Annotated in this window: 56 protein-coding genes (2 of these 56 only partly in view); 33 read left to right on the forward strand and 23 right to left on the reverse strand. The window is 62.2% G+C overall.

The genetic code is table 11. The features are described 5' to 3' along the window. From V6617_RS05085 to V6617_RS05120, 8 genes are all read left to right on the forward strand, one after another. Positions 1-902, forward strand: the 3' portion of a protein-coding gene (locus V6617_RS05085; protein ID WP_338609571.1) for an iron ABC transporter permease. The gene continues 121 nt to the left of window position 1, outside the view; 902 of the gene's 1,023 nt are visible here — the last part of the coding sequence; the start codon falls outside the window, past its left edge; it ends in the stop codon at positions 900-902. Beyond that, a complete protein-coding gene (locus V6617_RS05090; protein ID WP_338609573.1) occupies positions 899-1,966 on the forward strand; it encodes an iron ABC transporter permease in 1,068 nt (355 codons plus the stop codon). The genes V6617_RS05085 and V6617_RS05090 overlap by 4 nt, the downstream gene beginning before the upstream one ends. An 8-nt stretch (positions 1,967-1,974) precedes the next feature. Continuing rightward, positions 1,975-2,955 (forward strand): ABC transporter substrate-binding protein, encoded by a 981-nt coding sequence (locus V6617_RS05095; protein WP_338609575.1) that lies wholly within the window; start codon positions 1,975-1,977, stop codon positions 2,953-2,955. A gap of 27 nt (positions 2,956-2,982) precedes the next feature. Beyond that, positions 2,983-4,005, forward strand: a complete 1,023-nt coding sequence (locus V6617_RS05100; protein WP_338609577.1) for an ABC transporter substrate-binding protein — start codon at positions 2,983-2,985, stop codon at positions 4,003-4,005. Between the two features lie 87 nt (positions 4,006-4,092). Then, positions 4,093-4,983 carry an ABC transporter substrate-binding protein gene (locus V6617_RS05105; RefSeq protein WP_338609579.1) on the forward strand — a complete coding sequence of 297 codons (891 nt, stop codon included), beginning with the start codon at positions 4,093-4,095 and terminating at the stop codon, positions 4,981-4,983. Between the two features lie 146 nt (positions 4,984-5,129). Continuing rightward, on the forward strand, positions 5,130-6,059 hold the full coding sequence (locus V6617_RS05110; protein ID WP_338609581.1) for a sucrase ferredoxin: 930 nt from the start codon (positions 5,130-5,132) through the stop codon (positions 6,057-6,059). After that, positions 6,056-7,015, forward strand: a complete 960-nt coding sequence (locus tag V6617_RS05115; protein WP_338609582.1) for an ABC transporter substrate-binding protein — start codon at positions 6,056-6,058, stop codon at positions 7,013-7,015. The genes V6617_RS05110 and V6617_RS05115 overlap by 4 nt, the downstream gene beginning before the upstream one ends. Positions 7,016-7,038: 23 nt before the next feature. Beyond that, positions 7,039-7,998, forward strand: a complete 960-nt coding sequence (locus V6617_RS05120; protein WP_338609583.1) for an ABC transporter substrate-binding protein — start codon at positions 7,039-7,041, stop codon at positions 7,996-7,998. 40 nt (positions 7,999-8,038) lie between these two features. Here V6617_RS05120 and arsH read toward each other — a convergent pair whose 3' ends face one another. From arsH to V6617_RS05185, 13 genes are all read right to left on the reverse strand, one after another. Next, positions 8,039-8,758, reverse strand: a complete 720-nt coding sequence (gene arsH, locus V6617_RS05125; protein ID WP_422394805.1) for an arsenical resistance protein ArsH — start codon at positions 8,756-8,758, stop codon at positions 8,039-8,041. Further along, complete coding sequence (gene arsC / locus V6617_RS05130) at positions 8,751-9,173, reverse strand: arsenate reductase (glutaredoxin) (RefSeq protein ID WP_338609584.1); 423 nt, start codon at positions 9,171-9,173, stop codon at positions 8,751-8,753. Before arsC ends, arsH begins: the two co-directional genes overlap by 8 nt. 1 nt (position 9,174) lies before the next feature. Continuing rightward, a complete protein-coding gene (gene arsB, locus V6617_RS05135) occupies positions 9,175-10,242 on the reverse strand; it encodes an ACR3 family arsenite efflux transporter (RefSeq protein ID WP_338609585.1) in 1,068 nt (355 codons plus the stop codon). A gap of 5 nt (positions 10,243-10,247) precedes the next feature. Then, complete coding sequence (locus V6617_RS05140) at positions 10,248-10,748, reverse strand: arsenate reductase ArsC (protein WP_338609586.1); 501 nt, start codon at positions 10,746-10,748, stop codon at positions 10,248-10,250. Then, the gene (locus tag V6617_RS05145; protein WP_338609588.1) at positions 10,741-11,100 is read right to left on the reverse strand and encodes a helix-turn-helix transcriptional regulator; all 360 of its coding nucleotides are present in this window, start codon (positions 11,098-11,100) and stop codon (positions 10,741-10,743) included. The genes V6617_RS05140 and V6617_RS05145 overlap by 8 nt, the downstream gene beginning before the upstream one ends. A gap of 69 nt (positions 11,101-11,169) precedes the next feature. Further along, on the reverse strand, positions 11,170-12,543 hold the full coding sequence (gene chrA / locus V6617_RS05150; protein ID WP_338609590.1) for a chromate efflux transporter: 1,374 nt from the start codon (positions 12,541-12,543) through the stop codon (positions 11,170-11,172). 60 nt (positions 12,544-12,603) lie between these two features. Next, complete coding sequence (gene pip / locus V6617_RS05155) at positions 12,604-13,584, reverse strand: prolyl aminopeptidase (protein WP_338609592.1); 981 nt, start codon at positions 13,582-13,584, stop codon at positions 12,604-12,606. Beyond that, positions 13,574-14,788 carry a pyrroloquinoline quinone biosynthesis protein PqqE gene (pqqE, locus tag V6617_RS05160; protein ID WP_338609593.1) on the reverse strand — a complete coding sequence of 405 codons (1,215 nt, stop codon included), beginning with the start codon at positions 14,786-14,788 and terminating at the stop codon, positions 13,574-13,576. Before pqqE ends, pip begins: the two co-directional genes overlap by 11 nt. Then, the gene (pqqD, locus tag V6617_RS05165) at positions 14,785-15,075 is read right to left on the reverse strand and encodes a pyrroloquinoline quinone biosynthesis peptide chaperone PqqD (RefSeq protein ID WP_338610640.1); all 291 of its coding nucleotides are present in this window, start codon (positions 15,073-15,075) and stop codon (positions 14,785-14,787) included. Before pqqD ends, pqqE begins: the two co-directional genes overlap by 4 nt. A gap of 29 nt (positions 15,076-15,104) precedes the next feature. Next, entirely contained in the window at positions 15,105-15,869 is a 765-nt protein-coding gene (pqqC, locus tag V6617_RS05170) for a pyrroloquinoline-quinone synthase PqqC (protein ID WP_338609595.1), read from the reverse strand. Further along, a complete protein-coding gene (gene pqqB / locus V6617_RS05175; protein ID WP_338609596.1) occupies positions 15,866-16,774 on the reverse strand; it encodes a pyrroloquinoline quinone biosynthesis protein PqqB in 909 nt (302 codons plus the stop codon). The genes pqqC and pqqB overlap by 4 nt, the downstream gene beginning before the upstream one ends. Before the next feature lie 28 nt (positions 16,775-16,802). Further along, positions 16,803-16,898, reverse strand: coding sequence for a pyrroloquinoline quinone precursor peptide PqqA (gene pqqA / locus V6617_RS05180; protein WP_338609597.1), 96 nt, complete (start codon positions 16,896-16,898; stop codon positions 16,803-16,805). 88 nt (positions 16,899-16,986) lie between these two features. Then, positions 16,987-17,991 (reverse strand): LysR family transcriptional regulator, encoded by a 1,005-nt coding sequence (locus V6617_RS05185; protein ID WP_338609598.1) that lies wholly within the window; start codon positions 17,989-17,991, stop codon positions 16,987-16,989. A 161-nt stretch (positions 17,992-18,152) separates the two neighbouring features. Here V6617_RS05185 and V6617_RS05190 point away from each other — a divergent pair, with 161 nt between their 5' ends. The 6 genes from V6617_RS05190 (at position 18,153) to V6617_RS05215 (ending at position 23,873) form a co-directional block, all read left to right on the forward strand. Further along, positions 18,153-20,015 carry a feruloyl-CoA synthase gene (locus tag V6617_RS05190; RefSeq protein WP_338609599.1) on the forward strand — a complete coding sequence of 621 codons (1,863 nt, stop codon included), beginning with the start codon at positions 18,153-18,155 and terminating at the stop codon, positions 20,013-20,015. A 3-nt stretch (positions 20,016-20,018) separates the two neighbouring features. Next, positions 20,019-21,260, forward strand: a complete 1,242-nt coding sequence (locus V6617_RS05195) for a thiolase family protein (protein WP_338609600.1) — start codon at positions 20,019-20,021, stop codon at positions 21,258-21,260. Beyond that, on the forward strand, positions 21,260-22,021 hold the full coding sequence (locus V6617_RS05200) for an SDR family NAD(P)-dependent oxidoreductase (RefSeq protein ID WP_338609601.1): 762 nt from the start codon (positions 21,260-21,262) through the stop codon (positions 22,019-22,021). Before V6617_RS05195 ends, V6617_RS05200 begins: the two co-directional genes overlap by 1 nt. Before the next feature lie 9 nt (positions 22,022-22,030). After that, complete coding sequence (locus V6617_RS05205) at positions 22,031-22,447, forward strand: thioesterase family protein (protein ID WP_338609602.1); 417 nt, start codon at positions 22,031-22,033, stop codon at positions 22,445-22,447. 24 nt (positions 22,448-22,471) lie between these two features. Further along, positions 22,472-23,245 (forward strand): crotonase/enoyl-CoA hydratase family protein, encoded by a 774-nt coding sequence (locus tag V6617_RS05210; protein ID WP_338609603.1) that lies wholly within the window; start codon positions 22,472-22,474, stop codon positions 23,243-23,245. A gap of 91 nt (positions 23,246-23,336) precedes the next feature. Next, entirely contained in the window at positions 23,337-23,873 is a 537-nt protein-coding gene (locus V6617_RS05215; RefSeq protein ID WP_338609604.1) for a PadR family transcriptional regulator, read from the forward strand. Positions 23,874-23,904: 31 nt separating this feature from the next. Here V6617_RS05215 and V6617_RS05220 read toward each other — a convergent pair whose 3' ends face one another. The 4 genes from V6617_RS05220 to V6617_RS05235 are packed head-to-tail and all read right to left on the reverse strand — an operon-like array spanning position 23,905 to position 27,900. After that, the gene (locus V6617_RS05220) at positions 23,905-25,050 is read right to left on the reverse strand and encodes a metal ABC transporter permease (RefSeq protein ID WP_338609605.1); all 1,146 of its coding nucleotides are present in this window, start codon (positions 25,048-25,050) and stop codon (positions 23,905-23,907) included. Beyond that, the gene (locus V6617_RS05225; RefSeq protein WP_338609606.1) at positions 25,047-26,168 is read right to left on the reverse strand and encodes a metal ABC transporter permease; all 1,122 of its coding nucleotides are present in this window, start codon (positions 26,166-26,168) and stop codon (positions 25,047-25,049) included. The genes V6617_RS05220 and V6617_RS05225 overlap by 4 nt, the downstream gene beginning before the upstream one ends. A 2-nt stretch (positions 26,169-26,170) precedes the next feature. Then, on the reverse strand, positions 26,171-26,956 hold the full coding sequence (locus V6617_RS05230) for a metal ABC transporter ATP-binding protein (RefSeq protein WP_338609607.1): 786 nt from the start codon (positions 26,954-26,956) through the stop codon (positions 26,171-26,173). Next, on the reverse strand, positions 26,941-27,900 hold the full coding sequence (locus V6617_RS05235; RefSeq protein WP_338609608.1) for a metal ABC transporter solute-binding protein, Zn/Mn family: 960 nt from the start codon (positions 27,898-27,900) through the stop codon (positions 26,941-26,943). The genes V6617_RS05230 and V6617_RS05235 overlap by 16 nt, the downstream gene beginning before the upstream one ends. Positions 27,901-28,212: 312 nt before the next feature. Between V6617_RS05235 and V6617_RS05240 the strand changes: the two genes are divergently transcribed. The 4 genes from V6617_RS05240 to V6617_RS05255 all read left to right on the forward strand — a co-directional run bounded on the left by V6617_RS05240 (position 28,213) and on the right by V6617_RS05255 (position 30,631). Then, positions 28,213-28,800, forward strand: a complete 588-nt coding sequence (locus tag V6617_RS05240; RefSeq protein WP_338609609.1) for a SagB/ThcOx family dehydrogenase — start codon at positions 28,213-28,215, stop codon at positions 28,798-28,800. 142 nt (positions 28,801-28,942) lie between these two features. Further along, the gene (locus V6617_RS05245) at positions 28,943-29,803 is read left to right on the forward strand and encodes an AraC family transcriptional regulator (RefSeq protein ID WP_338609610.1); all 861 of its coding nucleotides are present in this window, start codon (positions 28,943-28,945) and stop codon (positions 29,801-29,803) included. Further along, positions 29,800-30,216: a DUF1801 domain-containing protein gene (locus V6617_RS05250; RefSeq protein ID WP_338609611.1), complete on the forward strand. Its 417-nt coding sequence runs from the start codon at positions 29,800-29,802 to the stop codon at positions 30,214-30,216. The genes V6617_RS05245 and V6617_RS05250 overlap by 4 nt, the downstream gene beginning before the upstream one ends. A gap of 19 nt (positions 30,217-30,235) precedes the next feature. Next, on the forward strand, positions 30,236-30,631 hold the full coding sequence (locus tag V6617_RS05255; RefSeq protein WP_338609612.1) for a (R)-mandelonitrile lyase: 396 nt from the start codon (positions 30,236-30,238) through the stop codon (positions 30,629-30,631). 120 nt (positions 30,632-30,751) lie between these two features. Here V6617_RS05255 and V6617_RS05260 read toward each other — a convergent pair whose 3' ends face one another. The 3 genes from V6617_RS05260 to V6617_RS05270 all read right to left on the reverse strand — a co-directional run bounded on the left by V6617_RS05260 (position 30,752) and on the right by V6617_RS05270 (position 33,258). Beyond that, a complete protein-coding gene (locus V6617_RS05260) occupies positions 30,752-31,723 on the reverse strand; it encodes an alpha/beta hydrolase fold domain-containing protein (protein WP_338609613.1) in 972 nt (323 codons plus the stop codon). Positions 31,724-31,854: 131 nt separating this feature from the next. Further along, positions 31,855-32,514, reverse strand: coding sequence for a GntR family transcriptional regulator (locus V6617_RS05265; protein ID WP_338609614.1), 660 nt, complete (start codon positions 32,512-32,514; stop codon positions 31,855-31,857). 87 nt (positions 32,515-32,601) lie between these two features. After that, positions 32,602-33,258, reverse strand: a complete 657-nt coding sequence (locus V6617_RS05270) for a pyridoxamine 5'-phosphate oxidase family protein (RefSeq protein ID WP_338609615.1) — start codon at positions 33,256-33,258, stop codon at positions 32,602-32,604. Between the two features lie 105 nt (positions 33,259-33,363). On the opposite strand from V6617_RS05270, the gene V6617_RS05275 reads away from it, so the two are divergent. The 4 genes from V6617_RS05275 (at position 33,364) to folD (ending at position 40,510) form a co-directional block, all read left to right on the forward strand. After that, the gene (locus tag V6617_RS05275; RefSeq protein ID WP_338609616.1) at positions 33,364-34,788 is read left to right on the forward strand and encodes a PLP-dependent aminotransferase family protein; all 1,425 of its coding nucleotides are present in this window, start codon (positions 33,364-33,366) and stop codon (positions 34,786-34,788) included. A gap of 65 nt (positions 34,789-34,853) precedes the next feature. Next, positions 34,854-38,690, forward strand: coding sequence for a methionine synthase (gene metH, locus V6617_RS05280; RefSeq protein WP_422394806.1), 3,837 nt, complete (start codon positions 34,854-34,856; stop codon positions 38,688-38,690). 75 nt (positions 38,691-38,765) lie between these two features. Then, entirely contained in the window at positions 38,766-39,614 is an 849-nt protein-coding gene (gene purU / locus V6617_RS05285) for a formyltetrahydrofolate deformylase (RefSeq protein ID WP_338609617.1), read from the forward strand. Positions 39,615-39,625: 11 nt separating this feature from the next. Then, complete coding sequence (folD, locus tag V6617_RS05290; protein WP_338609618.1) at positions 39,626-40,510, forward strand: bifunctional methylenetetrahydrofolate dehydrogenase/methenyltetrahydrofolate cyclohydrolase FolD; 885 nt, start codon at positions 39,626-39,628, stop codon at positions 40,508-40,510. 101 nt (positions 40,511-40,611) lie between these two features. Here folD and V6617_RS05295 read toward each other — a convergent pair whose 3' ends face one another. Both V6617_RS05295 and V6617_RS05300 read right to left on the reverse strand, forming a co-directional pair. Then, positions 40,612-42,519 carry a beta-N-acetylhexosaminidase gene (locus V6617_RS05295; RefSeq protein ID WP_338609619.1) on the reverse strand — a complete coding sequence of 636 codons (1,908 nt, stop codon included), beginning with the start codon at positions 42,517-42,519 and terminating at the stop codon, positions 40,612-40,614. 44 nt (positions 42,520-42,563) lie between these two features. Beyond that, complete coding sequence (locus V6617_RS05300) at positions 42,564-45,998, reverse strand: response regulator (protein WP_338609620.1); 3,435 nt, start codon at positions 45,996-45,998, stop codon at positions 42,564-42,566. 299 nt (positions 45,999-46,297) lie between these two features. On the opposite strand from V6617_RS05300, the gene V6617_RS05305 reads away from it, so the two are divergent. From V6617_RS05305 to V6617_RS05355, 11 genes are all read left to right on the forward strand, one after another. Further along, on the forward strand, positions 46,298-47,971 hold the full coding sequence (locus V6617_RS05305; RefSeq protein WP_338609621.1) for an ABC transporter substrate-binding protein: 1,674 nt from the start codon (positions 46,298-46,300) through the stop codon (positions 47,969-47,971). Positions 47,972-48,041: 70 nt separating this feature from the next. Next, entirely contained in the window at positions 48,042-49,019 is a 978-nt protein-coding gene (locus V6617_RS05310; RefSeq protein WP_338609622.1) for an ABC transporter permease, read from the forward strand. A 4-nt stretch (positions 49,020-49,023) separates the two neighbouring features. After that, positions 49,024-49,941 (forward strand): ABC transporter permease, encoded by a 918-nt coding sequence (locus V6617_RS05315; RefSeq protein WP_338609623.1) that lies wholly within the window; start codon positions 49,024-49,026, stop codon positions 49,939-49,941. Next, positions 49,938-50,735 (forward strand): ABC transporter ATP-binding protein, encoded by a 798-nt coding sequence (locus tag V6617_RS05320; RefSeq protein WP_338609624.1) that lies wholly within the window; start codon positions 49,938-49,940, stop codon positions 50,733-50,735. Before V6617_RS05315 ends, V6617_RS05320 begins: the two co-directional genes overlap by 4 nt. Continuing rightward, positions 50,735-51,679, forward strand: coding sequence for an ABC transporter ATP-binding protein (locus V6617_RS05325; RefSeq protein ID WP_338609625.1), 945 nt, complete (start codon positions 50,735-50,737; stop codon positions 51,677-51,679). The genes V6617_RS05320 and V6617_RS05325 overlap by 1 nt, the downstream gene beginning before the upstream one ends. Continuing rightward, complete coding sequence (locus V6617_RS05330) at positions 51,679-52,140, forward strand: GNAT family N-acetyltransferase (protein WP_338609626.1); 462 nt, start codon at positions 51,679-51,681, stop codon at positions 52,138-52,140. The genes V6617_RS05325 and V6617_RS05330 overlap by 1 nt, the downstream gene beginning before the upstream one ends. Next, positions 52,141-52,623 (forward strand): hypothetical protein, encoded by a 483-nt coding sequence (locus V6617_RS05335; RefSeq protein WP_338609627.1) that lies wholly within the window; start codon positions 52,141-52,143, stop codon positions 52,621-52,623. 287 nt (positions 52,624-52,910) lie between these two features. Further along, the gene (gene osmF / locus V6617_RS05340) at positions 52,911-53,816 is read left to right on the forward strand and encodes a glycine betaine ABC transporter substrate-binding protein OsmF (protein WP_422394807.1); all 906 of its coding nucleotides are present in this window, start codon (positions 52,911-52,913) and stop codon (positions 53,814-53,816) included. 75 nt (positions 53,817-53,891) lie between these two features. Continuing rightward, positions 53,892-55,043 carry an ABC transporter permease gene (locus V6617_RS05345; protein ID WP_338609628.1) on the forward strand — a complete coding sequence of 384 codons (1,152 nt, stop codon included), beginning with the start codon at positions 53,892-53,894 and terminating at the stop codon, positions 55,041-55,043. After that, positions 55,040-55,975: an ABC transporter ATP-binding protein gene (locus V6617_RS05350; RefSeq protein WP_338609629.1), complete on the forward strand. Its 936-nt coding sequence runs from the start codon at positions 55,040-55,042 to the stop codon at positions 55,973-55,975. The genes V6617_RS05345 and V6617_RS05350 overlap by 4 nt, the downstream gene beginning before the upstream one ends. After that, complete coding sequence (locus V6617_RS05355; RefSeq protein ID WP_338609630.1) at positions 55,972-56,709, forward strand: ABC transporter permease; 738 nt, start codon at positions 55,972-55,974, stop codon at positions 56,707-56,709. Before V6617_RS05350 ends, V6617_RS05355 begins: the two co-directional genes overlap by 4 nt. Here the strand turns inward: V6617_RS05355 and V6617_RS05360 are convergent. Further along, positions 56,706-57,175, reverse strand: partial view of a transglutaminase family protein gene (locus tag V6617_RS05360; protein WP_338609631.1) — the 3' portion only. 409 nt of this gene lie beyond the right edge of the window; the window shows 470 of its 879 coding nt (coding positions 410-879); its start codon lies off the right edge, out of view; the stop codon is at positions 56,706-56,708. The genes V6617_RS05355 and V6617_RS05360 overlap by 4 nt on opposite strands.

Consider the following 57,175-nt stretch of genomic DNA (forward strand, 5'->3'; position numbering starts at 1 on the left):
ACCTGCCGCTCGCGACCGTTCTCGAGGCCATCGTCAACCGCGACGCCACGGTTTTCGATCACATGATCATCTGGGATCTACGCCTGCCGCGCGCCTTGATCGCGCTTACGGTGGGGGCCGCGCTGTCGGTTGCCGGGGCGCTCATGCAAGGGGTTACCCGCAATCCTCTGGCCGACCCGGGCCTGCTGGGATTGATGGCCGGCGCGTCGTTTGCCGTGGTCATAGTGTCGTTCTTTTTCGGTCCCGCAGCGCTTTACTGGCTCCCGTGGATTGCAGCGCTCGGCGCGCTGGTCACGGCGCTGGTCGTCTATTTCATCGCCCATTGGGCGCCCGGTGGGCCGACGCCGCTGACACTGACGCTTTCTGGCGCAGCCATTTCCGCTTTTCTGGGCGCCATCATTTCGATCGCTCATCTGCTCAATGAGGATTCGTTCGACAATCTTCGCATCTGGCTTTCGGGCTCGCTGGCCGGCCGCGATATCTCGATGCTCTATGTTACCGGTCCCTGGATCGCCGTGGCGCTGATTGCAGGGCTGGCTCTGGCCCGACAGGTGACCGCATTGGCCATGGGGGACGACGTGGCCAAGGGGCTCGGCGTGCGCACCGGGCCGCTCAAGCTGCAATTGCTCGGGGTCGTCGTGGTTCTTACCGCGTGTTCGGTGACCCTTGCTGGTCCCATGGGCTTTGTCGGTCTGGTCATTCCCCATATCGCGCGCCTGTTCGTGGGATCGGATTATCGCTGGATCGTGCCCTATTCGGCGGTGATCGGGGCGGCCTATCTTCTGGGTGTCGATATCATTGCGCGCGTTGCCATCCCGCCGCGCGAAATCTCGACCGGCATCATCACCGCGATGGTCGGCGCGCCGGTGTTTATCCAACTCGTCCGCATGAGGGCCAAATGAGCGTCGCGGCCTCGGAGCGCCATGTCGTCCTGCGCGCGGCAAATGAGCGTATCGCGCTGCGGCTGCCGGCGCGGGGTCTTGTCGCCGTCGGGGTTTTGGGCGTTTTGCTTGTCGCGATATGGGCAGTCAGCCTGACGCTTGGCAGCTATGACATCGATCTTGAAACGTTGTGGACGACCTTGTCGGGGACGACGGTTTCGGCCGCGATCGACAATGTGGTGTGGCAGTTCAGGATGCCGCGCGCCCTGGTCGCGGCGCTGGCCGGTGCCATGATGGCGCTCTCGGGCGGCGCCATGCAAAATGTCACCCGAAACGGGCTGGCCGACCCCTCGCTCATCGGCATCAGCCAGGGCGCGGCGCTTGCCGTTGTTTCGGCCATCGTGGTGTTCCCGCAACTGGGCTCCGGCTGGCGGCCGTTCATTGCATTTGGCGGTGCTCTCGGTGTTGCAGTCCTTGTGCAGGCGTTGAGCTTTCAAAGGCGCGGCAACAACACCATCCGGTTCATTTTGCTCGGCATCGGGGTTTCGGCATTCATCTCGTCGATCACCTCGGCCATGCTCACCTATGGCGATCTCGATCGTGCCATGTCGGCCCTGTCGTGGCTGGCCGGCTCGGTCAATGCGGCAACCTGGACCGATGTGCATGTTCTCTTTGCCTGGTGCCTTGTGCTCATGCCGCTGATCCTGGCGCTCAGCCGCATCATGTCGGTGCTGCGCATGGGCGAAGATACGGCGATCGGTCTGGGCGCATCGGTCAGATGGGCGCGCTACGGACTGATCTGCGTGGGCGTGGGTTTTGCCGCGGCCGCCACGGCTATCGTGGGGCCGCTGGGCTTTGTTGGGCTCATCGCCCCGCACGCCGCCCGACGCATCGCCCGCAGCGGCATTGGCATTCATACGCTGCTGACCGGTTTGTGCGGCGCGGTTCTGGTCTCGGTTGCAGATCTGATCGGACGCGCGGCCTTTGCCCCCATTCAACTCCCCGCAGGCCTCATAACGTCAATAATCGGCGTGCCCGTTTTCATCTACCTCCTGCAACGGGCCGCCGCCAAATCGCATCTGTGAGACATGACATGAACCGTTTTGCCCTTGGCGTTCTCATGACCGCCGGCATTTTATCATTCCCGACGTCGTCCGCGCTCGCGCAGGAGTTTCCGCTCACCATCGAGCACAAGTTCGGCACGACAATCATTCCTGAAAAGCCGGTCAGGGTTGCCACCATCGATGCATCAGGAGCCGACGATCTGCTTGCCCTGGGCATCCAGCCGGTGGTCATCAAATACTGGTTCGGCGATTATGAGCGCGTCGTCTGGCCATGGGCCGATTCCCTTCTTGAGGAGGTTCCGGATGCCGTGGTTCGCGGAGACCTCGACTTCGAGATGATCCTGGCTGCGGACCCCGATGTGATCCTTGCACTTTGGTCCAATATCACCCCGGAAGACTATGAGAGGCTCAGCCAGATCGCGCCGGTCGTTGCGGTGCCGCCGGGCGTGGGCAATTACGATATGAGTTGGGATGATCGTGCGCTGCGCACCGGGTTGGCCGTCGGCCTCCAGGATGAGGCGCAGGCTCAGGTCGACGCTATCCGCGCCCAGCTTGCCGAGGTGGCTGCCACCCATCCCCAATGGCAGGGGATGACCGCATCGGTGGCCGCCATCCGGCAACAGGGCGATCCTGGTGCTTACACCTCGGGCGATATCCGTGCGCAGCTTCTCGGCGACATGGGTTTTGAGACACCGCAGGAGATCGAGGAGCTTGCGACTGAAGACAGCCCTTATTGGGCGTCGCTGTCGCTTGAAGATCTTTCCCCGCTCGATGGCGATCTGATTGTCTGGGTGTCCTCGGATGGAAATTTCGACAACGTGCTGGCCCTGCCCGACAGGCCCTATCTCGATGTCGTCCAGCGCGGCGGTGAGGTGCTGGCGGGCAAGGAAATGACCGGCGCCTTCTCGCACGCAACGCTTTTGTCTCTGCCCTACGGCATCGAGCGTCTTGTGCCGATGATCGAGGCCGCGCTGGACGGCGATCCGGAAACCAACGCCGACGACCGCTAATGCTTTTTTTTTTGGAGTTATTTACCCATGAGCTTTTCATTTCAATCGGTTGGCCGGCTGACGCGTGTTGCTGCGCTTGTCATGGTTGCGGGTCTGTCCTCTTTTTCAGCTCTGGCTCAGGAAACACGCCTCTTTGTCGACGACATGGGTCATGAGGTCGAAGTCCCGGTCGATCCCCAGCGCATCGTTTCCCTGCGCGGTGAGCAGATCACGTCGCCCCTGCTAGAACTCGGTGCCGCTCTTGTCGGCTCGAGCGGCCGGGTGGACCCGGGCGTCAATAATGGCGATCCCTATGTCCGGGGCGCCTATGACGCGCTCGGCTTCCGCTTTGAAAATTCCGATATCGCCTGGGTCGGCGATCCCAATGAATACGACCTCGAAGCCATCGCCATAGCCGAGCCGGACCTTATCTTGCTCTCGGAAGGCGGAGTGGACAGCTACGAACAGCTTTCGCTGATTGCCCCAGCGGTCGTTATCGCCGGCTGGGAGGAGGACCTTCTGGCCCGCTACCGCAAGATCGCCGACGTGGCAGGCAAGCTCGATGTCTACGAGCAGCTTTTGGCAGATTGGGAGGTACGCTTTGCAGCAGCCCAGGACGTGATCTCGCAAACCATTGGCGATCCAGCAAGTGTATCGGTCGGGGTGATCGAGCCCCGGTCGGGGGCGGTTCGGGGCTTTCGCACCTATGATGCGCTGACCCAGATCATTCACGCGCTGGGGTTTTCCATGCCCGAGACGATCGCCGAGCTTGAAGAGTCGCGCATCGATCTCAGCCCCGAACTGGTCCACCAGTTCGATGCCGATTTCATGATCAGCACCTATTGGCCGGCCACGGGCACAACGGTTCAGGCGATCTACGAGCTTTGGGATGCGGCCGTCCCCAATTGGCGGCAGGAACTGCATGCGGCGCACAACAATCAATATTTCATGGTGCACCGCGAGGAGATGCGGGCCGTCAGCTTTGCCGCGTTGCGCTCCGTCCTCAACATTTTGGTCTCGCAAATCGCTACCCGCGACTTCGTGCCCTTGACCACAGACGAACAGATTTAGCGGAGAGTCATTTTGATGAAACCGATTAAAACCATATTCGCCGTTTTCGCCCTTATGGCCACGCCGGTGCTGGCGGCGGAAACGCGCATGGTCACCGACGATGCCGGGCGTGTCGTCGAGGTGCCCTTAACGGCCGAGCGCGTCATTTCGCAAAATGACAATCGGCTGACCCTGCCGCTGCTTGAACTCGGCGTCCCGCTGGTGGGCAGTTCGGGGCGGGTCGATGCCGAGGGCAAGCCCTATCTGCGGGTGGTGCCGGACTTGCTGGGTATTGATTTCGATACAGCCGATTTTGAGTTTATCGGCACTTACAACGATCTCGATTACGAAACGATCGCGGCGCTTGATCCTGATCTCATCATCACCATGCTTGAAGAACAGGTCGAAAAGCTCTCGGTGATCGCACCAACGCTTGTCATCGACCCTAACCTTTATCCCGTCCGCGACGGTATGAGGGTACTCGCTGAAGCGACTGGTCACTTGGATGCCTATGAGGCCCTGTCAGGAGCGTACAATCGTAAGCTGGAGACGGTCCGGCCATTCTTTGAAGAAGCAGGCGATGTTTCCGTCAGCGTTACGTTTTCTTTTCCCGCAGGGGATTCTGTCTATGTCTATAACGATCTTGGAGCACTCACGGTCGCGCTGGGCGACCTAGGGTTGAACCTGCCCGAGATCGCCGCGGACATGGACGGCCGCTCCATGGCCATCAGCCCGGAGCGCTGGCAGGATATCGATGCGGACTTTGTCATCAATTTTTATGGCACGACTCCGCAGGACGGTCCCGTTCAGGTGCGTGCCGGACTGGACAAGTTCTTGCCGGGCTGGTGCGACTTTTTACATGCCTGCAGGAACGACCAGTACGTGTTCTTCCCATATGCGAGCTTTGGCTATTCCTTCGGCGCCCTGGGGCTGAACCTTGATCTGCTGACGACACATATCGCTGGCCGCGCTTTCACACCCATAGGGCAGGCCCAATAGGGCTGCACACTGGTGCCGGGTCCGCGGGCGCGGATCCGGTGCAAGGCTTTCCAAGGAATTTGAACAATGAACCATCTCGGCCTTTTTGCCGGTGCGATCACAGTTCTGACGCTCCTCACCGCACCTGCGTTTGAAGAGGCGGCCGAATGAGCAAACACCAATTCTGCCGCGATCTTTGTCTTGAGCGCGACGAGCCCTTGCAGGGCACTGGCAATGCGCCGGGGCGGGTGTTGCTGCTCGCCTGGCCGCGCGGCAAATGGCGAACCCCAAGGTGGGAGTCGGCGGACATGAGCGAACTGCTCGCCGCCTCCATTCACAATGCCGCAAAAAGTGGTCTGCACGTCGCGCTCGTCGATCGGGTCGGCGACAGCGAGGCTTTGCCGCGTCTGATGGCACAGCCGGAGGGAGTCTTTGCTGACTTTGAAAGCGAAGCGGCACTGATCGCCGCGATTGACGGCTACGCCGATGGCAAGATGTTTCCCGGCCAAACCGATCCACGCACAACCATTCTTGTCTGCACGGATTCGCGTCGGGATGCCTGCTGCGCGCGGTATGGCTTTTCGACATACAAGGCACTGGTCGCCATTGCCGATCGGAACAAATTCAACATCGTGCAGGCAACCCATCTGGGCGGGTGCCGGTTTGCGGCTTCGCTTGTCGTTATGCCCGATCGGCAGCGTTACGGCCGGATGACCGCCGGGCAGGCGCCGGCCTTTCTCGAGGCGTTGTCGCGCGGTGAAGTCTTTCTTCCCGCCTATAAGGGGCGCACCGACCTGCCCGAGCCCGTTCAGGTGGCCGAGCTGGCGGCGCTCGAATGGGCGGCGGCACACAGTGCCAGCATGCGTCAGGTGCGCGTGCTGCCATTCGAAATGCCAGATGACCCTGTCGAGGGTCACGAACTCACCGTCCGCGCCGCTGTGCGCGATACCGAACTCGATATCCGCCTCAAGGCGCAAACCTACATGGTCCAGGGCAATTGCGGCGTCGTCGCCGACGGCGGCGGCAGCAATGTGCTGCGCTGGCGCCTCGATCACCTCACCACCGTCAAATCCAGATCCCAAGAGAGTTTTTCATGATCAATCGCCTTCTCGCCACCGGCCTTGCCTCCATGCTGGCCATCTCGCCTGTCTTTGCGCAGGATGCCCAAACGCTCACCGACGGCACGGGCACCGATGTCACCGTGCCCGCCGATCCCCAACGGGTCGTGGCGCTGCACGATACCTCGCTGACTGTAGCGCTGCTCGAACTCGGCATTGTTCCGGTCGGCAGTCACGGTCGCACCGCCGAGAATGCCGCCCCCAATATCCGGTCGGGCAAGCTGATCACGGGCTATGATTTCGACAATTCCACCATCGAATTTGTCGGAAACCTGCCCGCCGATGTCGAAGCCATAGCGGCGCTCGAGCCTGACCTGATCCTTACCACCGACTGGCAGACCGCCGATGTCGGCCAGCTTCGCGCCATTGCGCCCACCTATGTCTTTCCCATCTCGACAATGGATGATTTCGACGTTTACCGGACCATTGCCGAAGTGACCGGCACCACCGATGTGCTCGACAAGCTCGAGACCCGCTATCAGGCACAGCTGGACATGATCGCGGGCCTGACCGACCCCGCCGAAACGCAAGTCAGCGTCATTCAGGCCTATGGCGGCGAATTGCAGGTCTGGAATACGTACGGTTCGCTGGGCAAGGTTCTGCGCGATGCCGGCTTTGTCTTCCCCGCAGCCATCGACGCCATCGAGGGCAATGAGCGCCAGATTTTCTCGGGCGAATCCTACCCTGAGTTCGATGCCGATTTCATCTTCGTCACCTACGCGGCAGAACGGGGCGAAAGCCCGGCCCAGGCCCGCGCGGCGCTCGACGAGGTTCTGCCGGGCTGGTGCGAGGTGATGCACGCCTGCCGCAACGGTCAGATTGTCTATATCCCGCGCGAGATCGCCTCGTCGGCGACCTATGATTCCCTCACCGCGCTCACCCAGATTGTCGCGTCCCATGTGGTGGGCCGCGACTACACGCCGCTCGAACAGTAAAATAGAAACCGGGGGATCAAATCATGAGCCTAGTGAGATCAATCATTGCAATTGGCGCGATCGTTTTCGCCGCGCCGGTGCTGGCGCAGGAAACGCGCAGCTTTACCGACGATGCCGGGAGGATAGTGGAGATCCCGGCCGATCCTCAGCGCATCGCGTCGCTGCAGGATCTTTCGATCACCATTCCGCTGATCGAACTCGGTGTCCATCCGGTCGCCAGTCACGGACGGACCACCGAGACGGGCGAGGGGTTCATCCGCTCGTCCAAGGTCTTGACCGGCGTCGATTTCGACAATTCCGACATTGCCTTTGTGGGCAATCTGCCGGTCGACATCGAAGCCGTCGCCGCAACCGAGCCGGACCTGATCATCACGACCCCGTGGCAGACCGCCCCGGTGGAACAGCTCGAAGCCATCGCGCCGACCATCGTGCTCGATGACACGGTGCGCGGCGATTTCGGCATGTATGAAGCGCTGGCCGAAATTACCGGCACGACCGATACGCTGGCCATTCTTGAGGGCCGGTATGACAGCCAGATCGAGCAGATCCGGCGCCTGATCGACACCGGGTCGATCTCGGTCAATGTCATCCAGGGCGTAAATGGGGAAGTTTTGTCCTGGCACACCTATGGCGGTTTGGGGCGCGTGCTGCGCGATGCGGGATTTGCATTTCCCGAGCGTGTCGATGCCATCCCCGAGGGCGAATTCGCGCGCATGAGTGCGGAGGCGTTGCCCGAACTCGATGCCGATTTCCTGTTCGTCACCTACCGCACCGATGCATTGGAAACCCTGGAAGACGCGTTCGGGCATCTTGAACAGGTTCTGCCCAATTTCTGCGATTTCCTGCATGCTTGCCGGGAAAACCAGATGATCGTCATGCCGCGCGAGGAGGCGTCGGCCTCGTCCTATTATGCGCTGGGCGTCATGGCCTATACGGTCATTTCCCATATCAGCGGACGCCGGTTCGAGCCGCTGGCCGAATAGATGATCGGGTCCGCCGGGAAAGCGGCGGACCTTCATGCCCTCAGATCGAGCGCTGATTGACGCGCTCGGCCACCGCCTCAGCGCTTTCGACCCGTTCGGAATAGCGATCCACCAGATAGTCGGCCCGATCGCGCACCAGGAGGGTGAATTTGACCAGTTCCTCCATCACATCGACGATGCGGTTGTAAAACGGCGAGGGGCGCATGCGCCCGGCCTCGTCGAATTCGTTGAAGGCCTTGGGCACCGAGGACTGGTTGGGGATGGTGACCATGCGCATCCAGCGGCCCAGAATGCGCAACTGGTTGACGGCATTGAAGGACTGGCTGCCGCCATTGACCTGCATCACGGCCAGCGTCCGCCCTTGCGTGGGCCGTACACCGCCCATCGAGAGCGGGAGCCAGTCGATCTGGGATTTCATGACGCCCGACATTGCCCCGTGCCGCTCGGGCGAGCACCAGACCATGCCTTCGGACCACAGCGCCAGTTCGCGCAGTTCGACGACCTTGGGATGGTCCTTGGGCGCGCCGTCGGGCAGGGGCAGACCCTCGGGGTTGAAAATGCGCGTCTCGGCCCCGAACCGGCGCAGGATGCGGGCGGCCTCCTCTGTCGCGAAACGCGAATAGGAGCGCTCGCGCAAAGACCCGTAAAGCAGCAGGATTCGCGGAGCGTGCTCCTTGTGTTGCGGAGAGAGCAGCGCCGTTTCGTCGATGGGGTGAAATTGCTCCTCGGCGAGCGCGGGGAAATTATCGATTTCAGACAATGCGCTTTCCGTTTCCGTCGATGACGATCTCTCCGTCTTCCTTGGTGAAGGGCCCGATATCGGGGTTGGGGAGGATATCGAGCACCAGTTCGGAGGGGCGGCATTGGCGCACACCCTTTTCTGTCACAACGAACGGACGATTGATAAGGATCGGGTGGGCCAGCATGGCGTCGATCAATGCTTCGTCGGCGACCGAAGGATCATCGAGACCGAGTTGGGTATAGGGCGCTTCTTTTTTCCGCATGGCCTCGCGGACCGAAAGGCCCGACCGCGTGATGAGATCGACAAGCGTTTCGCGGCTCGGCGGGGTCTTGAGATATTGGATGATCTCCGGCTCTTCGCCCGACTGACGGATCATGGCGAGCGTATTGCGCGAGGTGCCGCAATCGGGGTTGTGGTAGATGGTGATGGCCAATTCAGACCTCCGTAAAGTGATGCCGGGTGCGGTTGGCGAGGGCAACAAGCGAGAGCATGACCGGGACTTCAACCAGCACACCGACCACGGTGGCCAGCGCGGCGCCGGAATTGAGACCGAAGAGCGAAATGGCCACGGCCACCGCCAATTCGAAAAAGTTCGATGTTCCGATCAGGGCGCAGGGCGCGGCGATATTGAAAGGCACCTTCCACTTCCAGGCGGCCCAATAGGTGATGCCGAAAATGCCGTAGGACTGGATGAGAAGGGGTATGGCGATCAAAACGATGACCAGCGGATTGGCAAGGATCGTCTGCCCCTGAAAGCCGAACAACAGGACCACGGTCGCCAAAAGTCCGATAATTGAGGCGGGCTTTATGCGCGCATTAAAGGCGTCGATGCGGCGGGTGTCGGTCGGGTCGCCGCGCAGAAGGATCTGGCGGGTGATGGCGCCGGCGATCAGCGGCAGGATGACGTACAGCCCGACCGAGAGCAGCAAGGTCTCCCACGGCACGGTGATCTCGGTAAGGCCGAGCAGCACCGCGACAATGGGCGCGAAGGCGACCACCATGATGGCGTCGTTCACCGAAACCTGGACGAGGGTGTAGTTGGGATCGCCCTTGGTCAGTTGCGACCAGACGAACACCATGGCGGTGCAGGGGGCGGCGCCCAGAAGGATCAGGCCGGCGATATATTGCTGCGCATCGGCCGGATCGATCAGCGGCGCAAAGATCACATTGAAGAACAGGACCGCGAGCAGGGCCATGGAAAACGGCTTGATGAGCCAATTGACCACGAGGGTCAGCACAAGCCCCTTGGGTTGCCTGCCGACCTGACCGATGGCGGTGAAATCGACGGCGACCATCATGGGATAGACCATGGCCCAGATGAGCACGGCGACGACGAAATTGACCGAGGCATATTCGAGGCCCGCAAGCGCTACAAACAGGCCGGGAATGAGATTGCCGAGCACGATCCCGGCAACGATGCAGGCTGCAACCCAGACCGAGAGCCATTTTTCGAAAAAGCCGATGCCGCCCGCCGGGGCGGGAGCGCTTGTATCCAATGTCATAAGGTTCAGTCCCGCGTTTTGCCGATAGAGTCGAGCTTGGACTTGAGGGCCAGGCGATCAAGACTGGCGATGGGCAGGTTGAGCAGCAAGGAGATGCGGGTGCCCAGATGGCGTGCCGCTTCGGCAAAGGCATAGTGCTTTTCAGCGTCGGTGCCCTCGGCAGCGGCAGGGTCGGCAATCCCCCAATGGGCGGTCATGGGATGACCGGGCCAGACCGGGCAGGGCTCGTTGGCCGCGTCATCGCAGACGGTAAAGATAAAGTCGAATTCGGGTGCACCCGGCTCGGCAAACTCGTCCCAGCTCTTGGAGCGGGCAAATTGGGTATCGATCCCCAAATTATTGAGTAGATCGAGCGTAAAGGGATGGACCTCTCCCTTGGGTTTGCTTCCGGCCGACCAGGCCTTGAACCGGCCCTTTCCGTCACGATTGAGCAGGGCTTCGGCGATGATCGAGCGCGCGGAATTGCCCGTGCACAGGAAAAGGACGGAGTAGGGGGTGTCAGTCACAGCAGGGTTCCGTGGCGGTTTGTTGCAGACAGGAGAGATTGGTGACCAGCGGGGCGCACACTTCGGGACGACCGCCGCAGCAATCTTCGAGCAGGAACGCAACGAGATCGCCGGCGGTCTTGAAATTGGCGCTGTAGCGGATGGTCCTGCCCTCGCGCTCGGAGACGATCAGTCCTGAGCGCGTGAGAGCGGCAAGGTGGCTCGAAATGGTGTTCTGTCGGCCATTGACGGCTTCGGCGATTTCCCCGGCTGGCAAGCCTTCCGGTCCGATTTTCACAAGGCGCCGGAATATGGCCAGACGGGTGGGCTGGGAAAGTGCATCGAAAGCGTCGAGGGCGTGATCTGTATCCATATATCGAGAAATATCGATATATGGATACAGCGTCAAGTGGCGAATTGCGATCCGGGCCAAGCGTATCGGTTAGGCGGTGAGGCCGCCAGCCAAATGAAGTGCAACCCCGGCCGCTGCACAACCGGCCAATACGGTGACCGGCCCCAGTCCGAACCGGAAGATCGCGATCATCGCCGCAAGGACGAGAAGTGCCGAGAACCAGTTGATGGATTCGAGAACGGGTATGTCGAGAGCCAGTCCAAAGCTGGAAAATTCCACAACTTCGGAAAACACGACGTGCAATCCGAACCAGACGGCAAGATTGAGGATCACGCCGACGACGGCTGCGGTGATGGCGCCCAGGGCGGCGGTCAGGACCGTGTTGTCCCGCAGGCGCTCGATGAACGGCGCGCCGAGGAATATCCATAAAAAGCACGGCGCGAACGTAACCCAGGTGGTCAGCAATCCGCCCAACGTTCCCGCCAGCAAAGGCGGCAGCGTTCCGGGTGCACGAAAGGCGCCCATGAAGCCCACGAACTGGGTGACCATGATCAGCGGTCCCGGCGTTGTTTCGGCCATGCCCAGCCCGTCAAGCATTTCGCCCGGCGTCAGCCATCCGAAATTCTGGACGGCCTCCTGGGCGACATAGGCGAGAACCGCATAGGCGCCACCGAAGGTGACGACAGCCATGACACTGAAAAAGCCCGCGATCTGCGAGAACACGTCATCGGGTCCCAAAAGCGCGAAAAGCAATGCGACCGGGATGAGCCAAAGTGAGAGAATGACAAGGGAGATCCGAAGCGCCCATCGCGCGTCGACACGGGTATGTGCTGGAGATTCTTCACCGAGCAGCGTGTCGGCATCGGCGATCTGTTTCGCTCCAACCTTGCCCTGATTGATCCTGGGCTTAAAGGCTGGCACCCCGGCTCGCGCGCCCAAAAACCCGATGATACCCGCTGCCAGAATGATGATGGGAAAGGGAACGGCAAAGCCGAAAATGGCGATAAAAGCCCCGGCTGCTATGGCCAGCATCGCGCCGTTCCTGAGCGCCCGGCCGCCGATGCGGATGACGGCCTGAACGACTATGGCGAGGACCGCAGCCTTCAGCCCGAAAAACAGCCCCTCGACAATCCCGACATTGCCCCAGATGGCATAGATCCAGCTCAGCCCCATGATGGCGACGATGCCCGGTATCACGAACAGCACACCGGCAATGATGCCGCCTGCCGTGCGATGCATCAGCCAGCCGATATAGACAGCGAGCTGCTGGGCCTCAGGCCCCGGCAGCAACATGCAGTAGTTGAGGGCGTGCAGAAATCGCTGCTCGCCGAGCCATTTGTGCTCTTCGACAAGAATGCGATGCATCATGGCGATTTGGCCGGCCGGCCCGCCGAAGCTCAAGAGGCCGATCCGAGCCCATATTCTCGTGGCCTCGGCGAGTGTGGGGTAGGAACGGTTCTGCATGCACGCCCAAAACAGATCAGCTGGTGTCACGCAGTTTAACTACGCATCAATCGGGCCTGTCTATTGCCCGTTGGTGACAGTGGGATGAAGATCGGCAAGGGCTTGGGTTATCGCGGCCTCCACACCCGGCTCACCCTGCCCATGACCCGCCGTGTCGACGATCCGCACATTGGCATCGGGCCACGCCTTGGCCAGGGCAAAAGACGTGGCCGGCGGGCACAAGAGATCATACCGGCTCTGAACAATGCGACCGGGAATGCCGTCCAGTCTTGCAGCGTTGACCAGCAACTGGTCGGGCTCGAGAAAGCAGTCGTTGGAAAAATAGTGCGCTTCCATGAAGGGCGAGGTGGGAAATCGTGCGCCCGGAGCCGGAAGCTTCGACAAATCCAATCGGTCCGCTGGCGGCGCAATCTGGGACAGGATGCGTTCGGCCTGATACCAGGCAAAGGCTGCCGGCCGATGGATTTCGGGGTCGGAATCGAGGATGCGGCGCCAGTAGGCTTCGAGCGGGGCTGCGCGCTCTGACGGTGTCAGCAGGTCCAGGAAATCGGCATGAAGGCGCGGGTAGAAATGCGGCATGGCGGTTGAAAACGCCCAGTCGAGTTCGCGGCGCGTGCCCAAAAAGGTAGCGCGCAGTAAAATGGCCGTAACACGGTCCGGATGGTTTTGCGCATAGGCAATCGCCAGTGTCGCACCCCACGACCCACCGACCACGAGCCAGCGGTCTATTCCCAATGCCATGCGGATCGTTTCGATATCGGCGACCAGCCGGTCGGTGGAATTGGCCGATCGCTGTGCGTGCGGGGTGCTGCGCCCGGCCCCGCGCTGATCGAACAGGACGGCATGATACCGGCCCGGATCGAACAGGCGGCGATGGCTCGGTTGGCAGCCGCTGCCCGGTCCGCCATGCAAAAAGAGCACCGGGACGCCGTCGGGATTGCCCACAGTTTCGACGTAAAGCGTATGCCCTTCGCCGACCGGCAGCATTTGTGTTGTGAGCGGCGTGTGCGGGTCGGCCTTGATCGCCGCCTCATTTTCCATCCACAGGCTCCGCTTCGAGCGTGCCGCCGGCAAAATTGCGGTAGATAAACCGCGTGGCGCCGGTTTCGGCTTCCGTTTCGGCCGTCTTGAAAATCTCGCTGTGGTGCGGAGAAAGGGCACAGGCCGGATCGGTATTCTCTGCCTTGCCGGTCAGCGCGAAGGCCTGGCAGCGGCATCCGCCGAAATCGACTTCCTTGAAGGCGCAACTCTGGCATGGTTCGGGCATCCAGCCGGTGCCGCGATAACGGTTGAAGGCGTCCGAGTTCTGCCAGATCCAGGCGATGGAATGGTTGGATCGCACCGAAAGGAACTCGAGCTCGGTAATCGTTTCGGCAGCATGGCAGGGCAACACCTTGCCTGAGGGCGTGATGTTGAAGAACTGGCGGCCCCATCCGCCCATGCACTTCTTGGGCCGTTCGGCATAATAATCGGGGATCACGAAATCGATGTCGAGAATGCCCTTGAGTCGCTCGCGGGCGTCCTCCACCACCTCGGTGGCGCGATCGATCTGCGCGATGGTGGGCATCAGCGCGGCGCGGTTCTTGAGCGCCCAGCCGTAGTACTGGACGTTGGCAACCTCGATGCGGTCGGCATCCATATCCACCGCCATGGCGATGATATCTTCGAGCTGGTCGAGATTCTGCCGGTGCATGACGGCATTGACGGTCAGCGGCAGATCGAGTTCGCGCGCCCAGCGCGCGACTTCATGCTTTTTGGCGTGGGCATTGCGAAAACCTGCAACCCGGTCGGCCTTGACCGCATCGCTGCCCTGAAAGCTGATCTGGATATGAGACAGGCCCGCATCGGCCAACTCGGCCAGTTTTTCGCGGCCGATGAGCACGGCCGAGGTGATCAGATTGGTATAGAGATCGCGGTCGGTCGCATGCTGGACCAGTTCGACAATGTCCTTGCGGGCCGTCGGTTCGCCGCCGGAAAAATGGACCTGCAGCACGCCGATTTCGGCAAGTTCGTCGAGGACCCGCTTCCACTCCTCGGTGGTCAATTCGTTGCGGGCCCGCTCCATTTCGACCGGATTGGAGCAATAGGGACATTGCAGCGGGCATTTGTGGGTCAACTCGATCAGCACGGCGAGCGGAATGCCGTATTGGGCGGCAATCGGCTGCCCCCTGCCTTCGAGCAGGGCCAATCCGTCATTGGGATCGGTTTCGATCGGGGGATGGTGCCGGTCGAGGGTCGGGCTCATGGTTTTCCTCCTCCATCGATCAGGAACCCGGAATTGGCCAGATCCTGAATCATTTCGATCACGTCGGACGCGATCTGGTCAGCGGGTGCAGCGTATTTTTCCGCCAGCGTGTCGGCCATTTGTGCGATGGTACGCTGGCCATCGCACAAATGCAGGATTTCAACGGCGATATCGTTGGGTGCCAGCACCCGTTCGGGCACCAAAAGCACCCAGCGGTCGCGCGTTTCGTCGTGCCGCAGCTTGACCCCGCGGGCGAGGCGTGGCGCGCTTTGGGGCGTTGCCACCATGCGGCGGCGCGATGCGGGTGCTGCCTGGGTCATGTCGCATCCGGAACGAAAGCGCCGGGCGGGATGTGCCCGCCGACATAGGCGTGATGCAGCGCATCAAGCTGCACCCAGAGCACGTTGGTCTTGAAGATCAGTGCGTTGCACACCAGCCGCCGCTCCTCGGGCGTGCGGGCATGGGTCTTGACGTAGTCGAGCGCGAAATCGGCATCGCGGGTGGCCTGATCGAGCCGGCGCGAGAAATAGGTCATCACATCGGGGGAGATGAAATCGTAGTGCTCGAGCATTCCGGCGATGCGCTCCTGATGCAGATTGGGCGCAAACAGTTCGGTGAGCGAGGAGGCTATGGCTTCGAGCGGGGTGCGGTCGCGCACGAAATGGACGTAGGCCTCAACCGCAAACCGCGTGGCCGGCAGGATACCTTCGGTCGATTCCACGTAATCGGGATCGAGACCCAATCCGGTCGTGAGCTTTAGCCAGCGTTCGATGCCGCCTTCGCTGCCGATGTCGCCGTCATGATCTGATATCCGGTGCCGCCATTCGATGCGGGTGGCCCGGTCGCGGAAACGGGAAATGACCACCGCGTCCTTGAGTGGAATGGTCGACTGGTAGAAATAGCGGTTGAGCGCCCAGGCCTGCACCTGCCCCTTGTTGAGCTTGCCGCCATGCAGCAGGCCGTGAAAGGGGTGCAGGTTGTGATAGCGGGTGGCGCCGATATGGCGAAGCTGGGTTTCGAGCGCCTCGGGGGAATCGAGCTCGAGATCGGGGGCGACCGAAAGCGCGGTTATCTGGTTCATAGTGTAATCTCCGTCCCTTCGGCGGGTATGGACCACCCGGCCGCCTCGAGCGCTTTTCGCTCATCTGACTCCGGACGCAGCGCCGGATTGGAATTGTTTATGTGCAGAAAGAACTTGTTGCCTATCGGTGTAGCGGCCAGGGCCGGGATGACGTCGCTCATCGCAATGTGACCCATGCGCTGGCCGGTCTTTGAACTGAGGCCCTGGGCAATCATCTCGTCGTCGCGCCACAGCGTGCCATCGAAAAACACGGCGTCGGCCCCCTCGATCAGGCCCAACAGCTCATCGGTGATCGCGGCGCAGGCCGCCACAAACACCATGCGCGCGCCACTCGAACGGTCGGTGATGACGAGGCCGAGCGTGTCGCCTTCGGCATTTTCATCATGGCCTTCGAGAAACAGCGCGGTTTTGCCCGGCGCCGCAAAGGCAAAAATCTCCAGCCCCGAGGGCGATCCGTCGGGCAGCGCCGGCACGAAACTTTGGCCGGACGCAATGGGCTGGCGGGTCACGTTTTCGGGCTTGAGCGCATTGAAGATCGAATTGGCCCTGAGGATCGAAAGCACGCGATCATGGGCGTAGAGCGTAAAGGGCGAGCCTTCGCGCAGCGTCAAGAGCCCGGTGATTGCGTCGATTTCGCCATTGGTGAGGATCACGCCCGTTATGGGCGAATGGCGCTTCAGGCCCGGCTTGGGCCACAGCGCAGGAGTATTGGCAATCTGCTGGCGCAAATCGGGCGAGGCGTTGATCAAAAACCAGTGCTCGCCGTCGGAACTGATGGCGATCGAAGCCTGGTTGCCGCCGATATCGAGCGTGCCCGAGCGCGCATCACGGCAGTTGTCGCAGCCGCAATTCCATTGCGGCACGCCGCCGCCTGCCGCGGCACCGAGTATGAGGATTTTAGTCATAGCGGGAAACCGCGGCAGGCAAAATCGACTACTTGCGCTTTGCGCAGGCGTACATGTTGATTTCCATGCTGACAGGAATTTCAGTGAGCTTGGGCTTGTTCCAGGCCATAGTGTTTCTCCTCATTTGAACACGGCATGATTGCCGTATCGTTCATGCTGCGAAGAGAGTGGGCTGCGCGCAATCTATGGAGCCCATAGCCATGCGCCTATGGCTAGAATTGCGCCTGCGGGCCGTTATCGAGGAAGGGCGGAATGGGCGAGATCTGCGGCAGGACGATGGTGTGCGCGGCATCTTTAAGCGTATCGAGGAAGGTTCGATAGGGCTCGATATGCTGATATTGCGTGGGGATAAGCGCCATGATGCGCCGTGTCGCGGCGTTGACGGCATAGAGCCGAATGCCTTTGAGCGTTTCGGCGCCATGCAGCAATGAGAGTGCGGGAACAAGGCACACACCGGCGCCGGCCCTGACCAGTTCGGCCGCCACCTCGAAGCTGCGGCACTGGGCGACGATGGTGTGGCCGGGGAACAACCGCTCATACCAGTTCTGGACACGTTTGGTGTGCTGGGAACCGAACGCGAACTGGATCGACTGGTTGAGAATGGCCAGCTGGTCAGCAGGCAGATCGCGCTCGGGCCGTTCCACCCTGGAGAGATCGAGATGGCCGGGAACGGCAAGCACATGAGAATCGGTGAGCAGGGGGATCTGGGCAAAACCGCCGCCCGAAGCCGACAGTGAATTGTCCGCCAGAAGCCCCACCGCAATGCGGCGATCATAGAGCAATTCGAGAATGTCGGACGGCGCCATGTCCTGGATATCGAAATCGATATCGGGAAAAATCTCCTGCAGCCGCCGCAGCGCGGGCGGCAGGAGAACGCGCAACACCGAGGTGATCCCGGCCAGCCTTATCGTCATGCGGCGCCCGGACGTATATTCCATCAGTCCGTCTTCGAGATCGCGCATGCCGCGCAGGACGTGTTCGGCCTTGGGCAGGAGGTAGTGGCCCGCCTCGGTCAGTTCCATTTCTCCAGGTCGGCGATTGAACAGGCGCGCGCCGACAAGCGTTTCGAGCCGGGAGAGCTGCTGGGACAGGGAGGGCTGGGCAATTCCCAATTGCTTGGCGGCTTCGGTCAGCGTTGTCGCTTGCGCAACGGCGGTGAATATCCTGAGCTGGTGCAGCGATATGTCGGGATGAGGACGGATGGATTGGGTGTTCATGGGTAAACTGTTCAAGGCCCCACATGAAAAATCGGCTTCAGCCGTCCGGTATCAGGGGCAACTCCTCGACCCTCCCATAGCCGCTCGGCCACAATCGCGCAATTGCCGGCTTGACGACGCCTAGTTATGTTTCATAACATAATTCAACTGGGAGGTTGGCTATGTCAGATCTATCGACGCCCATTCGCGAGGTCAGAATGGGCCACATGGCGGCGCATGCCGAGACGGCGTCGGATGGCGTTGTTCATGTGCGTTCAAGCGAGCAATTGGCGGCCTATCCGCGCTCCATCGTCGATGCTATCGCCCAATGGGCGGAGAAAACGCCCGATGCGCTCATGGTCGCGGATCGCAACAGCGAGACCGGCGATTGGCGCAAGCTGACCTATGGACAGGTCGTGGCGGCCATCGCGCCGCTCGGCCAGGCGCTTCTCGATGCCGGGCTGTCGCAGGACCGGCCACTGATCATACTTTCGGGCAATGAAATCGAACACCTGCTGCTCGGGCTGGCGGCGATCTGGGTTGGCATTCCCTACGCGCCGATTTCTCCGGCCTATTCGCTGATCTCCACCGATTTCGGCAAGCTCAAGCATATCGCCGCGCTGCTCACGCCCGGACTTGTCTATGCCTCGGATGGCGAAAAATTCGGACCGGCCATCGATGCGGTGTTTGGCGATGCCGTTCCGCTGGTGGTCAAATCCAACCCGCCATCGGGCCACCCCGCACGCCTGTTCGATGAGCTTGCGGCAACGCCCGTCACCGCAGACGTGGCGCAGGCACACGACGCCATTACGCCCGATACCATCGCCAAGCTGCTCTTTACGTCGGGCTCGACGGGCATGCCCAAGGGCGTGATCACCACCAACCGCATGATGGCCTGCAATCAGGAAATGATCCGCACCGCCCTGGCGTTTCTCAAGGACGAGCCGCCGGTGCTTCTGGACTGGATGCCCTGGAACCACGTCGCGGGCTCGAGCCACAATACCGGCATCGCGTTCTATAATGGCGGCAGCCTCTATATCGACGACGGCCAGCCCACCCCGGCCAAAATCGGCAATACCCTGCGCAACCTCCACGAGGTGCAACCGACCGTTTATCTCACGGTGCCCAAAGGCTACGAGTTTCTGGTCGCAGCGTTCGAGGACGACCATGAGGTTCGGCGCAAATTCTTTTCGCGCATGAAATTGATGCAATATGCCGGCGCCAGCCTGTCCCAGCATGTCTTTGACGGCATGGATCGGGCGGCACGGGCCGAGTTGGGCCAGCGGGTGATGATCATCACCGGCTACGGCTCGACCGAAACCGCGCCCTTTGCCTTCACCACCACCTGGCCGGTGCAGGAGGCGGGGCATATCGGGCTTCCGGCGGCGGGCATGGAAATCAAGCTGGTGCCCAATGGCGACAAGATGGAATTGCGCCTCAAGGGGCCCAATGTCACGCCTGGCTATTGGCGCGACGCTGAAAAGACCCGCGAGGCGTTCGACGAGGACGGATTTTACAAGATCGGCGATGCTGTAAAGCCGGCCGACGAAAACGATATTTCAAAGGGCTTTGTCTTTGACGGTCGCGTCAGCGAGGACTTCAAGCTTTCGACCGGCACCTGGGTCAATTTTGCCAGCGTGCGCAAGGCCGTGATCGGTGCCTGCGCACCCCTGATCCGCGATGTGGTTTTGACCGGCGCCGACCGCAACCATCTGGGCGCGTTGATTTTCCCCGATTTCGAGGCCTGCGCCCGCCATGCCGGTTTGCCGGCAGGAACCGACCCCGCCCAGATTGCACAACACAGCGCCATCAGGGACAAGTTCGCCGTCGAGCTTGCGGCGCTGGCGCGGCGCGCCACGGGCAGTTCCACTCATGTTGCCCGGGCGCATGTGATGGTTGGGCTGCCCGATATCGACAAGGGTGAGGTGACCGACAAGGGCTCGATCAACCAGCGCGCCGTTCTGGCGGCACGCAGGGACCTTGTCGAAGCCCTTTATTGCGAACCGGTGCCCGCGGACGTTCTTGATCTGCCGAGAAAGGGATAATCAATGACCAAGGGATTGCGTCTTACCTTCGAGGATGCCTGGTTGCTTGGGGGCGCGCGCACGCCATTCATCGATTATCGCGGCGCGCTGTCAGAGATTTCGCCCATCGATTTAGGCATCAAGGCCGCCCGCGCGGCGATTGCGAAAACCGGCGTTGATGCTGCCGATATCGAAACCACGATTGCCGGCTCGATGGCCCAGGCCTCGTTCGATGCGTTCATGACGCCGCGTCATATCGGGCTTTACGCCGGCGCGCCGACCGAGGCGCCGGCCCATCTGGTACAACGCATCTGTGGCACCGGGCTCGAAGTGATCGCCCAGGCCGCCGATTCTGTGTCTCTGGGTCGCGTGAGCCTCGCGCTGGCGGCGGGCACGGAATCGATGAGCCGCAATCCCATCGCCGCCTATACGCACCGCAACGGCTTTGCCATGGGCAAGGTCGAGTTCAAGGATTTCCTCTGGGAGGCGCTCTACGATCCCGCCGGGTGCGTCACGATGGGCGACACCGCCGAAAACCTCGCCAAGCAGTATGGTATCGAGCGGGAACGCGTCGACCGCTTCGCCGTCCGCAGTTTCGAGCGGGCCACTGCGGCGCGTGATGGCGGTTTGCTGGCCGAAGAAATCGTGCCCGTCGTCAGCGAGAGCTTCGAAATCGAAGGTATCGACAAACGCTCCATCCGGATGCCGCGTGGTGTCGAGCAGGTCGATACCGACAGCCACATCCGCTCCTCGCCCTATGAGGTTCTTTCCAAACTGCGACCGGCCTTCGGTGGTGTTCAGACCGGCGGCAACTCCTCGGCCATCGTCGATGGCGCCGGGGCCGTGCTCGTTGCGTCGTCGGACTATGCCAAATCCCACGGGCTGACGCCCAAGGCCCGCATCATTGCCTCTGCTGCGGTGGGGGTTCCGCCGCAGATCATGGGGATCGGCCCTGCGCCTGCCATTCGCGCCGTGCTGGAAGCGAGCGGGCTGACGCTCGACCAAATCGGGCGCATCGAGATCAACGAGGCGTTCGGCGCCCAGATCCTGGCCTGTGTCGATGAGTTGGGCCTCGATGAGGACAGGCTGAACGTCAATGGCGGCGCAATCGCCATCGGCCATCCGCTCGGCGCGACCGGCATCCGCCTTGCCCTGACACTGGCCCACGAACTCGAACGCTCGGGGGAGCGCTACGGGATCGCATCGGCCTGTATCGGCGGCGGGCAGGGGATTGCGCTTCTGATTGAAAATCCGAGGGCTGTCTGATGGACATTGCCGGAAAAACAGCAATCGTGACCGGGGCTGCGTCGGGGCTTGGGGCAGCCACGGCGAAAGCGCTCGCGGCCGCCGGCGCCAAGGTGGCCGTATTCGACCGCGATGCGGAAAAAGGCGCCACCGTCGCCACCCATATCGATGGGCGGTTCTTCCCTTGCGACGTTTCGGATGCGGCAAGCGCTGGAGCTGCGATTGCCGATGCGATCGCCGCGCTCGGCACGCCGTCGATCCTCGTCAATTGCGCCGGCATTGGCACTGCAGCCCGTATCGTCGGGCGCGACGGGCCCATGCCGCTCGATGCGTTCGAGCGGGTCATCAAGGTCAATCTTGTCGGCAGTTTCAACATGATGCGGCTGGCCGCCGATGCCATGCAGCAGCTCGAGCCTGACGCCAATGGCCAGCGCGGCGTCGTGATCTCGACCGCCTCGGTCGCGGCCTTTGAAGGGCAGATCGGGCAGGCGGCCTATGCGGCGTCGAAAGGCGGAATCGTGTCCCTGACCCTGCCGGCAGCGCGCGAGTTTGCACGGTTCGGCGTGCGGGTTCTGGCCATCGCGCCGGGGTTGTTTTTAACGCCCCTGCTCGAAGAATTGCCCGCCGAGGCGCTTGATGCTTTGGGGCACTCCATCCCCAATCCGGCGCGGTTGGGCAAGCCCGAGGAATTTGCCGATCTGGTTCTGTCCATGATCGGCAACGACTATCTCAACGGCGAAGTCGTGCGGCTCGACGGCGCGCTGCGCATGGCGCCGAAATAGGAGGGGGCGATGTTTTCCAACACGAGTGAGGTTGAAATCCAGTTCGGCGATTGCGACCCGGCGGGCATCGTCTATTACCCCAATTATTTTCGCTTCTTCGACAATGCCACGGCGGCGCTTTTGTCCGCCGCCTTCAAGATGCACAAGCGCCACTGGATCGCCCATCACGGCATTGTCGGCATCCCGATGGTCGATACGGGCGCCAAGTTCTCGCGGCCTTCACGGTTCGGAGATGTCGTCGAAATCCGCTCGGAAATAACCGATCTCGGACGCTCCAGCTTCGGTGTCCGCCACACGCTTTTCAATGAAGGCGAAATCGCCATCGAAGCGCATGAAAAGCGTGTCTGGGTGGGGCGCGATCCGCAAGACAGCGAAAAAATCATTTCTTTGCCGATCCCCGACGACGTGCGCGCGGCACTCGGCTAGCCAATTGACCAGAAGGGAAAGATTATGGCCCAGGACACGGATGTGCTCTCGATTGACCGCAAGGGCACGATTGTCCACCTGACGCTCAATCGCCCTGAAAAGCGCAATGCGCTCAATGACGCGACGATCGCCGCGCTCGATGGGTTCTTTGCCGATGTTCCCGACACTGCGCGCGCCATCGTGATCAGCGGTGCAGGCGGTCATTTTTCCTCAGGTCTGGACCTTTCCGAACAGGTGCGCCGCGAACCGCTCGAGGTCATGGCCCATTCGCGCAACTGGCACCGGGTCATGGAAGCCATCCAGTACGCCCGCGTTCCGGTGGTTGCTGCCCTCAATGGTGCAGTGATGGGCGGCGGGCTGGAGATGGCTGCGGCTTGTCACGTCCGGGTTGCCGAAGAGAGTGTGCAGTTCCGCATGCCCGAAGGGATGCGCGGCATTTTCGTGGGCGGGGGCGGGTCGGTGCGGATCGCAAAGCTTATCGGGGAAGATCGCCTGATGGAAATGATGCTGACCGGGCGCATCTATTCGGGCGCCGAGGGTGAGCGGATCGGGCTTGCCCATTACGCCCTTTCCGAAGGCAGCGCGCTCGACAAGGCGTTCGAGTTGGCCGAGCGGATTGCGGGAAATTCCCCCACCATCAACCAGTTCATCATCCACGCCATCTCCCGCATTTCCTCCATGCCGCCCGAAGCCGGGCTCTATGCGGAAAGCCTTGCCGCGGCGCTGAGCCAGACCGGGCCGGATGCGGAAGAGGGCCTCAATGCGTTTCTCCAGAAACGCAAGCCGGTGTTCCGATAGGCACGGTGCGCCGCAATAAAATAACGGCCCGCCCTTGCATTTATGATGCAGTCAAAATATATCTTACTCCCAATTGAACAGGAGTTTGAGAATGCGTGAGCATGATTTTGGCAGGCGCGGATTTGGTCCGGGCGGTCCCTTTCCCCACCATCGGGGTGGCGGGCGCCGCGGTCGGGTCTTTGATTCCGCCGAGTTGCAATTGGTGGTGCTCGACCTGATAACCGAACAGTCGCGGCATGGCTATGAGTTGATCCGCGAGATCGAAGCATTGTCGGGCGGGCTCTATGCCCCGAGCCCCGGCATGATCTATCCGACGCTGTCTTTGCTGCTCGAAATGGGTCTGGTTGAAGAAACCAGCACCGATGGTGCTCGCAAGAGCTTTGCGATCACCGATGCGGGCCGGGCTCATCTTGCCGAAAACGAAAAGCCGCTTGCCGCCGCACGATCGCGACTCGAAGCGCTGGCCGAAGCCAAGGACCGCGCCGATCCCGCGCCACTGCGGCGGGCCATGGGCAATCTGCGCGAAGTCCTGATCATCGCGTCGCGCAAGCCGGGGTTCGATGAGAAAAAGATTCTCGAGAGCGCGCGCCTGATCGATGAATTGGCGGGAACGATCGAGCGGCTGTAGGCCGTAACCGCAGACCGCGCTGCTGTCCAGGTTACCCCGCCCGCGCCCAGGGTTCGAGCACCTCGCGGGCGGCGGTACGGCCCTTGTCGGTGAGGAGCAGGGTATCGCCGGCTCTGGTGACGAGGCCGTCGGCGAGGGATTTGGCGAGGATGGCGTCCGATTTCGCCCGGCTCCAGTGAAGGTGCTCGCGCAGGGCGGCGGTGACGTTTTCCTCTTTGGCCTGAGGGTCGTCCTCGTGGTTGAACAGATGGACGGCCAGGGTGCGAGCCGCGTTTTCGGCAACCCGTGCCCGGCGGCGTGCGTCCTGGGCAATCAGGCCGTAACGGGGGCCGAAGGCGAGGGCCGCGACAAAGCACGCGCCGGTCATCATCGCCATCATGCCGCCGATCGAAACGTTGAACCACACGGCCAGCCAGTAGCCGGCAATCGAAGAGACAATGGCGACGGCGGCGCCATAAACCAGCATCAGCGAAAGACGGTCAGTCAAAAGATAGGCGGCCGAAGGCGGGACGATGACGAAGGCGATGAACAGGATTGCGCCCACGGAATCGAACGCGGCAACCGCGGTTCCCGAAAGCAGCGCCAAAAGCGCGTAGGACAGCAGCACCGGAGCGAACCCCAGCGCCCTGGCCAGCGCCGCATCGAAGGTTGCCAGCTTTAATTCCTTGAACAGCCCCACAACGAAGGCAAGGTTGAGACAGGCCATGACGCCCATCCAGACGACGGCCTGCGGCACCAGATAGCCGCCGATCTCATAGGTATCGAGCCAGACGAAACCGATTTCACCGAGCAGCACCGTGTGCTGGTCGATATGGACGTCGCGGGCGTAGATGTTAATCAGCAGCACGCCGATGGAGAACAGGGCCGGGAAGACCAATCCGATGGCCGCATCGGCCTTGACGCGGCGGGTGGCGGTCAAGAGCTCGGTCAGCGCCACGGTGAGCAGTCCGGTCAGCGCTGCGCCGATGATCTGAACGGGGCCACTGGCCTGTCCGGTGAGCATCCAGACAATGATGATCCCGAAAACGATGGAATGGGAAATGGCGTCCGAGAGCATCGAGGCGCCGCGCAGGATGAGGAACGTGCCCAGAACCGATGCGGCGATGCCGACCAGCGCGCCGGTGAGCATGATCATGGCGTCGGGCGAGTTGAAAAAGGCGGACAGCATGGCGTTCATTGGCTGGCCCCTCCCAGATCGGACCGGGCCTCGGCGATGCCGGCTTCGGTCAATGTCCAGTGGGGCGTGGGCTCGGGGTGGTGGCGGGTTGCGGCGACCAGACCGCGCGACTGGAGCCGTTTGAGCGCGGCAGCGGTGCCGGTGCCGTGATAAGCGTCCAGCATTGTCTGCTCGGCCGGATAGGTTGGGTCGTTGTGTTCGGCGGCGAGACGATAAAGCGTTGCCAGCACACGGCGACCGCGCAGGCTCTTGCTGTTTTCGCGCTGGCGGAACAGGGCCGAGAGCAACCCGCGCTCGGGGGCGAAAAACAGCGAGATGACCACGATTGCCGACACCGCGAGAACGATCAGCGGGCCGGTGGCCAGCCCTCTTGCGGTGGCGCTTACCAGAGCGCCGAATACGCCCGAGATCATGCCGAACAGGGCGGCGAGGCCGACCATGATGCCCAGCCGGTTGGTCCATTGCCGCGCCGCGACGGCGGGCGCGATGATCATCGCGGCCATCAGCACGACGCCGACCATCTGCAACCCGATGACCACCGCCAGCGCGATCATGGTGGTCAGCCCCGCCTCGAGCGCAATAACCGGCAGGCCCAGGGTTCTGCCATAGCTCGGATCGAAGGTGATGAGCTTGAATTCCTTCCAGAACACGGCGACCAGCGCCAGCGCGACGATAGCGATGGCGCCCATGACGTAGAGATCGGAGCGCAGGATCGCGGCGGCCTGACCGAAAAGGAAGGATTCAAGGCCGCCCTGTGCCGCGTTGCCGGCGTTCTGGATGAAGGTCAAAAGCACGATGCCCAGCGCAAAGAATATCGAGAGCACGATGCCCAGGCTCGCGTCGGTCTTGAGCCGTGTGGTGCGGCTCAGCGCAAGAACGATCAGCGCAGCCAGCGCGCCGGTGACCAGCGCGCCGATCAGGATGGCCGGCAGGCTGCGCGTTCCGGCGATCAGGAATCCAAGGCAAATGCCGGGCAGGGCGGCGTGCGAGAGCGTGTCGCCGAGCAGCGACTGCCGCCGCAGCACGGCGAAACTGCCCAATACGCCCGAAACGATGCCGAGCAGGGCGGCGCCGATCAGAACGTTCTGGATCGTGTAATCGGAGAGGAGGGCGACCATGGTCAGGGGGTGGTCTCTAAGGTGGCGTCGCGGTCGATCAGCGCGATCTGGCCGCCATAGGCCTTGCGCAGATTGTCCGAGGTATAGACTTCGGACACCGGCCCCTGGGCGATGACGCGCACGTTCAGGATCACCATCCAGTCGAAATAATCGCGCACGGTCTGGAGATCGTGATGAACGACGATCACCGTCTTTCCCGCGTCGCGCAGGGCGTGGAGGATTTTGACGATTGCCCGTTCGGTGGTGGCGTCCACCCCGGCCATGGGTTCATCGAGGAAATAGACGTCGGCGTCCTGAACCAGGGCGCGGGCGATGAACACCCGCTGCTGCTGGCCGCCCGAGAGCTGGCTGATCTGGCGGTGGGCGAAATTGTCCATGCCGACGCGGGTAAGCGCGGCCATCGCCCTGTCGCGTTCGGCGCGGCCGGGGCGGCGCAGCCAGCCGAGCTGGCCGTAAAGCCCCATGGTCACCACATCGAGCGCGGTGGTGGGAAAATCCCAGTCGACGCTGGAGCGCTGAGGAACATAGCCGACCTTGCGGCGCTGGTCGGAATAGGGGCGGCCATGGATGGTGACATGCCCGGCGGTGGGTTTGACCAGATCGAGGATCGATTTGATCAGGGTGGATTTGCCCGCGCCATTGGGGCCGACGATTGCCGCCATGACGCCGGGCGGGATATCGAAATCGATATCCCAGAGCACCGGCTTTGACTGGTAGGAGACCGTAAGGTCCTCCACATGCACGGCAAGGCCGGGCTCGTGGAGGTCGGGGTTTATTCGATCGACCATTGGGCAGCCCAATCTGCAAGCGCTTGAGGGAGGGGTGCGGGCGTGCCGCCCAGCGCCTCGGCGATGGCGGCGGTGTTGGAATGGATCATGCCGATATAGTTTCCACCGGCCGTGTCGGGATCGCCCATGGCGTCGGAAAACAACTGCCCGCCGATTTCCACCGGCTGGCCGGCCTGGTTGGCCGCCTCGACGACGGCCTGAATGGTGCGCGGGTTGATTGTGGATTCAACGAAAATGGCAGGTACTTCCCGCGCAACGATCAGATCGGCGGTTTGCCGTATATCGGCGATGGCGGCTTCGGACTGGGTCGAAATCCCCTGAATGCCGGCCACATCGATATCGTAGGCGCGGCCATAATAGGCAAAGGCGTCATGGGCGGTGACGAGGATGCGCTGGGTCTGCGGGATCGAGGCAATGGTCTGACGCGTCCATTCATCAAGCGCCGCGAGTTCGGCCCCATAGCCCTCGGCATTGGCACTGATGGTGGCGGCGCAATCGGGGGCGCGTTCGGAAAGCTGGGCGGCCATGACCGGCACGATATTGGCCCAGAGCGAGACATCCATCCACAAATGCGGATCGACGCCATAGGCATTGTCGGTGGAGATCAGCGTCTCACGCGCGATCCCCGCTTCGGACACCGCCAGCGTGGGTACGCGTTCGGCGTAGCGGGCAAAGACATCGCCGAGCTGACCTTCCAGCCCATAGCCGGAATAAAGGATCAGATCGGCCCGGTTGAGCGTCTGCACGTCGCGGGCAGTGGCCTGATAAAGGTGCGGATCGATGCCTGGCCCCATCATCGTTTGAACGGCAATGCAGTCGCCGCCCAGCGTCTGGGCGATGTCGCCGATCATGCCGACTGTGGCCACAACGGAAACCGGCTCCTGCGCCGAGACGCCGAAGGGGAGCAAGGAAAGGGCGGCGAGGAGAATGGATCGGGAAAGCATGGGGCCAGTATTGCACGTTACGGGGAATATGCAATTGAATATGACAATCATTCTCAAAGTGTCAATCGCAAATGAGAATGATTTGCAATAGTGGACGCATGGACGATCGAACAGGAACCCGGGGGGAGAGCAGGCGGAGCATCAAGAAGCGCGCCAGGTGGCGCAAAGGGCATGAAGCGGGCCAAACATGAGGACGACGAGGGGGCTGAGCGCCGTGGCGCAGACCGGGTGCGCTGCCGGGCGCCGGATTCTGGCTTGTCGTGGACGCCGCGCGTGCGGTACGCCTCCGGCAACGGAAACAGGAGTTCGCAATTGGCCGAAATTTCACTCGCTGATGCTTTGAAACAGCGCCGAACGGTTCGCCAGTTCTCGAAAAAGGCGGTTGCCTTGGAGGCACTTGAACGGTTGATTTGGGCCGCACAAGGCATCACCGGCGACCAGAGCAAACGAACCGCCCCCTCGGCCCATTCATTGCACCCGCTCCGAATGCGTATCGTGGCCGATAATGTGAGTGGACTGGCTCAAGGACTTTATGACGTATCTTCGGATGACCTGTCGCTGACACCACTGGACCTGCCGGGTACCCGTTCCGCTCTGCGCGAAGCCAGCATCGGGAGCCCTGCATGGATTACGGACGCCGCCTGTATCATTGTAGTTTGTGCAGACATGCTCGGCCCGATCCAGGCTTTTTCCGAACAAAGACCATATGGCGCTCGGGGCGCGCGCTATGTTTACCTTGAAGCCGGCGCCGCTCTTCAGAACATTCAACTGCAGGCCGTTGCCGAGGGTTTGGGAAGCGTGTGGGTGGGCGGATTTGACGATGGAGCAGTCGCAAGCGCACTTGGCCTTAAAGCGCCATTGTCTCCGATAATTCTATTGTGCGTGGGCTGGCCCGACTAGATCAAGGTTGCCGATCAAAGTTAGGCGTTTCCAAGCATAAAGGAGCGAGCGCAAGGGGGGCGCTTGGGCGCCGCTGTTGCGCAGGATTTGTCTGTTGGTGTCATGGCAGTCTGGCTATGGTTTTGACACTGCGGAGGAAGCAATGGCCAAGGATCAGACACAGGCGCGTTATTTCGATCGGTTGAACCGGGTCGACGATTACATCTTTGCTCATCTCGAAGACGAGATTTCATTTGATCGGCTGGCCGAGATTGCGTGTCTGTCGCCCTATCACTGGAGCCGGATCTATTCGGCGATGCGCGGGGAGACGATTGTCGCGACCGTGCGCCGTCTCAGGCTCCAGCGCGCCGCCGACCGGCTGGCCAATTCTGCGGCAGATATCGGCGAGATCGCTGGCCGGGCGGGGTATGGTTCGACCGAAACGTTCGGACGAGCCTTCAGGGCCGTCTTCGATATGAGCCCGGCGGCTTATCGCGAGGCGGGGTCGCACGCAGCGTTCACGCGGGCCAATGGAGCGGCCGATGCCGACGGATTTGCCGTCGAGTTGGTCACGCTTGGCGAACGGCGTTGTGCAGGGATCGATCACATCGGCAGCTACATGGAAATAGACCACGCCATGGGGCGGCTGTTTTCCGAGCTTGCCGTGCGTCAGGCGTTGCCCGCGGCGCCGGAAATGATCGGTGTGTTTTTCGACGATCCCGATCTTGGCCCTGAAAAAGAGCTTCGCTCGCGCGCCTGCCTGCCGATTGGTGAGGGCGTGGCCATCGATCCGCCAATGGTCCCAACCACCTTGCGCGGCGGGCTTTATGTGCGGCTGCACTATACCGGCCCTTATGCCGATATGCGTGGGGCCTATCGCTGGCTGTTGGGCACCTGGCTGCCCGGTTCGGGGCACGAACCCGATGACGCGCCGATCTTTGAAGTCTATCTCGACGATCCGCGCGTCGTGCCGCAAAGCCAGTTGCGTACCGACATCCATCTGCCCCTCAAGGCTGTGCCGTGAGCGCGCCGCCGGTGCCGCTTGAGATAGCGCAGGCGCTATCGTGTCATCCCGAGCGGATCGGGGAACAATTGCTCGACATCCGCCAGATGATCTTTGCGGTCGCATCGGCAACGGACGGCGTTGGCCCTCTCACTGAAACCCTCAAATGGGGCGAGCCGGCTTATCTGACCGAAAACACCCGTTCGGGCACGACGATCCGGCTGGGCGTATCGAAACTGGCGCCCGACAGAGCCGCGATCTTTGTCAATTGTCGCACTGCCCTGATTGAAAATTTCAGAACCCATTTCCCCGAGAGCTTTACCTTCGAGGGCAATCGGGCTCTTATCGTTCCTGCGTCGACCCGTCTGGTGGAGACGCCGCTTTGGTTGTGTCTATGCATGGCGCTGACCTATCATCGTCGGGACAAGGCGTAAGAACCGGCAAGGAGAGACCGTGGAGATCAGCAGGGCAGGTTCGAGCGTATCGGGAAAAGGTCCGGCGGACTGGTTTACGGGAACAGTGCGGATCGATCCGCTGTTCAACCGATTCGACCCCGAGCGCGTTCAGGGTGCGGCGGTGACGTTCGAGCCGGGCGCGCGGACGGCGTGGCATACCCATCCGCTGGGGCAGACGCTTGTCGTTACCTCCGGCGCCGGACGGGTTCAGCGTTGGGATGGGCCGATCGAAGACGTCCGGCCCGGTGACGTTGTCTGGTTTGCGCCGGGGGAAAAGCATTGGCACGGCGCAGCGCCCGATATTGCCATGACCCACATCGCGATCCACGAGGTGCAGGACGGCAAGACGGTCGACTGGATGGAGCCGGTTTCGGACACGCAGTACGGAGCCTGAGGCGCTCTGGGGTGCGGACCCCAGAGCGTGTCCAGCAAAAACGGAAACGGTTTTGCGGTTCGGACACGCGACAAAACAAGGACTTGGAGCCATGGGTTTGATTCAATCAAATCCCTGGCTCTAAGAGGGAACGCCGAGCCTTTCCTTGAGCCAGCCAGCCCCATCGTCGAGCGCCCCTGCGGCGAGGGACGAGACCGAGGATGCTTCGAGAAACGCGTGGATCGAGCCGGGGTAGAGACCGCCGGACACCGGCACGTTGGCCGCTTCCAACGCCGATTTGATCGCGAGATTTTCGTCGCGGAGGATATCGAGGTCGGTGATGGTCATGAAAATGGGCGGCAGGCCCGCAAGGTTTGCGAGGATGGGGCTGACGAACGGGTCGGCGCGCTGGGCGGGCTCGCGGACATAATTGGACCACAGCGCTTCCATTTCCGAGGCGGCGAGGAGATAGCGGCCATCGGCGAAAAGCCGATAGCTCGTGCTGTCCATGCGGGCATCGAAGGCACCGTAATTGAGGAGCAGACCGGCGAGCGCGTCGCCATAGTCGCTTTCGCGCAGGGTGAGCGCTGTCGCGAGGGCAAGATTGGCGCCGGCCGAGTCCCCGCCAATGGCCAGCCGTGTGGCGTCGATCCCCCATTCGTCGCCACGATTGGCCAGCAGACGCACCAGATCGGCCAGAAGGGTGAGCTGGTTGGGAAATTTGGTTTCCGGGGCCAGCGGGTATTCCACACCGATCACCGCGATGCCGGCGCGCGATGCATATTCGCGCATCAGCCGGTCATGGGTATCGAGGCTGAAAAATGTCCAGCCGCCGCCATGCAGATAGATCAGGGCCGGCAGCGGGCCGGGTCGAGGTGTGTGGATGCGGGCGCGCAACTGGCCGATGACCCGGTTGGCCGATCGGTAAAGCGTCGGGCCGCCTTTGGCCCAGGGCGCGCGCACCGCTTCTGCCACCTTGCGCTGGGCGGCGATATCGAGGGTTTGAAAGGGTGGAAATCTGCCATAGGCGGCGAGGATGTCGTCGACAAAGGCGATGAGTTCAGGGTCGAGCCCTTCGGCGAGCCGGGGGTCGGAATTGGAACCGTTTTGCATAAAATCATACTATAATAAAGCTAAGAAAAAATCCTTCTATAGTGGGGAGAGCTTAAATCGCGATTGTGGCAATCGTTTCAATTGTATGGGCGTGGCGGCGATCTGGTTTCCCGGTCCCGCGCGTCACCGGTCTATCGCGCCACCGGAGCCGGCGTCATCTGTGCCTTTGATCCCAGAATGTGCTGGCGCATCAAGGTTTCAGCCCTTGCGCCATCGGCCTGCAGCAGGGCGGTGACGATCATTTCGTGCTCCTCATAGGAACGGGCCAGCCGGGCCGGATAGGCGAAGAGATCGGTGCGGAACGGGGTGAGGCGCGAGCGCGAGAGGGCGGCCATTTCGCTCAATTGCGGGTTGCGGGCGGCCGATTGCACGCGGGCGTGGAACAAGGTGTCGTACGCGGCATAAGTGTCGGTACGGCCAAGGCGCACCATTTCGGCGGCGGCGAGGTGATCGGCTTCGAGGCTGCGCCGTTCGGGGCCGGACATGCGCTCGGCGGCCAGGCGCGCGCAGACCGCCTCAAGCTCGGCCATCACCTCGATGAGATTGGCCAGATGTTCCTCGCTCAATTCGGCCACAACCGCCCCCCGATTGGGCCGGCGGGAGACCAGCCCCATGGCGGCGAGCTGGCTCAGCGCCTCGCGGATCGGTGTGCGCGAAACAAAAAAGCGGTTGGCCAGGGTCAATTCGTCAAGCTTTTCGCCCGGACGGAACTGGCCGGCCACAATGGCATCGGCCAGTTGCCCGACAATGTCATCGACTGTGTCGCCCTTGCGCGGCAGGCCCTGTTGCACCGGTCCGGTCCCAACGGTTGAAAGCTGTGGGACTATGGATAGAAATTTCTGCCAAGTGAAGAGGCAAGTTTTCAATTTGCATAATCGTTAGGCAAATTTCTTGCGCGCGAGGTGTGTCGATGGCGGCGGCGGAACCTCGCCGGGGGTTTTACCGTCGCCGACCGGGGCACCCAGGGCGGTGATGATGGGGATCACGCCGGCCCAGATCGGCAGGTCATGATCCTCGGGATCGTCGGCAGGCGGGGCCTGGCGGATTTTGGCCGAAGCGGCTTCGATCTCGAGCGCTATGACGCCGGTCGCCTTGCGCTCCTTGTCGTGCATGGGGCGCACCTCGTTCCAGCGCAAGGGCAGAAGGTGCTCGGTGATCAGCTTGAGCGCCTCTTCGGCTTCACCGCGGTCGGTGACCAGCCGTGTGGTGCCGTGGACGGTCGCGGCGCGATAATTCATCGAATGGTGAAAGCCCGAGCGCGCCGCGACGATACCCTCGAGCAGGGTAACGGTCATCGAGATCGGATCGCCATCCTTGTGCAGGGCGACGATGCGGGCCTTGGAGGCGCCGTGCAGATAGATCGTCTGGCCCCAGCGGGCATAGGCCATGGGCACCACCATGGGACGGCCATCGGCGATGAAGCCCACATGGCCGACGAGTCCACCATCGAGAATGTCGTTGATGGTCTCCTCGTCATAGCGGGCACGGCGCGGCTGGCGGGCGCGGGCATAAGGCGGCAGTGAGTGCTCGTTCATATTGGTGCCTTGTGTATTTAAAGTTTTGGCTTTGCCGTGAGACCAGTTATCTGCGATAAACTGGTTCCGTGTAAGGTCCACTTTGCTCTGATTTGAAGGTTCCAGATGCTTGAAGGTCTGATCGTTCTGGAGCGCTCGGGCGCGCCGTTGCCCGAGCAGATCTATCGCGCCGTTGGCGAGGCGGCGCGCTCGGGGCGGCTTAGGGCCGGGTTCGTGCTGCCCAGCTCTCGGCAATTGGCGGCGGGGCTGGGAATTTCGCGCAATTCGGTCAATGCGGCCTATGATTTGTTGCGGGCCGACGGGGTGATCGCGGTGCGGGCCGGTGCCGCCCCGCAGGTGGTGGCGCGGGCCGAACTGGAGGGCGCAGAGCTCGTTGGGGATGGGCCAGATATCGGCCTGTCGCAACGGGGTCAGGCGCTGGCGCGCGATCTGCGCAACTGGCAGGGCGGGCGCCATGCAGGCCAACTCGAACCCGGGGCGCCCGACGAAGCGCTGTTTCCCGCCGATCTGTGGGCACGAACCCTGCGGCGGGTGGCGCGGCAATCCTTTGGGCAAGCGGCGATCTATGGCGATGTCGATGGGCTGCCTCGGCTCAAATCGGCGCTGACCGATCATCTGGCCCGCCATCGCGGGGTCAACGCCTCGCCCGCCCAGATCATCGTTGTGCCCTCGATCCAGGCGGGGTTGTCGCTCGTGGCCCAGTGCCTGGCCGATCCGGGGGAGGTCGGCTTTGTGGAATCGCCGGGCTATTTCGGCGCGCGGACGGCATTTGCCGGGGCGGGGCTGGTGACGCGCACACTGGAAGTGGATGAACAGGGCGCCGATCCGGCGGCGCTGGCCGGCAGCGGGGCACGGCTGGTCTATGTCACGCCCTCGCACCATTACCCCACCGGCGCGCGGATGAATCTGCAGCGGCGCATGGGCCTGCTCGAAGCGGCCCGTCGCGAGGGGGCCGTGGTGCTCGAGGACGATTACGACAGCGAGTTTTTGTGGCAGGGGCGGGCCATCGCCGCCCTGCAGGGGATCAGCAGGGGTGGGGAGGTGATCTATTTGGGCACGACCGCCAAGAGCCTGCTGCCGGGGTTGCGGTTGGCCTATATGGTGGTGCCCGACACATTGGCCGGGCCACTGAGACAAGCGCAGCGCAATATGGGCCTGCGCGTCAATATCCACGCGCAGGCCGCTTACGCGGACCTGATTGAAACCGGGGCGCTGGTCACCCATTTGAAACGGATTGCCCGTCTATATGAGGACCGTGGACGGTTGCTGGTCGAGACCTTGCGTGCAAGGCTGGGCGGCGCCATCGCGATTGGCATGCCCATGGGTGGGCTGCAGACGGTGATGGGGTTTGCGGACCACATCGACGACACTGGAGTTGCGGCCCTTCTGGCCGATCAAGGCTTTGAAACGCCAGCGCTTTCGAGTTATTGCGCCGGGCAGAAACGCAAGGGCCTCGTTGTCGGTTTTGCCGATGCCACGGACAAAGGGGTGGCCCGGTTTGCGGGGCTTCTCGAAGGGCTCCTTAATTGACATAAAGATATCTTTATGTCTTTGTATCACTTCGCGGGATCAGCCCGCAGGAACGGAATTTCATTATGTGCAACGCTCCCGGATGTACCCATGGCCACACCCACGCTCCCGCTGACGGGCGCATGGGCGGCATGGGCGAGGGTGGAGCGATTGCCGTTGAGGCGCTGCAGCCGGGATCGGCCCCGGTCCGTACGGCCAAAGAGGGCGAGGAGATCCTTGCGGCGCTGACGGCGGCGGCGCGTGAGCGTATTCTCATTCTCGACGGTGCCATGGGCACCATGATTCAGCTCGAAAAGCTCTCGGAAGAAAATTTCCGGGGCGAGCGGTTCGCCGACTGGCCCAAACCCCTGCAGGGCAATAACGATCTTCTGGTCATCACCGAACCGAAAATCATCGAGGATATCCACTTCGCCTATGCCATGGCGGGGGCGGATCTTCTGGAAACGAACACGTTTTCGGGCACGACCATCGCCCAGGCCGATTACGGCATGGAGGCGCTGGCCTATGAGCTCAACGTCGCCGGGGCGCAAGCAGCAAAGCGTGCCGCGATCCGGGCCGAGGCCGAGGACGGCAAGCGCCGGTTCGTCGCCGGTGCCGTCGGCCCGACCAACCGTACAGCCTCGATTTCCCCCGATGTCAACAATCCGGGCTATCGTGCCACCAGTTTCGATCAGTTGCGCATCGCCTATGGCGAACAGATCGAGGGGCTGATCGATGGCGGCTCGGATCTGATCCTGATCGAGACGATCTTTGATACGCTCAACGCCAAGGCAGCGGTGTTTGCCGCCGAAGAAACCTTTGCCAAAAAGGGCATCCGTCTGCCGGTGATGATTTCGGGCACGATCACCGATCTCTCGGGCCGCACGCTCTCGGGGCAGACCCCGACCGCGTTCTGGTATTCGCTGCGCCACGCCAAGCCGTTCACCATGGGGCTCAACTGCGCGCTGGGCGCCAACGCCATGCGCGCCCATCTGGGCGAGATTTCCGATATCGCGGACACGCTGGTCTGCGCCTATCCCAATGCTGGCCTGCCCAACGAATTCGGCGAATATGACGAAAGTCCCGAGTTCATGGCCAGCCAGATCGAAGGATTTGCCCGCGACGGGTTCTTGAACATCGTGGGGGGATGTTGCGGGTCGACGCCCGAACATATCGCGGCGATTGCCCAGGCGGTTTCCAAATATCCACCCCGCCAAGTCCCCGAGATCGAGCCGCGTTTGCGCCTGTCAGGGCTCGAACCCTTCACGCTCACCGACGATATTCCGTTCGTCAATGTGGGCGAGCGCACCAATGTCACCGGCTCGGCACGGTTCAAAAAACTCATCACCGCGGGCGATTACGCCACCGCGCTCGATGTGGCGCGCGACCAGGTGGAAAACGGCGCGCAGATCATCGACATCAACATGGACGAAGGCTTGATCGACAGCCAGCAGGTGATGGTCGAATACCTCAACCTTGTCGCCTCCGAGCCCGATATCGCACGCGTGCCGGTGATGATCGATTCCTCGAAATGGGAGGTGATCGAGGCAGGCCTGAAATGCGTTCAGGGCAAGGCGATCGTCAATTCCATTTCCATGAAGGAAGGCGAGGACAAGTTCCGCGAACAGGCCCGGCTGTGCCGGCTTTACGGCGCCGCCGTCGTCGTCATGGCGTTCGACGAGGACGGGCAGGCCGATACCAAAGAGCGCAAGGTGGAAATCTGTACGCGCGCCTATCGCATCCTTGTCGACGAGGTCGGGTTCCCGCCCGAGGACATCATCTTCGATCCCAATATCTTCGCTGTCGCCACCGGCATCGAGGAGCATGACAATTACGGCGTCGATTTTATCGAAGCGACAAAGGAAATCACCGAAACCCTGCCCCATGTGCATATTTCGGGCGGCGTTTCGAACCTTTCGTTCTCGTTCCGTGGCAACGAGCCGGTGCGCGAGGCCATGCACGCGGTGTTCCTTTACCACGCCATCAAGGTCGGCATGGATATGGGCATCGTCAACGCCGGCCAGCTCGCGGTCTATGAATCGATCGATCCCGAATTGCGCGAAGCGTGCGAGGACGTGGTGCTCAACCGGCGGTCCGATTCCACCGAGCGCATGCTCGATCTTGCCGAACGCTACAAGGGGCAGGGTGGCAAGGAAGCCAGGGCCAAGGATCTAAGCTGGCGCGAAAAGCCGGTCGGGGAGCGGATTTCGCACGCGCTGGTCAACGGCATCACCGAATATATCGAGGCCGATACCGAAGAAGCGCGCCAGGGTGCCGTGCGTCCGCTGCATGTGATCGAAGGCCCGCTGATGGACGGCATGAACATCGTTGGCGAGCTGTTCGGCGCGGGCAAGATGTTCCTGCCGCAGGTGGTCAAATCGGCGCGCGTCATGAAGCAGGCGGTGGCGTATCTGTTGCCGTTCATGGAGGCGGAGGCCGATGGCCAGCGCCAGAGCGCGGGCAAGATCCTGATGGCGACGGTCAAGGGCGATGTCCACGATATCGGCAAGAACATCGTGGGCGTGGTTCTGGCCTGCAACAATTACGAGATCATCGACCTGGGCGTCATGGTACCGACCCAGAAGATTCTCGATACGGCCCGCGAGCAGAACGTGGACGTGATCGGGCTTTCGGGGCTGATCACCCCCTCGCTCGACGAGATGGTGCATGTGGCGGCCGAGATGGAGCGCGAGGGCTTTGACATCCCGCTGATGATCGGCGGAGCGACGACGTCGCGCGTGCATACGGCGGTCAAGATCAACCCGCGCTACAATCGCGGCTCGACCATCTATGTGAAGGACGCTTCGCTGGCGGTGAACGTGGTCTCCAAGCTGCTCTCGAAAGAGGCGGCCAACGATTACGTCAAGACGATCCGCCAGGAATACGAAACCGTCGCTGAAAAGCACCGCAAGGGCGAGGCGGACAAAAAGCGCATCTCGCTTGCCGCGGCGCGCGACAACGGGTTCAAGCCCGACTGGTCGAACTACACGCCAAAGGCGCCCTCGTTTCTGGGCACAAAAACCTTCCAGGATTGGGATCTGGCCGATCTGGCCAAATATATAGACTGGACGCCGTTCTTTCAGGCCTGGGAGTTCAAGGGCGTTTACCCCAAAATCCTCGACGACCCGCGCCAGGGCGAAGCGGCCCAACAGCTTTTCGCCGACGCGAAAATCATGCTCAAGCGCATCATCGATGAAAACTGGTTCACGCCCAAGGCCGTTGTCGGGTTCTGGCCGGCCAACCGGTCGGGTGACGATGTGCAGCTCTTCACCGACGAAAGTCGGTCCGACGAATTGGCGAAATTTTTCACCCTGCGCCAGCAGCTTGGCAAATCGGGCGACAAGGCCAATCTGGCGCTGGCCGATTTCATGGCCGAGGCGGGCACCCCCGACTATATAGGCGGGTTCTGCGTTACCGCCGGGTTCGAGGAAATCGCCATCGCCGACAAGTTCGACGAGGAGAACGACAATTACTCCTCGATTCTCGTCAAGGCGCTGGCCGACCGGTTCGCCGAAGCCTTTGCCGAGCGGTTGCACGAAATGGTGCGGACCGAGCTGTGGGGTTATGCCGAGGAAAGCTATGCGCCAGAAGAATTGATCGGCGAGCCCTATCAGGGTATCCGCCCGGCGCCGGGCTATCCGGCCCAGCCCGACCACACCGAAAAGACAACGCTGTTCGAGTTGCTCGACGTGGAAGCGGAAATCGGGGTCAAGCTTACTGAAAGCTATGCCATGTGGCCGGGCTCGTCGGTTTCGGGGCTCTATTTTGCCCACCCGCAAAGCTATTATTTCGGCGTTGCCAAGGTCGAACGCGATCAGGTCGAGGACTATGCCCGCCGCAAGGGCATGGCCATCGAGGAAATCGAGCGCTGGCTGGGGCCGGTGCTCAATTACATTCCGTCAAGCGAGAAGGCGGCAGGGTAACCTGCCGTCTCGACATCAGGCCTCCAACCCCTTATGAACCCCGCTAAATCCTAGCCTTCGGGGGCCGATCCGCGCATGCACGATTTCATCCTCACTTTGTCCTGTGCCGACAAGCCCGGGATCGTTGCCGGTGTGACGAGCGAATTGTTCGGATTGGCTGCCAATATCGCCGAATCCAATCAGTTCTGGGACAAGGACACCGACAAGTTCTTCATGCGCATCGGGTTCACGGCGCCCGATGGCGTGGACAAGGACGCAGTCGAGCGCGCGCTCAAGCCGGTGATCGAGCGGTTCGAGATGAAGGCCGCTGTCGTCGATGCGGCGCGGGTGCCGCGCATCGTCATTCTGGTCTCCAAATTCGACCACGCGCTGCTCCATCTGCTCTACCAGATCAAGGTCGGTGCGCTGCGGGCCGAGGTTGCCGCGATCGTGTCCAATCATGAGGCGGCGCGCCCGATCGCCGAGGCGGAAGGTGTTCCGTTCTATCATCTGCCTGTGGTCAGGGGAGAAAAGGCCGAACAGGAAGCCGAGGTGCTCAAGATCATCAAGGCGGCCGATGCCGATCTCGTTGTTCTGGCGCGCTACATGCAGATCCTCTCCGACCAGCTTTCAACGCGCCTGTTCGGCAAGATCATCAATATCCATCATTCGTTTCTGCCCTCGTTCAAGGGCGCAAAGCCCTATCATCAGGCCCATGAGCGCGGCGTCAAAATCATCGGCGCGACGGCCCATTACGTCACCCCAGATCTCGATGAAGGCCCCATCATCGAGCAGGAAACCGCGCGGGTGACCCATGCCATGAGCCCGGACGATCTGATCGCGGTGGGCCGCGATATCGAGAGCCGGGTTCTGGGTCGGGCGGTCAAGAGCCATCTGGAAAACCGCGTCATGCTCAACGGGCACAAGACAGTCGTTTTCGCTTAAAGGAGGTCGCCATGACCGCAACGATCATCGATGGCAAGGCCGTTGCCGCTTCGGCAATCGAAAAGGTCAAGGCGGGCGCTGCCGCGTTTAGCGCCGCCAACGGGATGCCGCCCGGTCTGGCGGTCGTTCTGGTCGGCGAGGATGCAGCGAGCCAGGTCTATGTCGCCTCAAAAGGCCGGATGGCCAGGGAATGCGGGTTCCATTCGGTCCAGCACACCCTTGCCGCCGACACCACCCAGGACGAGCTTTTGGCCGTGATCGGCACGCTCAATGCCGATCCGGCCATCCACGGCATTCTCGTGCAATTGCCGCTGCCGGGTCATCTTGACGAACGCACCACCATAGGCGCGCTCGATCCGGCCAAGGATGTGGATGGATTGCATGACATCTCCATCGGCCGGCTGGCCTCGGGCCAGGTCGACAAGACTTTGGTGCCTTGCACGCCCAAGGGCTGCATGGAACTGCTCGAAACCGTCCATACGGAAGGGATTTCGGGGCTGACGGCCGTCGTTGTCGGTCGATCCAACCTTGTCGGGCGCCCGGTCGCCGCGCTGCTTCAGCACGCCAACGCCACGGTCACCATCGCCCATTCGCGCACGCGCGATCTGCCCGCCCTTTGCGCCAGCGCCGATATCGTGGTTGCCGCCATCGGGCGCCCGGAGTTCATCAAGGGTGACTGGATCAAGCCCGGCGCCACGGTGATCGATGTGGGCATCAACCGCATCGCCGCGCCCGAAAAGGGCGAGGGCAAGACCCGGCTGGTCGGCGATGTCGATTTCACTGCCGCGTCCGAACGCGCCGGGGCGATCACCCCGGTGCCGGGCGGGGTGGGGCCGATGACGATTGCCATGCTGATGGCCAATACGCTCAAGGCCGCCCAGCACAGCGTCGCCTGAACTTTTCCGGGCTGATCTCGATCCATTAGACCGCGCAATAACACCCTTATCGCGCAAATGATCGCGGCTGCGGCACAAGCAGGGCCGCAGCCGGGATGTCGTCAGCCCAGCCGTGCCCTGGGCATCAGGGTCTGGATGGCCATGAAGCGGGTGAAATCCTTGGTCTCGCGCGGGCTCCAGGCGGTTTCGGCGACGGCCGAAAGGCGCGGATAGGTCAGATGATCGAACAGGGCCCGATGGGCGAGGTTTTCACTCCACAGGCATGATTGGACGCCGATCAGCTTGTCCTGAACTTGGGCTGGCCAATCATGGGCGGGATCGAAACCATAGCAGGTTTCGACAGAGACCGTGCCCGCCCAGCTTGCCCCCGGCTCCCACCATTCGGTCGATTGCGCCATGTCGAAATAGGCGTGTTCGGCCGGGGCCAGCACCACGTCATAGCCGGCCAGCGCCAGATCGCGTCCGCTTTCCGATTTCTTCCAGGCAACGAGGTAGGAGCGGTCCTGGTCGACCCCGCCGCCCAGCGCCGCCTCTTCCCAGGCGCCGGTGTCCTTGCCGTATTTTTTCAGCAGCGACTGGATCTGTTTGAGGAAATGGCTCTGAAGCGCGAACGTGCCCTGCCAGCCGTTCGGTCCCTGCAGGGATTTCGCCTGGGGCGAACCGGCCCATGCCTCGTCGGCCACCTCGTCGCCACCGATGTGGATCCATTTGGCCGGAAACAATTCGACCAGCGTCCTGATGACCGCTTCGAGAAATTTATAGGTTTCGTCCAACGCGGGATTGAGCGCGTTGTTGGGGAAATACTGCACCGAGCGGTAGATGCCGGTTTCCTCGGGATCGGCGAGTTGGGGCAGGGCCTTGAGCACGCAATAGCAATGGCCGGGAATGTCGATTTCGGGGATGGTCTGGATCCCCAGGCTCAGCCCGTGTTCGACCATCGCCGTCACGTCGGCGGCGCGATAGACCAGCCCGTGCCGTTCGAACGGTGAACCGAGCAGGGGCGGGAGGATTTCGCCGGGGCCGCGCCATGCGGCCTTGTCGGCAAGTTCGGGATAGTCGGGCACATCGAGCCGCCAGCCCTCGTCATCGTTGAGGTGGATGTGGAAACGGTTGAGCTTGTTCCAGGCCATGGTGTCGAGAAAAGCGATGATCTCGTCGGTTGTATACACCTGACGCGCCACGTCGAGATGGCTGCCGCGCCAGCCAAATCGCGGGGCGTCCGATATCGTGCCCGACGTCGGGAAGATGAAATCTTCTGGATGTTTTTTCGCGCCGCGCAGCAACTGGCCCAGGGTGATGAAACCGTGCTGGAAACCATCGGCATCGCTCGCCCTGAGGGTCACGGTTTCCCCGAAGGCGATTTCATATGCACCTTCGGCCAGCCGCGCTTCGGTAAGGCATTGGATGGGCAATCCGTCGCCGAACAGGGTTTCGCCGGGAAACAGGCGGCGGGCCAGATCGGCTGTGACCTCGTATGAATTATAGGCGAGTTCCGGCCCTTCACCAAAGCCGATCATGGCCGGCACCAAATTCCCGGTGACCTCCACGGCGGCGGGGAAGGGGATGACGCTGATCGTCGTTTCGTCTTCAGGCAAGGGCTGGCGGGCCGGGTGAGCTATGGTGGGGGTGCCCGCCTCGCCCTTCAGCGTCATTGGCGCGATTTCGGGCAACACCATCGTGCCGTCGGCCAGGGTCACGGCAGCCGATTTCGGCCCATAGGTATAATGCCGCAGGGTGTGGGAGATCTGTTTTGCCGCAATCTCCCAGCGTCCGCCAGGTTCGAGAACAAAGCCCTCTGCGGGAGCGAGCAGATGGTAATTGGACAATTGCTCGAGCAGCCTTGCGCCGTCGATAGGGCTGTCGGGCTTGATGCGGAACAGCGAGGTGACGCCGAGGGCGAAGCCTTCCACCGGCTCCTGCCCGGTGTTGATCAGCGTCATCTTGAGCCGGCCTGGCGTCGCGATTTCGGGGTTCCAGTCCGCTTCGAGGCGGAACGAGGGCGTGGGCATGGTGACAGCCTTTACAAAAATTCGGAGGTTTTGGGGCGGTTCGGTCAGGCGTCCTGGGCGCCTGCCGGTTCGGTTTCTCCCCGGGGCTTGGGGAGAATATGTTCGCGCACCAGGTCGCGCAGAGTCTGGGCCAGGGTGCGCAGATTTTCGTATTGGGCGGCGAATTCAGCGTTCTGGTCGATCTGGGCTTCTATGTCGGCCAGCACGAACTCGGCGGTCTGGATCACGTCGCGCCAGCGGGGGTTGGCGGGAAGGGTTTCGATCAGCAGATATTTGTCGAGCGTTCTCGCCTGCAGCGAGGAGCGGTCGAGATTGACCCGCCAGATGCCGCTTTTTTCGGCGAAGTCGATCTTGGAGCCGCCCTTGGCGCGGCGCCACAGGGCAATCGATTGGGTCATCACAGCCACAATGGTTTCGCGATAGACTTCCTTGCCGGGGAGCGGCGTTGCATCGAGTGCGGTGGAGTTGGCGGGCATGGCCTGCTGTTCGATCAGCACCGGCCCGACGGTATCGAGAACGCCCTGCACCGAACGCACCAGATGGTCGGTCTGCCGGCGCGTCTGCGCGGTGTCGGGGGTGATGACCAGCGCAAAGCCGCCGCCCGCGTCGGCCTCGATCTCGAAGGCGTTGAGCAGGACGGGATTGCCCGAGCTGCCCATGGGCACATCGTCGAGCGCCACGCGGCCTTCATCGGCAATCGTGCGGGTCATGGCGTCGACCATTGTGGGGGTCAAAAGATCGCTCAGCAGCGTCTTGCCCGGATCGATGACGCGGCCGGCGAGCACGGCTGCGGCCTGATTGGCGTAGGTGATGCGGCCGGTCTCACTGACCCCGAGCAGTCCCGCTTCGAGCGTATCGAGCAGCCGTGCCATGCGTTGCTGGGAAAGCCGCAGGGCGTCTTCGACCTGCACGCGGCGCTCGATTTCCGATTTGAGTTCGATATTTTCGCGTGCCGTGCCGCGGGCGCGTCCGGCTTCGAGGAGCGTCGCGATGCGGGCCAGAAGCTCGTCCTTGACGAAGGGCTTGACCACATAGTCGTTGGCGCCGTGCTCGAACCCGGCGATCACGTCGCGGGTGCGCGAGCGGGCGGTGACCATGATGATGGGCAGGTCGAGCAGGCCATAGCGGTCGCGCAGGCGCTTGGCGACTTCGAGCCCGCCCATTTGCGGCATCATCACGTCGAGCACCACGAGGTCGGGCTTGTGATTTTCAATCGCGGTCAGCGCGTCCATGCCATTTTCGGCGGCGCGCACGATATAGCCCTGGGGCGCGAGCACGTTGCGCAAGACCTGAATGTTGATCGGCTCGTCATCGACAACGAGGATCACCGGGGCCGCGTCGGAATTGGCGGAGTTCATTTCGGCGGTGTCGGCCAAAAGCATGCCCATGGTTTCGCGCAGGCCCTCGCTGCGCTCGCCATAGGTCAGGATTTCCGCTTCGGTCGCCTCGGTTTCGGCGACCGGGACTTCGAGCACGAAGCGCGATCCCTTGCCCAAATCCGATTGCGCGGCGAGCCTGCCGTGCATGGCGCTGGCCAGTTGCCGGGCGATGGTCAGGCCCAGTCCGGCGCCGCCGGGCTTGGCGATCATTTCGGGGCTTTCGCCGCGTTCGAGCGGCTGGAAGATGCGCTCGAGACTGTCGGGCGCAATGCCGACGCCCGTATCGGTGACGGCCACGGCGACGGTGTCTCCGGCCCGCCATGCCGTGATCGAGATCGAGCCCTGGTCGGTGTATTTGATGGCATTGCCCAGGAGGTTGTAGAGCACCTGCTCGAAGCGCACCGGGTCGGCCATCACATAGGGAATGGTTTCGGGGATATCGACGTCGAGCGTCACCGGCTCGCCGCGCAGCAGCGGTTCGGCCAGTTGCATGACGTTGCGGATCGAGGTTGCCACGTGGACCGGGTGGATATCGAGGCGCATGCGGCCCTGACGGATGCGGTAGATATCGATCAGGTCATCGACCAGCCGCGACAGGCGGCGTGCCGAAAAGGATATGAGGTCGAGCTGGCTGCGCTGGGGCGGGGTCAATTCGCCAACGGCACCGGCCGAGAGTGTTTCGGAAATGCCGATGATGCCGTTCAATGGGGTGCGCAATTCGTGGCTGGTGTTGGCGACGAACGTGTCTTTGAGCCGGTCGGCCTCTTCGAGCGCAGCGTTCTTTTCCTCGATCAGCCTGACGTGCCGCTCCAGTTCGACATTCTTCTGCCCGATCAGGGATAGCTGTGCGCGGATGGCGTCGCGCATGCGCTTGAAGCTTTCGGCCAGCCGGCCCAATTCGGTCGGTCTTTCCACGCTGGGCATGGTCCGTTCCAGATCGCCAGCGGCAATCGATTCGGCCACTTCGGTCAGCTTTTGCAGCGGCGCGGTCATGGTGCGCGAGAGCAGATATGCCACCCAGAACAGGATGGGCAGCGCGATGGCGGCGATCATCAGGACAAACCGTGTCAGCGCCTCGGAATTGGCAAAGGCGCTGCGGGTGGGCACTTCGGCAAGCAGCGCCCATTGGGTGTCTCCGAATTGGACAGGACCCCAGGCCGACAGTGCTGCGCCGCCCGACAGGCCGTCGCCGATAAGGGCGGTGGATGTGGCGGGTTGGCCCTGGTGCGGCGTTGGAACGGTCGCACCGATGGGAAGGGCATAGTCCTCCGGCGCGGAAACCAGCAATCCGTTGCCGGCGATCATGAAAAAATTGCCGGTCTCTTCTTGCTGGGACTGGACGATGGCACCGACGCCGCTGGCTGGCAGGCGGAAGATCGCCACGCCGCGCGGGCGCTGGTAAAATTCCACCCGAACGGCGACATAGGCGCCAAATGTCCCGGTCTGCGGATCGGGCGCAAAATCGGTTACCCGGATGGTTTCAGAGCCCTCAAGGGTCGCTGCGGCCAGTTGCCCGAGCGCTGTTTCGGCCATCCCCCCATCGAGATCGCCACCGAGATAGGCGTCCTTTTCGACCGAATAGACGACCCGTCCGTCGGTGTTGACCAGATAGAGATTGTCGAATTCGGCCGAGCGGATAAAGCTCGAATATTCCTCGTGGAAGCGCTGGTGAGCATTGGCGTATTCGAGCGCGTTGGAGACCATCGCATCGGTGTCGGGTGAAAACACCCCATCGCTGGCCGGGGCCCGGCCATTGATGCCGAAGATGGCCTGGAGCACATTGCGGGCTTGCTCGGGATCGGGGTCGATCTGGCGGAAGGCATAGGAAAAGCCATAGAAATCGCCGATGGAATAGCGCACGGCATTCGATTTGGTCAGCGAATCGGCCTGCCGGAAGGCAAAGGTCAGGTATTGGTCGAGTTCGGAGCGTTTGGCGTCGCGCACGAAGGCGAGGCGGGCAAAGGTTTCCTCTTCGACATTGGCGTTGAGGATGGAAAAGAAGACGGTTGCGGTCAAAACCAGTGGAATGGTGGTGATGGCGATCAGAATCGCAAACAGGCGGCCGCGGAAACCCTTCGGTGCCAGCCCAAACGCGCCCATCGTCGTTTCTCCCTTTCCCTGGCCCAGGCAGGGCCCCTCGCCCGAACCTGTGACATCGTCTATTCATATGGGGATGGTACAATACATAAAGCCGGTCACACCCCTTAACGTCGATTTTGACGGTTTTGCCGGTTTTGGGTGCGCAATTGACGGAAAAGCACCCGTGACAGAACCCTCCCTTACCAGCCCCAATGGTCCCCACGCTTTTCGGCGTATCCCGGCGCATGTGCTGTCGGGGAGGGAATATCTGTCAGCCGCGGCGAAGGGGCCGTGGTGCAACTGGAGGGAGCTCAACACTCATGACGACCACTTTCTTGAAAGGGGCGCTGCTTGCCAGCGTTCTGATCCTGCCGGTCGGCCTGGCCCAGGCCCAGGACGACGACCGCGCCATCCTCACCATGGTGCCCCAGCAATTGACGGCCTGGGTCGAAAATTACAACCCGTTCAACACCACGACCGTGCTGCCGACGGTCATCGATTTCATGTACGAGCCGCTGGTGATCTTCAACGCCCTGCAGGGCGGCACGCCGGAATACCGGCTGGCGGAATCGTATGAGTATTCCGACGATCTCTTGACCCTCACCTTCACCCTGCGCGAGGGCCTGAGCTGGTCGGATGGCGAGCCACTCACGGCAAACGACGTGGCGTTCACCTTCAACCTCATCAAGGACTTTCCCGCGCTCGATACCCGCGCGGTCTGGCCCAAGCTCGAAAGCGTCACGGCCACCGACGATCGCACCATCGAGTTCAAGCTCACCGAAGTCGATGCCGGGCTGATCTACCAGCTCGTCCAGGTCTATGCGGTCCCCGAACATGTGTGGGCCGAGGTCGAAGACCCGGTGACTTACACCAATCCCGACCATGTCGCCTCGGGCGCCATGTCCGAGATCGAGCGGTTCACCCCGCAGGAATACATCCAGTGCCGCAACCCCGAATACTGGGATGCCGAAAGCCTGCACGTCGATTGCCTGCGTCTGCCTCAGCTTGCCAACAACGATCAGGTTCTGGCCGCGGCCGCCAATGGCGAGCTTGACTGGTTCGGCTCGTTCCTGCCCGATATCGAGCGCACCTATGTCGGGCTGGACCCCGACCATCACGGCTACTGGTTCCCCTCGGGTTCGCCGGTCTATTTCTCGCTCAACATGACCACCGAAGACCCCGGCCTCAATGAAGCGTTCAACGATGTTGCGTTCCGCCGCGCCTTTTCCATGGCCATGGACCGCGAAGCGATGGTCGATATCGCCGGCTACGGCTATCCCACCGTCAACGACTATCCCTCGGGCCTTGGACGCGCCTATCACACCTGGAACAACCCCGAGGTCGAAGTCGAATACGGCCAGTACACCGAGTTCGATATCGAGGGCGCACAGGCGATCCTCGAGGAAGCCGGTTATGCCGATGCCGATGGCGACGGGTTCATCGACAGCCCGAGCGGCGAGCCGATCGCATTCGACATCATCGTTCCCAATGGCTGGACCGACTGGGTCAACACGGTCCAACTCGCTGTCGAGGGCCTGAACGCGCTCGGCATCAACGCCACCATGCAGACCCCGGAAAGCCCGGCCTGGACCGATCAGCTCATCGCCGGCGATTACCAAGCGGCGATCAACTCGGTCACCACGGGCGTTACCCCGCACTACTTCCTCGACCAGGCGCTCCATTCGCGCCATATCGGGCAGAGCCGCTTCCAGTCGGCCCGCTACTCCAACCCCGAACTCGACGAAGCCCTCGATGCGTTCAACACAACCATCGATCCCGACGAGCAGCAGGAGTTCATGAACGAAATCCAGATGCTGGTCGCCGAGGACATGCCGGTGGTCTGGGTGTTCGATAATCCGCTCTGGTACGAGTACAACACCACGCGGTTCACCGGGTTCTTCAACGCCGATAACCCCGTGGCGCGCCCGGTCGATTATTCGGGCGTTCCCGAGCGGCTGCTGCACCTGCTCGCCCTGCGCCCGGTCGAAGACTGATCCTAGCTCCGACATCTCTGTGACGCGGCCTTCGGGCCGCGTCATCTCATCCTCGTAGCGGAGAGAAAGAATGGCTTTCGTCCTGCGCCGACTGGGCTTTTACATCGCCGCATTCTTCGTTGCGGCCACCATCAATTTCATTCTGCCGCGGCTGATGCCCGGCAATCCCATCGACATCATGTTTGCCCAGTCGCAAACGACGATCCCGCCCGAAGCGCGGGCCGCACTGATCGAAACCTTCGGGTTTGCCACAGGTCCGCTGCACGAGCAGTATTTCTCCTATCTCAAATCGGTGTTTACCGGTGATTTCGGCTATTCGATCCGGTTTTATCCCCAGACGGTCAACGAGCGGCTCGGCTATGCGCTGCCCTGGACGCTGCTTCTGGCCGGGTGCGCGACGGTGCTGGCCTTTGCCATCGGCACGTTGATGGGCATTTTTGCCGCCTGGAAGCGCGGCGGGGCGTTCGATGCCATCATCACCCCCGCGTCGCTGGCCCTGCAGGCCATTCCGCCGGTTGTGATCGCCATTGTCGCATTGTTCGTTTTCGGCGTTGCCCTACGCTGGCTGCCGACCGGATATGCCTTCAATCCCAGCCTGGACCCAGGCTTTACCTGGACCTACATCAGTTCGGTCTTCGTCCACGGCCTGATGCCGGTCATCTCGCTGATGATCGTTTTCGTGGGCGGCTATCTGGTCACCATGCGCAACAACATGATCGGCCAGCTCGGCGAGGACCATGTGATCATGGGCCTGGCCAAGGGGCTGTCGGAACGCCGGGTCAAGTTCAACTACGCGGCCCGCAACGCGCTCCTGCCTTCGGTCACGTCGCTGGGGCTGACGCTGGGCGCAATCCTTGGCGGCTCGCTGGTCACCGAGGTGGTGTTCAACTATCCCGGCCTCGGCCAGACGCTCTATATCGGCATCGTCACCCGCGATTACCCGCTCATCCAGGGCCAGCTGCTCATCATGACGCTGGCGATCCTGACGGCAAACCTCATCGTCGATCTGGCCTATGTGCTGCTCGACCCGCGTCTGCGGAGGGCCTGAGATCATGGTTGAAACCCTCAAAGTCTTCCTGCGCAACCGCAAGGCGGCCTTCGGCCTGCTGATCGTGCTCGCCTATGTCCTGGTCGCCGTTTTCGGGCCGATGATCCTGGGCGCCGATCCCATGGCGCGGGTGGGCCGCCCCCATACGCCGCCCGATGGCGAGGCGCTGATGGGCACGACCCGGATGGGACGCGACGTCTTTTCGCAACTGGTCTACGGCACGCGCACCTCGCTGGCCGTAGGGTTTTTCGCCGGGCTGCTGGTGGTGATGATCGGCACCGTTTTGGGCATTGCCGCGGGCTATTTCGGGGGCGTTATCGACGAGATCATCAATTTCTGCACCAATGTCGTGCTCGTCATTCCCCAGCTACCGCTGCTCTTGGTGATCGCCGCCTTCGTTGGCCAAACCTCACCCGTCGTCATCGCCATCATCATCGGGGTGACCTCGTGGGCATGGGGGGCGCGGGTGACGCGCGCCCAGACAATGACCTTGCGCCAGCGCGAATATATCCAGGCGTCCGAGTTGATCGGCGAGCCGGCCCACCGGATGATCTTTGTGGAATTGCTGCCCAACCTGCTCTCGATCATCGGGTTCAATTTCATCGGTTCGGTGACCTACACCATCATCACCCAGGCGACGCTGGAATTTCTGGGCCTGGGCAATCCCATGTCGGTGTCGTGGGGCACCATGCTCTACCATGCCCAGAATTCATCGGCGATCACCGTGGGGGCGTGGTGGGAAGTGCTGGCCCCGGCCGTTGCGGTGGCGGGCATCGGCATCGGGCTCTCGCTTCTCAATTTCGGGGTCGATGAAATCTCCAACCCGCGCCTGCGCACGCTCGGCACCATAGCGGCGGCCGCCAAAGCGCAGGAAAAGCTCGACCGCCAGCGCGCGGCCGGCAAGCTGGAGGCAGCACAATGAGCGCATTGGTTTCGGTTCGCGGCCTGCAGGTCGATTATCTCACCGGCAAGGGGTTGTTCACCGCCGTCAGGAACGTCGATTTCGATATCGGGCAGGGCGAGGTGATGGGGCTGGCCGGAGAATCGGGTTCGGGGAAATCGACGATCGCCTTTTCCCTGATGCGCCTGCACCGCCCGCCCGCCATCATCTCCAGGGGCTCCATTACGATCGACGGCACCGATGTGCTGGCCATGCCGGCCGCCAAACTGGAAAAGTGGCGCTGGTCGTCGGTGTCCATGGTGTTTCAAAGCGCGATGAACTCGCTCAATCCGGTGCTGACCCTATTCGAGCAGTTCCGTGACATGCTGGCGCGGCACACGGGCCTTTCACGGCCGGAAATCCGGGCGCGGGCCGAAGAGCTGTTGGCGCTGGTCGGCATCCCCGCCGCACGGCTCGACGATTACCCGCACCAGCTTTCGGGCGGCATGCGCCAGCGGGTGGTGCTGACCATGGCGCTGGCGCTCAACCCCAAGCTGATCATCATGGACGAGCCCACCACGGCGCTCGACGTGGTGGTGCAGCGCGAAATCCTGCAGGAAATCATGGCGCTCAAGGCGCAGTTCGGGTTCTCGATCCTGTTCATAACCCATGATCTGGCGCTGATGAGCCAGTTTGCCGATCGGATCGCCGTGATGCTCGAGGGCGAGATCGTCGAACACGCGCCGACCGCCGCCATCGTTTCCGATCCGCAGCACGACTACACGCGCAAGCTCTGGGATGCGATGCCCAGGATCGCAGTGAGGGAGGCAAGTTGATGTCTGACGCACCGCTTCTCGAAATCGACAACGCCTCGAAAGTCTTTCATCTCAAGCCCATGTTCGGCGCCGCCAAGGAGGTCGTTGCCATGCGCAATGTCTCGCTGAGCGTTGAAAAGGGCAGGGCCCTTGCCATCGTTGGTGAATCGGGCTCGGGCAAATCGACAATCGGGCGGGCCGTCACCCGGTTGTTTCAGCTTTCCGAAGGCCAGGTGAGGTTCAAGGGCCGCAACATTGCCGATATCAAGGGGCGCGCCGAGGAACTTGCCTATTCGCAGGCCGTGCAGATGGTATTTCAGGACCCGTTTGCTGCGCTCAATCCGGCCCATACCATCCGTCACCACCTCGAACGCCCGCTCAAACTGCACAAAAAGCTCGGCGGTAGCGGGCTGGCCGATGCGGTGCGGGGCGTTCTGGCCGATGTGGAACTGGACCCCGCCGTGACGCTGGAAAAATATCCGCACGAACTGTCGGGCGGCCAGCGCCAGCGGGTCAATCTGGCCCGGGCGCTTGCGGTGGGGGCCGAACTGATCGTTGCGGACGAGCCTACCTCGATGCTCGACGTGTCGATCCGCAAATCGGTGCTGGGCCTGATGCAACGCATGAAGGCTGAGCGCGGCATCACATTCCTCTACATCACCCACGATATCGCCACCGCCCATTATCTGGCCGAGGACACCGCGGTAATGTTCGGTGGGCAGGTGGTCGAGTGGGGGCCCTCGGACAGCGTTATTTCCAATCCGCAACATGCCTATACCAAGGTGCTGCTCTCGGCCGTGCCAGACCCCAATGTCCGCTTTGTTGCCGATGCGGATGGGGGCAGGGCGTTTGCCCAGAACATCGAAAAAGTGCGGGCGCTGGCTCGCAAGCCGGCGGGCTTGCCCGTCGAGGTCGAGCCGGGGCATTTTGTGCGTCACAGATTCCAGGACATGGACGCCGCCTGATGGACCTTCTCGTTCGCCTTTACGATCTTCCCCGTTACGATTATTCGCGCGTTGCGGGACAAGGTGCCACCCTGCGCCGGGCGCTCCCTCCCGAGCGCGGGCTGGTTGCCGATTGGGTCGAGGCCCATTTCTCGCGCCACTGGCGCAGCGAGGTCGAAGTGGGGTTTTCGCACCAGCCCATCGATGTTTGGCTGGCGACGGATGCGTCGGGCCTTTTGGGTTTTGCCTGCGGTGATGTCACGGCGCGGGGGTTCTTCGGGCCGACCGGCGTGCTCGAAAAGGCGCGCGGGCGGGGGATCGGGGAGGCGCTGTTGTTCAGGACGCTCGAGGATCTGCGCGACAAGGGTTTCGCCTATGGTGTGATCGGAGATCCGGGGCCTGTGGACTTTTACAAAAAGAAGCTCGACGCCATGGAAATCCCCAATTCCTGGCCGGGCATCTACAGGGACATGCTCAAATAAATGGACCTTTACGCGCTCAATCCCTTCGCCGATGACCCCGATCGCCATGCCATCTGGGAAATGCTGGTGGCGCGCGATATCGAGGCGTTTCTGGCCTGCGAGTGGTCGATGGTCGAACCCGATTTCGCCGCCGAGCGCTTCATGGGCATCGATGGCAGGGCCTCGGGCAATCCCGATGACTGGCGGGTCAGTTTCCCGACGCTGGAGAGCTATCGCGATTCCTGGCTGGCCGGCGCCCGCGATTTTGCACCCCGCGCAGAGATCGAAACCGCCCGGGCCGGCGTGTTCGGCGCGACCGAACTCACCGACATCGAAATCACCGCAGACCGCGCGCTGGCGCACAAGAAGTTCAACGGCAAGGTCGCCATGAAAGACGGCACCTTCGACATCCTCGACTGGCAGTCGGTCTATACGCTGGCGCGGATCGAGGGATCGTGGAAGCTCACGGGGTTTATCGGGTATCTGCCTTATTCGATGGGGTAGCGCTTTTCCCGTGAAGGCTACACAAACTCAGCGGTCATCCCGGGCGAAGACCCGGGATCCAGTAAACGGCAGCGCCTGCGCTTAAGCCAAAAAATCCGAGTGTACTGGACCCCGGCTCCGGGCCGGGGTGACACGAGGTTATTTTGCGTGGCGGCCAGTTCATCGCGGACCACAAAGGGAACAAAATCCGTTCACGATAATTTCTAAACTCAGGGCTGGTCATCCCGGCTTCAGGCTGTAGGCTACGAGGCTGAGTCCATGACCAGAGTCAGACCGGGAGAAAATCCGTGAAACTGCTTTCCATCATTGCTGGCGCGGCTGTTGCTGCCGCGCTGACCACGACTGCCTACGGGCAGGTGGTCGTCTCGTCCAAGATCGATACCGAGGGCGGTGTTTTGGGCAACATCATTGCCCAGATGCTGCAGGCCAACGATATCGAGACCGAGAACCGCATCCAGCTTGGCGCGACGCCCATCGTGCGCGAGGCGATTGCAGCCGGCCAGATCGACATCTACCCGGAATATACGGGCAATGGCGCGTTCTTTTTCGGTCTTGAGGACGAGGACGTCTGGAATGACGCGCAGGCCGGGTTCGACCGGGTTGCCGAAATGGACCTTTCCGAAAACGGTGTCGTCTGGCTCACGCCTTCGCCGGCCAACAACACATGGGCCATTGCCGTGCGCTCGGATGTCGCCGAGGAAAACGGGCTGGCGACCATGTCCGATTTCGGCGCCTATATCGCTGATGGCGGTGAAATCGTGCTTGCCGCATCGAGCGAGTTCGTGACCTCGCCTGCTGCCTTGCCCGCCTTTCAGGAGGCCTACGGGTTCGAGCTTTCTTCAGACCAGTTGATCCAGCTTTCGGGTGGCGACACCGCAGCGACCATTTCGGCTGCGGCCAACCAGACCTCGGGCGCCAACGCGGCCATGGTCTATGGCACCGATGGCGGCATCGCGCCGTCCGGGCTCGTGGTCATGGATGACGATATGGGCGTGCAGCCGGTCTATGCGCCTGCGCCGATCATCCGCCAGGACGTGCTGGACGAATATCCGCAGATCGCGGAAATCCTTGCCCCGGTGTTTGAAGGCCTGACGCTCGAAGTGCTGCAGGATCTCAACGGCCGCGTGCAGGTGGGAGGCGAACCGGCCGAAGCGGTCGCCGAATCCTACCTGACCGAAAACGGCTTTCTCTAAAAGGGAAAGGGCCGCGCCTAACCTCGCGCGGCCCCAACCATCTTGACGGCGCTCGCCCGGGCCGGGACACATTCATTGCGTATCGACAAGCTCGGAGTGGTGGTTGCCGCTCTGGGGCTTTTCGCGCTCGTTTTTCAATCCTTTCTCGTCTTTCGCGCCAACCGGATCGTCCCCGGCGAGGCGGTTCCCGCCTGGGACGCGCTGGGCGTCGGCGGCATCGCGCTTTATGGCGCGCTGGCCGTTGCGCTCCTGGTCCTGCTGCTCAAGACCCCGCTCGCCATCCGGCTCGCGGTCGCCAGCCTCGCGCTGATCGCGCTGGCGGTCGCCGTGGGCATGGGGGCATCCGCTTTGATCCCCGAAGGCGATACCTATGCCCGTGTTTCGCCCGGCTCGGGTGTGTGGATCATGGTCTTTGCTTTTGCGCTGGCCGCGACCGACGCCCTGGCCCGGCTCAAGCTCGGGCCGTTCGCCCGGGTCGGCATTCTGATCGGTGTGGCCGCGGTTCTGTGGGGCATCCTTGCTTCGGGCCTGTGGGACGATCTGGCGGTGATGCGCGAATATCAGGGTCGGCAGTCGGCGTTTTTTGCCCAATTGCAGGTCCATCTGTTTCTTGCCTTCGGATCGGTGGCCGCGGCGGTGCTGATCGGGGTTCCGGTGGGAATCGTGTGCTACCGCATACCCCGCGTCCGGGCCGGTATTCTGGGCAGCCTCAATGTGGTCCAGACCGTCCCCTCGATTGCGCTGTTCGGGCTGTTGATCGCGCCCATGGCCTGGATCGGCGCCAACGTGCCCGGCGCGCGCGAGCTCGGCATCGGCGGTATCGGCTACGCCCCGGCCTTTCTGGCGCTGTTTGCCTATTCGCTGCTGCCCATTGTGTCCAACACCGTCGTCGGCCTCGACGGGGTGCCGCGCGATGCCAATGAAGCAGCGCGCGGCATGGGCATGACCAATGGACAGCGCATGACAGGTGTTTTGCTGCCTCTGGCTTTCCCGGTGATCCTCACCGGTATCCGCATCATTTTGGTCCAGAATATCGGTCTGGCGGTTATCGCCGGGCTGATCGGGGGCGGGGGGCTTGGCACCTTCGTGTTCCAGGGCATTTCGCAAACCGCCATGCCGCTCGTTCTGCTCGGGGCGATCCCCGCCGTCGCCATGGCGTTCGCGGCGGCCATCGTGCTCGACGCTGGGGTGGAATTGAGCCAGGGCCGCCAGAGGGCAAGACCATGATCGAAATCGACCATCTCACCAAGACTTATGACGGCCGCGCCGTCGTCGACGATGTAACGCTCTCCATCCCGAGCCGGGAAATCGTTGCCATCGTGGGCACCTCGGGCTCGGGCAAGACCACGCTGTTGCGCATGATCAACCGGCTGGTCGAGCCCAGTGCCGGCGCCATTCGCATCGACGGCCAGGATACCCACGATCTGCCCCCCTACGAATTGCGGCGCCAGATCGGCTACGCCATTCAGGGGCACGGGCTGTTTCCCCATCGCGACGTCGCCCACAATATCGGCACCGTCCCGCGCCTTTTGGGCTGGGACAAGCACAAGATCTCCGCGCGGGTGGACGAACTTTTGGAGATGTTCCAGCTCGAGCCCGACCAATACCGCTCGCGCATGCCGCACGAGCTTTCGGGTGGCCAGAAACAGCGTGTCGGGGTCGCCCGCGCCCTCGCCGCCGGACCGCTGGTCCTGCTCATGGACGAGCCGTTCGGCGCGCTCGACCCGATCATCCGCGCCAAGGCGCAGGCCGATCTGGTGGAAATCCAGCAGCGGCTGGGCACCACCGTCGTCCTTGTCACCCACGACATGGACGAGGCCATCCGGCTCGGCGACCGCATCGCCGTGATGAGCGAGGGCAAGGTTTTGCAATACGCCTCGCCCCAGGAAATCATCGCCAATCCGGTGGACGATTTCGTCGAGGCGATGCTGGGATCTGGCGACAAGGCGTTTAGGCTTTTGACCCTCGATCATGTCTCCTCGGTGGTCGAGCCGGGCGAGGCCGAGGGCCAGCCCGTCGACACCCACCTGTCGCTGCGCGACGCCTATTCGGAAATGCTGTGGTCGCAGCGCCCGGCCCTGCCGGTGACCAAAGACGGCGTACCCATCGGCATCGTCACCCGCGCGGCGCTGGAAAAACGGGCAGCGCGGCCGCAATGAAGATCGGGGTCGTCATAAGGCTGGTGGTTCTGGCGTTGCTCATCGCGTTCATCGTGACGCCGCAAAGCTTTGCGCCGCTGTTTGCGCCGCTGGTGCGTGAGGGCACGCCACCGATCTACACCCAGACGACCATCCTCTCGCTCACCCTGAGCCATCTGGCCATCGTGGGGTTTGCAACCGTGCTCGCAACGCTGTTCGCGGTCGGGCTGGCCATTCTGGTCACGCGCCCGTTCGGCGAGGAATTCCTGCCCCTTTCGCGCGCCATCGCCAATATCGGGCAGACCTTCCCGCCGGTCGCGGTTTTGGCGCTGGCTGTGCCCATGCTCGGGTTCGGCACAGGGCCAACTCTGGTTGCGCTGTTTTTGTATGGGTTGCTGCCGATTTTCGAGAACGCCCTGACCGGGCTGACGTCGCTGGCTCCCTCGGTGCGCGAGGCATCGCGCGGCACCGGCATGACCGGCTGGCAGCGTCTCTCGGGGGTCGAATTGCCGCTGGCGCTTCCGGTGATCCTTGCGGGCATCAGGCTTTCGGCAGTCATCTCGCTCTCGACCGCCACCATCGGCTCGACCGTTGCGGCCCGCACCCTGGGCGAAGTCATCATTGCCGGGCTGGTTTCGGGCAACACGGCTTTCGTCTTGCAGGGCGGGCTGATCGTGGGGGCTTTGGCGGTCTTGATCTATGACGGGTTCGTGGGGCTGGAAAAATTCATGGCCCGCCGCATGGGAGGCATCTAGCCGACTTCCAGAACGTCCACGGCCTGTGTCGTTTCCTGCCCGCCCGCCGAGCGCAGCATGCCCACGATTGGAGTGACGTCGGAATAATCGCGCCCATAGCCGATGACGATATGATCCTGGCCGGCGAAAATCGCGTTTGTGGGATCGAACTCGACCCACCCGGTTTCGCGCCCGCACCACACTTTCACCCAGGCGTGCATGGCGTCCGCGCCTTCGAGCCGCTCTTCGCCTTCGGGCGGTATGGTGCGCAGGAACCCCGAGACATAGCCCGCCGGAACGCCCAGCCCGCGCAGGCCGGCAATCATGATGTGCGCGAAATCCTGACACACGCCGCGCCTGAGCGCGAAGGCCTCGGTCACCGGGGTATCGACCAGCGTCGCCTCGCCGTCATAGGCAAAATCGGCATGGATGCGCAGACCCAGATGGTGGGCCAGCTCGCGCACCGAAATCGCTTGCTTGACGCTCG

Source organism: Pelagibacterium nitratireducens (assembly GCF_037044555.1).
GTDB classification, from domain to species: Bacteria; Pseudomonadota; Alphaproteobacteria; order Rhizobiales; family Devosiaceae; genus Pelagibacterium; species Pelagibacterium nitratireducens.

Bases quoted from the DNA above. Each gene is read 5' to 3' on its own strand.
- V6617_RS05090 (WP_338609573.1), top strand. From the start codon at position 899: ATGAGCGTCGCGGCCTCGGAGCGCCATGTCGTCCTGCGCGCGGCAAAT.
- V6617_RS05095 (WP_338609575.1), top strand. From the start codon at position 1,975: ATGAACCGTTTTGCCCTTGGCGTTCTCATGACCGCCGGCATTTTATCA.
- V6617_RS05100 (WP_338609577.1), top strand. From the start codon at position 2,983: ATGAGCTTTTCATTTCAATCGGTTGGCCGGCTGACGCGTGTTGCTGCG.
- V6617_RS05105 (WP_338609579.1), top strand. From the start codon at position 4,093: ATGGTCACCGACGATGCCGGGCGTGTCGTCGAGGTGCCCTTAACGGCC.
- V6617_RS05110 (WP_338609581.1), top strand. From the start codon at position 5,130: ATGAGCAAACACCAATTCTGCCGCGATCTTTGTCTTGAGCGCGACGAG.
- V6617_RS05115 (WP_338609582.1), top strand. From the start codon at position 6,056: ATGATCAATCGCCTTCTCGCCACCGGCCTTGCCTCCATGCTGGCCATC.
- V6617_RS05120 (WP_338609583.1), top strand. From the start codon at position 7,039: ATGAGCCTAGTGAGATCAATCATTGCAATTGGCGCGATCGTTTTCGCC.
- arsB (WP_338609585.1), bottom strand. From the start codon at position 10,242: ATGACATTGGATACAAGCGCTCCCGCCCCGGCGGGCGGCATCGGCTTT.
- V6617_RS05145 (WP_338609588.1), bottom strand. From the start codon at position 11,100: ATGGATACAGATCACGCCCTCGACGCTTTCGATGCACTTTCCCAGCCC.
- chrA (WP_338609590.1), bottom strand. From the start codon at position 12,543: ATGCAGAACCGTTCCTACCCCACACTCGCCGAGGCCACGAGAATATGG.
- pip (WP_338609592.1), bottom strand. From the start codon at position 13,584: ATGGAAAATGAGGCGGCGATCAAGGCCGACCCGCACACGCCGCTCACA.
- pqqE (WP_338609593.1), bottom strand. From the start codon at position 14,788: ATGAGCCCGACCCTCGACCGGCACCATCCCCCGATCGAAACCGATCCC.
- pqqD (WP_338610640.1), bottom strand. From the start codon at position 15,075: ATGGTGGCAACGCCCCAAAGCGCGCCACGCCTCGCCCGCGGGGTCAAG.
- pqqC (WP_338609595.1), bottom strand. From the start codon at position 15,869: ATGAACCAGATAACCGCGCTTTCGGTCGCCCCCGATCTCGAGCTCGAT.
- pqqB (WP_338609596.1), bottom strand. From the start codon at position 16,774: ATGACTAAAATCCTCATACTCGGTGCCGCGGCAGGCGGCGGCGTGCCG.
- pqqA (WP_338609597.1), bottom strand. From the start codon at position 16,898: ATGAGGAGAAACACTATGGCCTGGAACAAGCCCAAGCTCACTGAAATT.
- V6617_RS05185 (WP_338609598.1), bottom strand. From the start codon at position 17,991: ATGAACACCCAATCCATCCGTCCTCATCCCGACATATCGCTGCACCAG.
- V6617_RS05190 (WP_338609599.1), top strand. From the start codon at position 18,153: ATGTCAGATCTATCGACGCCCATTCGCGAGGTCAGAATGGGCCACATG.
- V6617_RS05195 (WP_338609600.1), top strand. From the start codon at position 20,019: ATGACCAAGGGATTGCGTCTTACCTTCGAGGATGCCTGGTTGCTTGGG.
- V6617_RS05200 (WP_338609601.1), top strand. From the start codon at position 21,260: ATGGACATTGCCGGAAAAACAGCAATCGTGACCGGGGCTGCGTCGGGG.
- V6617_RS05205 (WP_338609602.1), top strand. From the start codon at position 22,031: ATGTTTTCCAACACGAGTGAGGTTGAAATCCAGTTCGGCGATTGCGAC.
- V6617_RS05210 (WP_338609603.1), top strand. From the start codon at position 22,472: ATGGCCCAGGACACGGATGTGCTCTCGATTGACCGCAAGGGCACGATT.
- V6617_RS05215 (WP_338609604.1), top strand. From the start codon at position 23,337: ATGCGTGAGCATGATTTTGGCAGGCGCGGATTTGGTCCGGGCGGTCCC.
- V6617_RS05220 (WP_338609605.1), bottom strand. From the start codon at position 25,050: ATGAACGCCATGCTGTCCGCCTTTTTCAACTCGCCCGACGCCATGATC.
- V6617_RS05225 (WP_338609606.1), bottom strand. From the start codon at position 26,168: ATGGTCGCCCTCCTCTCCGATTACACGATCCAGAACGTTCTGATCGGC.
- V6617_RS05230 (WP_338609607.1), bottom strand. From the start codon at position 26,956: ATGGTCGATCGAATAAACCCCGACCTCCACGAGCCCGGCCTTGCCGTG.
- V6617_RS05235 (WP_338609608.1), bottom strand. From the start codon at position 27,900: ATGCTTTCCCGATCCATTCTCCTCGCCGCCCTTTCCTTGCTCCCCTTC.
- V6617_RS05245 (WP_338609610.1), top strand. From the start codon at position 28,943: ATGGCCAAGGATCAGACACAGGCGCGTTATTTCGATCGGTTGAACCGG.
- V6617_RS05260 (WP_338609613.1), bottom strand. From the start codon at position 31,723: ATGCAAAACGGTTCCAATTCCGACCCCCGGCTCGCCGAAGGGCTCGAC.
- V6617_RS05270 (WP_338609615.1), bottom strand. From the start codon at position 33,258: ATGAACGAGCACTCACTGCCGCCTTATGCCCGCGCCCGCCAGCCGCGC.
- V6617_RS05275 (WP_338609616.1), top strand. From the start codon at position 33,364: ATGCTTGAAGGTCTGATCGTTCTGGAGCGCTCGGGCGCGCCGTTGCCC.
- metH (WP_422394806.1), top strand. From the start codon at position 34,854: ATGTGCAACGCTCCCGGATGTACCCATGGCCACACCCACGCTCCCGCT.
- purU (WP_338609617.1), top strand. From the start codon at position 38,766: ATGCACGATTTCATCCTCACTTTGTCCTGTGCCGACAAGCCCGGGATC.
- folD (WP_338609618.1), top strand. From the start codon at position 39,626: ATGACCGCAACGATCATCGATGGCAAGGCCGTTGCCGCTTCGGCAATC.
- V6617_RS05295 (WP_338609619.1), bottom strand. From the start codon at position 42,519: ATGCCCACGCCCTCGTTCCGCCTCGAAGCGGACTGGAACCCCGAAATC.
- V6617_RS05300 (WP_338609620.1), bottom strand. From the start codon at position 45,998: ATGGGCGCGTTTGGGCTGGCACCGAAGGGTTTCCGCGGCCGCCTGTTT.
- V6617_RS05305 (WP_338609621.1), top strand. From the start codon at position 46,298: ATGACGACCACTTTCTTGAAAGGGGCGCTGCTTGCCAGCGTTCTGATC.
- V6617_RS05310 (WP_338609622.1), top strand. From the start codon at position 48,042: ATGGCTTTCGTCCTGCGCCGACTGGGCTTTTACATCGCCGCATTCTTC.
- V6617_RS05315 (WP_338609623.1), top strand. From the start codon at position 49,024: ATGGTTGAAACCCTCAAAGTCTTCCTGCGCAACCGCAAGGCGGCCTTC.
- V6617_RS05320 (WP_338609624.1), top strand. From the start codon at position 49,938: ATGAGCGCATTGGTTTCGGTTCGCGGCCTGCAGGTCGATTATCTCACC.
- V6617_RS05325 (WP_338609625.1), top strand. From the start codon at position 50,735: ATGTCTGACGCACCGCTTCTCGAAATCGACAACGCCTCGAAAGTCTTT.
- V6617_RS05330 (WP_338609626.1), top strand. From the start codon at position 51,679: ATGGACCTTCTCGTTCGCCTTTACGATCTTCCCCGTTACGATTATTCG.
- V6617_RS05335 (WP_338609627.1), top strand. From the start codon at position 52,141: ATGGACCTTTACGCGCTCAATCCCTTCGCCGATGACCCCGATCGCCAT.
- V6617_RS05350 (WP_338609629.1), top strand. From the start codon at position 55,040: ATGATCGAAATCGACCATCTCACCAAGACTTATGACGGCCGCGCCGTC.
- V6617_RS05355 (WP_338609630.1), top strand. From the start codon at position 55,972: ATGAAGATCGGGGTCGTCATAAGGCTGGTGGTTCTGGCGTTGCTCATC.